Origin of the sequence: Streptomyces sp. NPDC051211, from assembly GCF_040689505.1 — a bacterium.
Classification (GTDB): domain Bacteria; phylum Actinomycetota; class Actinomycetes; order Streptomycetales; family Streptomycetaceae; genus Streptomyces.
Map to the genome: position 1 here is coordinate 57672 of NZ_JBFBAV010000012.1, position 55487 is coordinate 113158.

Consider the following 55487-nt stretch of genomic DNA (forward strand, 5'->3'; position numbering starts at 1 on the left):
GGGCCGCCTCACGGCCGCCGTGCCGGAACCGGGTCGCGGACGCGGGCCCGCCCCCGCCGGCTGATGCCGGTGGGCGGGCCCGCGCCGTCGCTCCTCGCGGCCTGGCGGCCGCGGGGCTCAGAGCATGTTCTTGTAGATGTTCCAGCCGGTGCCGAACTTCACCCGGGCGGCGAAGGTCGCGGTGCCGGCGTTGCCCGTCGAGGTGTACAGGTACATGTCGCCGTTCGCGAGGCGGGCGAGCACGTCGCCCTTGCTGTCGCCGTCGATGTCACCCGGCACGACCAGCATGTCGTACACGCCCCAGCCGGTCGCGATCTGCTCCCGGGCAGCGAACGGCGCGGTGGCCGTCCCCGTGCCCTTGTAGAGGAACAGTCGGCCGGAGGTGTCCCGGGCGAGCAGGTCGGGCCGCCCGTCGCCGGAGTAGTCGCCGGCGCCGACGAGCGAGTTGTAGCCGTTCCAGCCGGTGCCGACCTTGATGCGCGTGCCGAGCTTGGTGTACACCGCCCCGTCGCCGGGGTGCAGCCACAGGACGCCGGCGGAGTCGCGGCTGAGCAGGTCGCCCTTGCCGTCGCCGGTGAGGTCGCCGGGGCCGACCATCAGGTTGTAGTTCCACGTCGTGCTGACCTTCTGGCCGCGGATGAACAGGTCGCTGCCGATGTTCTGCACGTAGCTGGCGTGGTTGTGGCTGTTGAGCGCGGTGGCGTACGTGTTGCGGGACCCGGGCGTCTCGGTGCCGGCGTTGGTCGGCGGCGACAGGTAGTCGCCGTTGGCCAGGGCGTAGTACTTGGCCAGGGTGTTGTTGGTCTGGGTCATGAGGTTCTGACCCTTGCCGTAGAGCTGTGTGGTGCCCGCGCCGACGATGAACTCGTTGCGTTCCCACCCGCTGCCGTAGTACGTCTTCGCGGCGAACTTACCGCCGCCTATCGACTTGTAGAAGTACTGCAGGCCGTCGCGGTTGCGGGCGATCAGGTCGCTCATGCCGTCGCCGTCGACGTCGTCCGGGCCGGTGATCACGTTGTACGTGTTCCAGCCGGTGCCGACCTTGACGCGGGCCTTGAGCGGGGCGCTGGCGCTGCCGGCTCCCTTGTGGAACCACAGCTCGCCGGTCAGGGTGCGGGTGATGACGTCGCCGAGGCCGTCGCCGTCGACGTCGCTGGCGCCGACGATCTGGTCGTAGATCCCCCAGCCGGAGCCGACCTTGGCCCGCGTGTTGAAGGGCTTGCTGACGGTTCCGGTCCCCGTGTAGAGCCACAGGTCGCCGGCGTGGTCGCGGGCCAGCAGGTCGGGGCGGCGGTCTCCGGTGATGTCCCCGGTGGCGATGAGGCGGTTGTACTTCTGCCAGCCGCCGCCGGACCACAGGGGCGCCGAAGTGGACTTCAGGCCGGCCTCGTAGAGCGTGAGGACGCCGTCGAAGGAGAGGGAGAGCAGCTCGGGCTTGGTCGTGCCGCCCACATCGCCCACCGGCAGCAGATCCTTGAACGAGGCTTCGGGGTCGGTCTTGTAGATCGCGTAGTCGCTCCAGGCCTGGATCGACGACAGGTAGACGGCCGTCTCCTGGTCGTACTCCATGACGATCATGTCACTGAGGCCGTCGCCGTCGACGTCGTGCCGCGGCTTGGCAGCGGCAGCCACCCGCGCGGACGGCGTGGCCCGGCCAGGCATGACGACGGTCGGGTGCGCCCCGGCTCGGCGCGGCGCGGCATCGGAGGCCGACTCCGGTATCGAGGCGGTCGCAGGCCGCGCGACGGCGGAGCCGGGCGCGCGGTGCTGCGGGGCGGCAGTGCTCGGGGCGGCGGCGAGAGCGCCGGCAGCCAGGGCGAGTACGCCCCCGGCGGCCAGGAGGCGCAGCCGTCCGCGGTGCGGTGTAGTCAAGATCCCCCCTGAGGATCGAGCCGTGGGGGGCCCACCCGGGCACGTCGTGCTCTGTGACCGGGAACACGCGTCCGTGCGTGAACGGTCCCCCACTTCCGTCCGTGCAGCGTACGTCGGACCACTGACAGCGGAGGGGTCACGCCGCGCCGACTCCCTTGCGCGGGAGGTTGGTTGGTGAGCCGAGGCGATCGGTTCGTGTTGGTGGGGAGCCCAGCCGCAGGACACCGTCAGCGCCACCACCGCTATGAGAGCGATTGAGCGCCGCAGCTGTCGGCTCACACCAACCGCTCCCGTACCCCCGGGCAGCCGCCCTGCTCACGGCCTCATCGGCCGAACCCCGAACTACTTGCAGACGAACTCTGCTGCTGAAAGTGAACGAAGCCGCTAAGGCCTTGCAGTGACCGCGGCCGGTCTGGGCGAGGGCCTCGGCGAGCTGGTCGTGGTTCATGGGATGCCGGCCGCGGCCGCCTTCTTGCACAGCTCGGCCTTCGTCGACGGCATCAGCTCCCGGCCTTTGGCCGTCGCGCCGGAGCCCGCCCGCTTCTGTATGTGCCGTGCACCAACTGGTCCCGGCGGTACGTCGTGCGGGATGCCTCGCCCCCGGGAGGGGCCACGGCTCCGCCCCGGTCGACCCCGGGCCTGTCCGCCGGCTCCCCGGCCGTCGCGCTGATCGCGTCGACCGAGGTCTTCCGCCCGGCCGGGTAAGTCATGCTGCGGCGCCGGTTCCCCTCCCTGTCGAACGGCGAGGGGGACCGGCGCCGCTCTGCCACCGGACGTGGCGCTACTGGATGAACAGGCTCATGCCGGGGGCGGGGCGGAGGAGCTGTCCCGGCAGGACGACGCCCGTCACCTGCCCGTCACAGTGGGGCCCCGACCATACGAAGGCGGCCTCGTCCGTCAAGTTGGCCACCTCCGAGGGCACGAAGTCGCCCAACGGGTAGCAGCCGGACGGGTCGTGCACCGGGGCCCGATCGATGAACAGCACCCCGTTGGCCGCCTGCGCCGTACCCGGCGCCGCCAGCGTCAGCGTCAGCGCCGCCGCGCACGCCCCCAGTACCCGCGCCACGCGTCGTGTCTCGCGCATCCCGGTCCACCTGCCTCTTTCATCTTGCCGCAATCATTGCCGTCACGGAGAGTAGGACAACGCTACTCGCTGTGAGACGGTGTGTGTGTGGGGGTGAAACAGGGGGCGCGTGAAGCGCCAGGAGACCCTCGCTGTGCCGGCCGTGTCCGGCGCGGCGAGAGGGCCGGCCTGCTTGCTGGTGTCCTGAACGTGGACCGGATCGCCGACAAGGCGCCCCACAGCGCCGACTCGTCTGGTTGATGCAGCACTTGGGGCTTTCCGAGTTCTCCGCCACCCGCTCCTGCCGAGGGTCCTCGTCGAGGTCGGCCCGTTCGGCGAGGCGCTTCTCGTCCTGATCGTCATCCAGCTCGCCCTCGCGTGGCCCTGCATGCTCGGGCCACGCACCAGCCGCCGGACAGAAGGTCTCTGACGCTGCGACCACCCCGAATGGGCCGGGAAGGCCGTGGCCCGCCTGTTCCGCCTGGACGCACCCGTAGGCCGCGCGATCGTCTTCACCGGTGCGACGCGCAGCCCGGCCTCACCGCGACGAGCCGGGGATGGACGGGGAGGGAGCGAAGTGGAGCTTCTGGGGGCCCTTCCCGTCGTCCTTCCAGTCGAGGAACAAGATCACGTCGGTGAAGAGGCGGTGACGGTTGGACCAGCGCGAGGAGTAGGACGCGGGGGTCGCGGACCCGTCCTTCGCCTTGTTCAGACGCTGGGCCAGGTCAGTGCGCTTCGTGACGGCCAGGCCGCCCCCGACGATCATTGCCGTAACTTCGACGTTCGTGCCCGTCGCGTTGAAGATGGGGCCCCGGCCGGTGGAGGCTTCTGGCACGTCCCATGAAACCGTCGCCCAGTGCCGGATGTCCGCGCCGGACTCGGTCACACAGGCCTTGACGGTGAAATCCCAGTTGTCCGGCCAGGGACCACTGTAGGCAGGGTTGTCGATGGTCTTGGACGACACCTTGCACCGCTCCACCGCGTGCGCAGGGCTGATCCCCGCGGCGCCCGCGATGACGGAGGCTGCCACCATTACCGCCGAGAGCCGCCGGGTGGGGGTTGCCATGAGCATGAGGTGTGCCTCCAATGGTCGATTGACCAGGTCAACGAGACGGCACCGAGAAGGAAGCGCACCCCCGCCGGCCCGGCGCAAGCAGCCCTGCGACGGCGCCGATCACCGTCACCGGTTCCTCGACCGATCCCAGCATGGAATCGCCCGCCCCCTGGGTCCTCGCCGGACCAGGGCGGACCCCGTGGCTGCGTAGGTTTCAAGCGAGAGCACTCGTTGATCGGTTTCGGCATCACGAGTGGCCGGACGAGCGCGCGAATGTTGGTGAGAAGTAGGAGCACTCGAAGCGGCGCGGGCTCGCAGAGATCGCGTGCGGGGGTTGTGCGGACCGTGGCAAGATGCCGGCATGTTGATCCGAAAGGCCGATGCCGCGTAGGCGTCCGAAGAGGCTGCGCGCGAAGCGTTGGCGGTCCAGACGAGGTGTCCCGGTTTGCCGGATCCGCGGTGTGTCCGCGGCGACTCGCGTAGCGATCCGGAAGTTGGAAGAAGAGCGTCTGTGGCCGGGGGATGTGGCCGCGGCCCTGGCGGAGTGCCGGTGGTATCTGGGACAACCAGGGCGCGTTCTGCCAGATCCGGTGGTGGGCTGCGACTGCTGTGATCCGCTGTTGGCGCGAGACCGTCTGGAGGACGTGCTGCTGTGGCTTCCCCGTGGTGCTCGGACTGACCTCGGCAGGCTCGTTGCCGTGTTGGATGCCGAGTTCGACCGCAGGGCCGTCTCCCTCAGCTCTCACCTCATGCTGGCAACTCCGTTCAGTGCTTGCGGGTACTGGCACCAGCGGTTCATGGCGAACTGAGGGTCGGGGGGTTCCTCAACGCTCAGGCGTCGACGAACTCGGGGCCGACGGCCTCACCTCTGCATTGCGACATGTGTTCGACCCGTCTCGCCGAACTTTGACGACTCTCATCAGAGTTCGACCGCCTGGCTCTTGAGGCTGCGATCCGAGAATCCCCGCGCGCGACGGGGTGGATCTATAGGATCGACATCCATTGATGATCTTGAAGTGGAGGAGCTGAACGATGCCTGCCATATCCAGCCCACCGCGCCTCAACACGGCGCTCGCCCAGGCCCTGGGTCCTTACCTGCCCTACGAGACGGACTTGGTCTTCGAGCTGTCGGACCCGGCGACGCTGGTCCGCCCAACGGTAAGCATGGCCCTGGTCGAGACCTCTTTGACCGCCGACCCCCAAGCCCGCCCGGAGCAGCGGTCTGCCTATATCGGGGCGCTGGACTACGTGATCACGTACTGGAGGCCTGTCGCGGAACGGGACCGCGGATCGTTCCTCGACGGGTCTGTGCTGGTTCCGTTGTTGAATGGCCTGCTCCGCGCCCAGCCGCTCCAGGGCATCGCCAACTCGACCACCCGGGTCCTGTCCTCCGAGGACCTCTCCCAACGGGCCTCCCGCCTCCTCCAGGAGGCCGGCGTCGACTCCGTCGCTCCCTGCCTGCGGGTGCGGATCACGGCACCGATCGATCAGCTGGGGCTGGCCGAGGAACAAGACGTCTCCGGCGAGGTCTCTGAGCGGCTGCACACCATGGGCCTGACGCTGAACGCCACGGACAGGCAGCGCGCTGCGGAGTACCTCCAAGAACACCCCGACGCCACCGGAGAGCAGCTCATCGGCTTCCTGACCTCCGACTCGTAGAAGCCGGCCTGCCCGGCACCAAGCTGACCTCCCGGGATGGCCACGGCCACCGTGCTCCCCCCTGCTGCGGGATGCCCGGTGGCCGACTCGACGGGAACCCCGCGGTTGCCGACCAAGTGCAGTCAGCGCAATCCCGGGCGGTCAAACTCCGATGAGACTCGTCAAAGTTCGGTGAGACGGGACAGCCGGGGTCGCCACCAAAAAGAGGTGGGCTTGGTCGTCGATACGGCCGAGCGCGAGCCACTCCTGCGCTACGCCGCCGACTGCCCGAACACCACCCTCGCCTACGCCCCGGCGGAATAGCCGACGGCGGCACAGATACCGACAAGGAGGCATGTAGCGTGCTCGAGACCTCAGCAGCCACGGCTCTGGAGATCCCTCCTGTGCCGGTCAACAGGCCTCTGCGGCCATGTCGCCCGCCTGATGCCGGGTCAGCCGCCAGATTAGATCCTCGCCGGTCTCGGCAGGGGCGAGGCGCTCGGCGGGGCGACGCAGGTGTTCGGTGAAGCCGAGGCGGGCCGGGACGGCGCCGCTGGCGCGGTTGGCCGGGTCATGGATGACCTCGACGTACTCGACGCCGGGGAGGAGGAAGGCTTGCGCGACCAGAGCACGGGCGGCTCGGGTGGCCACTCCGCGGCCGGTGGCGCCGGGATGCAGCCAGTATCCGATCTCGCGGCCGTCGTCCGGGGTGTCGTCGCGCCGGAGGAGCCAGCAGACGCCGACGATCGTGCCGTTCAGCGCGATCACGTAGGTGAACTCCTCACCACTCGCCCAGCGCTCCGCGCGGTGGGCCAGGAAGTCGGCGGTCTTGGCCGGGCTGTGCTCGGCGACCCAGGCCATCCACGGGCGCAGGTGCTCCAACGACTCTTCAATGACCCGGAGGAGCTCCGGAAGGTCTGTCTCGCCCTTGAAGCGGCGCAGCGTCAGGTCGTCCAGTTCGATCGCCTGCTGTGGAAGGTCCATGCCAGGAGGATCGTACGCGACCGCTTCCGTCGGCAACGGGATTGCGGACTCCGCGGCCCCGCCGGCAGTCGTGCCCGTTTCAAGAGTCGACTGAGTACAGGATGGCCGGGTTCTGCGACGTACAGTTCCCTGGGTACGTAGCCGTGTACCGAAGTGGGTACTTTCACGCGAACGCCGACACCGGGGTCGCCCGCACTGCTGCGCCTACTGCTCGCCGAGGTCGGGACTCCAGACGGCGGGCCCGCCGCCGCGCCACTCGATGAGCTGTGGATCGTCCATGCGGACGGTGTCGGGGTCCAGGCCGGCCCGTCGCAGGAACTCCAGCAGGTCGGCGGGACTAGGGCGCGGCCGAGGATCTCGCCGTCGCAGCGGACGCGGCGCCCGCCCTGGGCATCCGGCGGATGGACGACTACACGCGGGGCATGGCTCATCCCCTCACCCTGCCGGTACCCGGTCCTCCAGCCCTCCAAGAGCAGTGTCGGGCCGGCAATGGATACATGCGGCCACGCCGTCGGCCAGCAGCCGCCGTATCTGCTCGGGGTCGGCGGGGGCGCAGCGGTGGCCGGTGTCCCAGCAGTCCCCGGTCTGCACGCGGGCCGGAAGCCGGCCGCCTCCGATCCCGCGCTCGACCCGCCACGCGGGTGGCTCCTTCGGCAGCCAACGGGACGCGGCGAGGGCCTCGCGCTCCTCGGCCGCGGCAAGGGCTTGTTCAGCCCGGCCGAGTTCGCCGCGCAGGGAGGTGACCAGCGTCCGCAGCCGAGGCAGGTCGGGCGGCAGGACGTACACCTAGGTGCGGTTGAGTGCGGCCGCGCCGAAGGAGACGTTGAAGCGGTCGCACCAGATGGACAGGCTGGTGTAGTCGGCAAGGTTCACATCGGCCGGGACGGGGTAGTTCTGGTCGCCCTTGTTGCCCTTGAGCTCGCCCAGGCTGACGTGTTTGCCGTCGTCGAAGACGTGCCAGCCGTCGCGGCCCTGGATGACCGGGGCGTCGGTCAGCCAGACACGCAGGTCGGGGCCGTTGCTCGTGTCCAGGTTCTCCAGGCGCAGTGTGTGGGAGCCGTCGGCGAGACGGAGGAGTTTCACCGTGCCGGTGGTGGCGTGTTCGTGGCTGATCAAGGTGCCCTGGGCCACCATCCGCGGTTCCGCCGGCGGCGTAGCCGGCGAGTCGGACTTCGGGGCGGCAGAAGCAGAGGGGACGGCCTCGTTGACCGTATCCTCCACCCACAGTTGCCACGGTTCGAACCAGTACAGGCCGACAGCCAGCCCGGCGCCCGCCACCGCCAACCCGCCGATCAGCAGCGGCCTGCGCCGCCGCCCGTGCTCACCTACCACGCTCAGTCCTCCGTTCCGCTGGGTGCGCCCCGCCGCCTGCGGGCGGTGAGCTTGGGATGTTCTCGCCAGGTCCTGGCGTCAAACTATCGCGGACTGCGACGCCTGGAACCGCACCCGGCTGCGTCTGCACCAACTTCACGATGCGGCAGCTCGCCCCGCTCTTCGGGATCTCCCCGGCCACCGTCTGCCGGATCATCCAGCGCCTTCGTCGGCTCGTCGCGTGCTGGAGCCGGCCCCGCGGCCCCTCGCCGCTGAGTACCGGCCGTCCGGGACCGCACGGTCGGCGCGTCGAGGGCGGGGCTACTTTGACGACCCTCCTTAGGGGCGGTGGAAGCGCACTTCCGGGAAGCGTGCTGTCGGGCCGTACAGCAGCGGGGTGTTCCGTCCGCGCAAGTGGGTGTCGACGAACGCCGTCACATAGGTCCTGGTGATGGCGTCGGCGCGGTCACCGTCCAGTCGTTGGAGCGGCATGCCGCGCTGCTTGGCCAGGGGCGCCAGGTCGGTGAAGGACAGGTGCCCGGTGCCGTCGATGCTCAGCCAGCGCTTCCATCCGGTCAGTTCGGTCCAGGTCTTGTCCCAGGTCGGGTCGGTGCCGCCGGGTATGTGGCTGGGCTGGCCCAGCATCAGGAACGGCCGGTCCAGGGGCGCGTTGTTCGGGAACCAGAAGTTGCCGTCCATGTTGACCGCCGCCTTGACGCGCGGGTCGCGCAGCATGGCCGGGATCGTGCTGAAACCGCCGGCAGAGTGCCCCACGACGGCGATGCGGTCAGGGTCGATGAGTGCGCCGCGCTTCCAGGCCGGCCGCGCGCCGGTGAGCTCGTCGAGTACGAAGGAGATGTCCTCGGCTCGGACGGCGCCGACCTTGGGATAGTCCCTGTCCACGCAGGCCAGACAGGAGGTGGTGCGCCCGTCGGGGAACGAGATGCCTTCCGCCTCGTAGTTGTGTCCGATGCCGGCGACGGCGTAGCCGCGGGCTGCGAACTCCTCGGCGAGGCCGGTGAGGGTGGCGCGCGGCATGCCGAAGCCCGGTGACAGGATGACGAGGGGCAGTCCGCCGCGGACCTTCGACGGCTCGGCGTCCACCGTCGAGTGGGTCGTCACCTTGGCGAACAGGTCGGCTGGCAGGTCCAGTCCGCTGGCCGCCACGTACTGCTTGGATTCCTCGGCCGTCATGTAGGGCGCGGGCGTGTCCGAGGGCTTGACGGCCGGGTACCAGAGGGAGACCATCAGCTCCCGCTTCTCGGAGGGGACCCACGGGTCGGCCCGGTTCTCGTCCTTCAGGTGCACGGTGGCCCTGCCGACCGGGTGGTGGCCGGACGGCGCGGGCAGCACGAGTGCGGTCGCGGGCGGTTGTACGGGGCGGGTGTCGGCTTGGGCGGTCGTGGTGGAGAAGGTGCCCGCCAGAGCCGTGGCAACGGCGGCACCGACCAGGAACAAGCGTCGTCGCATCGAGTTGTCTCCATCGATGTCTCTCGTGGCATCCGGCCCGGTGCGGGCCGATGCCTCGAACGCTATGCCGGGCGCGAGCGGCTGCCATCGGCCCGGGGATGTAAGTCGGCGACGGCCGTACATCCCCGGGTTGACATCCCCGGGGGGCGGAACGGCGGTTCCGCACGTTGAAGTCCGGCAGAAGCCTTCACCGAAGCGGAGGTACCCGTGTCGAGCTGTACGCGTCCCGCCGCACCGCGTTCGTCGCTGCTGTGTTCTGTCGACTTGACGCCTGACTTCGTGAGGTGTGTCCCACCTTCTGGTGCGGGTTGATCGGGCTATTCGTCAGGTCCGGCCGCCCGAGAGCTCCGGGTGTGTGCCAACGGGTCGTGGCCACGAGATACGACCAGCTCGCCGTCCGCTACGAGGCGACCGTGCCGGGCGCAGTCCTGAACGAGAGTGACTGTGACAGGGGCACTACCGTCAGGTTCCCGCCGCATGACACCGGACGGCCCCCTGCTGCTCCAGGCTCCACTGTCGAGACCCCCGGTGCCGACGCGTCTCCGAAGGACCTCCGGATTACTACACGGAGGAGCTCATGCCCGAGGGCTTCGCAGAGGTGTTCCGCTGGATGCGGAGGACCAGTGCATCGCCGACGAGCATGCGGACCGCACCGTGAGCGGTTCGGAGGCAAGGGCATCACCAGCGCCGAGCTTCTGCAGCAAGCTGATGGAACTGGACTACCCGGCGACGGCGACGCGTATCCACGCCATGCCTGCCCAGGGCGGCTCGCTGTGTGTCCGCCTGGACCTGCGGACCGGTACCCAGGTCGCACTGGAGATCGGTGGCACCTCCAGCACTCTGATCACCGAGCCGTTCGGGGCGCTGCAGCCGCGAACTTGAAGATCACAGACGTCGAGCGCAAAGCAGGTCATGGCGCCCCGTCATCCTGACCTGATATGCCGCGCGTAGTCGTCCGTGGGCTGCAAAGGCTGTCCTGTCGTGCGGCGCTTTGTTTGCCAGCAGACCACCACCCGCGGGGCCAGCGGAACTTCCACACGATCCCGTTCAGGACCGTCCGGTCGTCCAGCCGGGCCCGCCCCAGCGCAGGCCGGGGCAGCAACGGCTGCACGAGATCCCACTCGGCATCGGACAGTTCATGGCGACGTATCACTCGACCTTGATCCACGATGCAAGATCACTTTGACGGCAGACCCTAGGGGGCCGGCCAACGGTCCCATCGCCTACCAGGCCGCACTGCACCTCGCTGCGATCCTCCTGTGGACCCGGCGCTGACCGAGGGTCAGACCCTTGGACAGCGGCCGACCCCAAGGCCCGTCCGGCCGGCGCCGCGAGGCGAGAACGTCATCGTCCTGTCAGCAACGTCATCGTCCTGTCAGCCCTGGCGGACGAGTGCGCGCGCTGAGATGGCAACGGTGACATCGGATCGGGGGACCTCCCGCGCGCACACGTCCTCGTACGACCTCCTCCACAGGATCTTCAGGCAGTACGCCAGACCCAGGCCAGGGCGGCTCCAGGAGTGACGCAGGTCAGGAAGGCGGCCGGACCGGCCGATTCCCATCCCAGGGCGGTCGGCAGCAGCAGGAGCAGTCCGAGGACGAGGATCCCGAGGGCCGGGAGGTGGACGACGGGCCTGAACCGCCGTACCCGGGGCGTCATGTCCCAGTCGAGGGAGCCCTTCAGGATCGCCGTCGGCGGAACGATCAGGAGGAGTCCGAGGAGGAGGTAGAAGTTGAGGTTGGCCAGGCCCGGCCGTTGGCGACGGCCGTCGGTCAGCACGGGCGAATCCGGGCGAGGGTCGCCCGGCGCGTAGTACAGCCGGATCGTCGAGCCCGCCTTCGGAGCGTGCTGGGTGGTCATCGCGCGCTTGGTCACCTCGCGGGGCCCGTTGTCGTAGGGGATCCTCAGGACGAGGTCGGTTCGGTAGTACACCGGCTCGTCGGAGTCGTCCTGCCCGCGGACCGGATCCCCGGCGAGCCGGACCACGGTCGCCGGATGCTCCCCCCATCCGGCTGCGTCCAGCCGAGCCGTCTCCCGTCCGTACTCCGGAGAAACCATGAGCCCCATGGCGAAGCAGGCCAGGGTGGCCAGGGGCACCAGCAAGGCGACGAACCACACCAGCGCGCGGCCGCTGTACTCGCCGTCGTCGGCCGAGGTGTCGCGGAAGGGCCTGGTGCTCGCGGGGCCACGCCGCGGCCAGTACGACTTCCGCCGAGGGGCCCGGAGCGAAGAGATGATCCAGGCGGCGGCGAAGAGCAAGGACAGTGCGGCCATCGCCGTCTCCGCGTACAGCGGCGGGTACGGTCCCACGCCCCACAGCACGCACCCGATTGCCCCGGCGGCGCTGAGCACCATCCCCCAGCCGGTGAGCGTGGTCCACACGCTCCGCCCGTGCCGGTGCTTGCGTTTCCCTGCCGACCGCTTCATTCCCGCCCCCTGTTCGCGTGTTCGCGCGGGGCAGGATAGATCAACTAGACCGGAACAGGTGCTGTTCAGGAGACAGGACCCAGCTGCGCACGCCGCAGGGCCGGCCCAGCAGCAGAACGGCCTGCCCGGCCGCGCGGGGCCTGCACCACGTCCGACCACCCCGGGCCCACGCAGCCTCAACGGCAACCCCGCCGCCTGGCCCAGCACCGGCGGCTGGAGACCGCTGACTCTTGTCAGCTCCAGCGGATTAGCGACACCATGGTCGTCGGCGCCGTCGAGAAGCTGCTCCAGCTCGGCGATCTTCACCGGCTGGGCCCCCGGGGTGGCGAAGTCCGACCGGTAGAGCACCCACTGGTCGCTGTCGGTCTCGGAGAGGAACACGAAGCTCTTGCCGTCCGGGGAGGGGGTGGGGGCTCCGGCGCCCCGGTCGCTCTCCGGGAGGAGTTTCTCGGTCTTGGTGACGCGCTGGTAGTCCGCGCTGAAGGTGAGCTGCTTGAGGCTGTCGTGCCGGCAGACCAGGGTGGTGTCGTCACGCCAGAAGGCCGGGTCGCAGTGCTGCCGCTCACCGGTGTCCCCCGGGCGCGGGCCGGGCGAGCGCAGGGCAGGCGACTTGACCTCCTTCAGAAGGCCCCTCACCGCCTGGATTCACCCGAAACAAGCCGAGCCCCTCTGTGGTGCTGAACTGCGCCACGACCCCCGAGGGCGAGACGGGCGAGTCGTCCTCGCCCGCCGCCAGGACCGTGGTGGCGGTCTCCTTGTCCTTGGCCATGTGGCTCGCGAGCTGCGCGTACGGCACCATCCGCTGGGACGCTGCACCGTCCTTGGGGTCCCGGAGGTACCTTGGCAGACTCACTCCGTAATGGTCCGGGTCGGAGTCGTACCAGAGCTGACTGGTCACAAACGGACGGCGGCGAAAGCCAGTTCGCGTCATGGGGCGGGGTCACGGCACCCGCTTGATGCCTGTCGCCGGCTCCGTGCACTCGACACCCACCGGCGCGAGGCGCCCCGACTGGGGTGGCCGCGAGCCTCGGGCGTGGCACCAGGCCCGGACTTCGGCGACCAGCACGGGCGGGTCAGGCTGCGCTCTTCGGCCGGCAGTGCATCCACGGCCGCGGTGGCGTGGGCGATGCCTCCCGCACTGTCGCCGGATCGGGCGTCATCAGCCCGCGGCGGAGTTCCAGGTGTGTGGCGAAGCGGGGCGGGTTGTCGGGGAGCTCGGCCAGGGATTGCGCGGCACAGCCACCTGACCCGGCGTCACGCCCGATCGTCCGTAGGCACGACCGGGCGGCGCTCTCCGACGCGAATGGACCCCGGTGGTTGAGGTGGTCGGGGTCGGTGAAGGCGGTGTTGCACCGCACCGGTGCCCCGGCCCGCAGGCCCTCCCCCGTTACCCTGCGGTGGGCCTGCGGACCGAGGCCGCTTCGGCGCGACCGGGGACCGGTCAGAGAGTGGGGCTTCCGTGGAGCTCCCACGCTTTCTCACCGCTGACGTCGCGAGAGTCGTAGACCAGGGTGGCGTCACCCGTGACACCACCCGCGGGCAGCGACATCCAAGGCGTGTAGCAGTACCCGGAACTGTTCACCGTGCCGTTCATCCGGGAGGTGAAGTCGCAGGTGGCCGTCTTCTTGACCACGTCACTCTTCTCGAGCCGCAGCTGCAGGTCGATGTTGTGGAAGTCGTTCTGGCCGGCAGCTCCCCACGACAGGTACGCCTTGGCCCGGAACACGCCCGAGCTGTCCTTCTCCACGCACACCTGCGCGTACAGGTTCGGGTTGATGCCGGCCGTCTCGGGGGAGAAGTTCTGGCCTGTCGAGCACTTGCCCGCGATCACCGCGGCACTGGCAGGCGTGACCGTCATGGCCAGCGGGACGAGCGCCGGGGACGACACCAGCAGCGCCTTGCCGACGGCCCCACCGGAAGCGCACCGGGCCATGGCTGACAAACGGGTACCCATGAAATCACCACTCCTGAACACAACGACGAACTCACTAACAACAGGCGGACGACGGACATCGCAGCGGTCCACCCGGCCGGCACGCACACGTGGCACCGGCTACGGACGCCCTCGCCCGCGAGCGGCACCGTCCCCCGCGCGGCGCCGCACCCCAGCATTGCTCGGCCCGACGCGCCCCTGCCATCCGCTCCCGGCGCGGTGGCCGTGCCGTTTGCGGATAGCGCGCGGACGGCCGGGCGGCTATGCGGAACGGCAGTCCTTGCGGCGCAGCGTCTGCGACGGCGTCTCCCCGTACGCCTGCCGGTAGTAGGCGGTGAACCTGCCGGAGTGGGTGAACCCCCACCGCAGTGCCACCTCGGTGACGTTCCCCCGCTCCAGTCCTTCGGCCACGGCCGACAGGTCGCGGCGTACGAGACCCAGCCGGACGGTGCGCAGGTACGCGAGGGGAGTGGTGTCCAGATGGCGGCGGAAGCCCTCGCGCAGGGTCCGTACGGCGACCCCGGCCGCGCGCGCCATGTCGGAGGCGCCGATCGGCTCGTGCGCGTGTTCGGCACAGAACTCCCGGGCGCGGTGTACGGCGCGCAGGACGGCGGCGCTGCCTCCACCGCCCCCGCTGCCGACGCCTGCCACCGCCGAACCGAGTGCATGGGGCTGGACGTCCAGGAGCCCGTTCACGAGGAGCTGCTCGAAGTGCGCCAGCGCGAGGGGGGAGAGAGCCGGCAGTCCGGCGTCAGCGAACTCTGCGAATCGTTCGACCAGGCCCAGCCATACCCGGGTCGGTGCCGTCCGGGCGTCGAAGACGGGATCGAACACCAGGGGGCTGTCCGGCGGTCCGCCGAGGCGGGCGGAGACAGCTTCGTCGACGACTTCGCGAGGGATGATCAGGATCCGGTTACGGCTCTTCTCGTTCCACCGCATCGACACCTCGTGTCCCGGTCCCACGATGCTGAGCGCTGAGGGCAGCTCCTTGCCGTCCACGGTGACGGCGCCGTCGCCGGCGAGCGGGATGTGCACGTTGTAGAAGTCGAGCGGTGCGCCGGGCATGACGTCGACCTCGGCGCCGTACCCGAGTTCGTACAGCCCGACGGGCCCGTCGTGCGTGCAACGGAAGAGGCCGTCCAGCCGGTGGGCGTGCAGGACGTTCATCCGGTTCGGCGCGAACCGCGTGCTGATCAGCTCGTGCAGCACCTCGACGTCGCCGCCCCGGAAGAGCAGGCTCCCGTCCGCGGGTCCGCTCCTCCGCAGGTCCGTTTCTCCGTCGATGCCGCTCATCAGTCTCACCACCGTCAGGCGCGCTTCGGATCGGGGGTGGAAATCCACCCGCCACAAGTCGAACGCATGATCGCATATCCGCCGGGAGCGGGCGGCTCGTGGAAGGCGCCTGCACCTGCGGGGGGCATCCTGCCCCCGCCACGTCGATGGCGCGGGCAAGCCCGTGCGGATGAAACCGGTCCGGCCTTACCAGCCGTGCTCCGAAGGGCCCACGACATCGTGTCCGATCTGCCGGGCCAGGTGTTGCGCCCGTTCTTCCTCGTGGGGCCGGACGTGGACGTACACGGTGTGGCCCGGGGGTCGGCTCGTGATTGGCGTCGATTCCGAAGCAGACCTGTACCCCGGTCCGTGCGTGCTCAGGGCCGAGGTCGAGTTCGGGCACCGCCGGCCAGCTGAGCGCCATCCACGTGATCTGCCCCCACCCCGCCTGACGCAGCACCAGGGGAGCTTTGTCCAGCAGATCGCCTTCCACCGGCTCCACGACGGAGAGCGTCAACGGCAGCAGACGAGCCAGCATCGCGGCATCATCCGGAAGATCGACTCCACGGAAGTGTTCACTGCCTCCTGAGAACAAGCCCTGCGGGAACACCTCGCGGGCCCTTAGGACGTCCTCGACGCGGAGCAACTCGGCGTTGTGGTGTGGCGGTTACGCCGCATCAGCCGGCGAGGGATGCGGTGCTGGCGGCGTTGCGGTCGGGGATCAGCCGGGCCGAGCCGTACGGGCCCTTCGGCGGCCTGCCGGGGCTGGTGCTGGTTCGGGTGGACCGCGGCAAGGAGTTTCTGTGCCGGACGGTGGAACGTGCTCTGGGCGCCTTCGCCGTCCCTGTCGATGATCTTCCTGCCTACACGCCGTACCGCAAGGGAACCGTCGAGGCTCTGAACGACGCGGTCGAGGAGATGTTGCTGGCTTCCCTGCCTGGCCATACCCGCAGGGCCCGCCCGATCGGTGCTCACCGTGCGGATCAGGTGGAGGACCTCCTGTCGTTCGCGGAGTTCGTCGAGGTCCTGCTGGGCTGGGTGCGGTGGCGAACCACTGAGCACCGCCCGTCCGGCCTGGAGTCGGGGCTGACGCCGCTGGCGGCGTGGGCAGCGGATCCGACCCCCGTTGAGGACGTCCCCGAGGAGGAGCTGGCGCTCTTCGCGCTGGAGGACGACGGCCGCATCCGGAAGATCACCACCAACGGGATCTCCTGGCGCGCCGCGCCTACATCGCGGACTGGATGATGTCGACGTACTAGAGCGCCGGGCTACGTGCTTGGAGGCTGTCTCACGTGGCAAGTTTCGCGAGCTTCTTGTCGCAGGTCAGGGCAGCGGCCATGGCCAGGCCTCGGCTCTGCCAGTCGTTGCGGACCACGTACGGGATCTTGAGACCACGAGCAGCCCATGGCAGGCTCATGCCGCATGATCGATGAATTCGCGAAAGACAACCTGCACGGGAGACTGCGGCGGGACCGCAAGGCGCTGCTCTGGAAACTCGACGGCTTGTCCGAATACGACGCCCGCCGGCCTTTGACAGCGACCGGGACCAACCTCCTCGGCCTGGTCAAACACGTGGCCACCGTCGAGGCCAGGTACTTCGGCGAGGTCTTCGACCGCCCTTCCCCGGAACCGCTGCCCCGGTGGCAGGACTCCAACGGCAGCGATCTGTGGGCGACCGAGGACGAGACCCGCGATCAGATCATCGGGTTCTACCGGCGCACGTGGGAACACTCGGACTCGACGATCAACGAGCTTCCCCTCGACGCCCCCGGCCACGTGCCGTGGTGGCCGGAGCCTCATGCCGACACGAACCTGTTCGCCATCATGGTCCATGTCCTCGGCGAGTCCATCCGGCATGCCGGGCACGCCGATATCCTGCGCGAGGGCCTCGACGGCCGGACCGGGTTGCGCGCCGAACACGAGAAGCAGATCGACGAGGAAGCCCGTGCAGCCTACTGCGCGAAGATCGAGCAGGCCGCCAGGTCGGCCGCACCAATCAAGGCTTAGAGGTTGTCTCACGTGACGTGATGTTCCTGCGGCATGATGCCGGTCGTGGGCGCTGATCCATCGAAGCGTCTGACTCCTGATGAACTCTGGGAGCTGGCCGCCCCGTTGCTGCCGTCGTTCGCTGATCGTCCGCAAGGTGGTGGGACCGCTCCGTGTGACGAGCAGGCAGTGTTCACGGCAGTGGTGTACGCGCTGACCAGCGGCTGTGCCTGGCGGCATCTGCCGCCGACGTTCGGCACGTCGCCCGCCACCGCGCATCGCCGCTTCACGGTATGGACCGAGGCCGGCCTGTGGCGGCGGCTGCACCGGGCGGTGCTGGACGAACTCGGGGCCCGCGGTGAGGTGGACTGGACCTCGGCGATCGTCGACGCGGCCTCCGTTCGCGCCAAATGGGGGGATCGCTGACCGGGCCGAACCCGGTCGATCGCGGCAAGAAGGGCAGCAAGCTGCACGTGCTGTCCGATGCCCAGGGCATCCCGCTCGCCGTCGCCGTGTCCGGCGCGAACATGCACGACAGCCTCGCCCTCAAGCCGCTCATCCGCGGCATACCCGCCGTCCGGTCCCGCCGGGGACCACGGCGGCGCCGACCCGTCAAACTCCGCGCGGACGAGGCGTACTTCTCCGCCGAACATCGGCCTGGCTGTGCGAGCGCGGGCTCGTCGCGCGCATCGCGCGGCCCGGCATCGAGTCCGGCGAACGCCTCGGTCGGCACCGCTGGAAGATCGAACGGTCGATCGCCTGGCTCTTCGGCTACCGCCGCCTCGCCGTCCGATACGAACTAAAGGGCTCGCACTTCCTTGCCTTCCTCGGCCTGGCCACCACCCTGACCTGCTACAAGAAGCTCGCGAAACTTGCCACGTGAGACACCCTCTAAGCCGGTTCGGCGGGGATGAACGCGGCCACGTAGTCCTCGAATCCTTCAACGCCGCTGACTATGTCCATCTGCGGACCCTATGCCGTCGTCACAGAGCAATGGTCAAGACTTGTGGATGAGTTGACGTGTTGTTCAGCGTGAGCTCTGCCGCTGGAGGTTGGTTCTGGCGGTGTTGCGGATCCGCTTGGTGCGACCGCGCTCGGCGAGGATCCCGACGGCCTCGGTGTTCGACGATGCGGCCGCTTTGAGTTGAAGCCAGTCGGATGACTCGAGCAGGGTGCCGGGGCGGCAGGGCCGCCTCAGCGTGATGGCCCGGAAGAGGGACCAATCCTGCAGGCGCCGGGTCAGGAACGCATAGCGGGCCGTGACCCGAGCCATCGAGGCGGCCCAGGGTTCGTAGGCGGGTCCCGAGTGGAGTTCGGTGGCGCGGCGGTCCAGGTGCCGCAGAACGGCGGACTGGGCCATCGCCTGGTCCGGGTCGTTGAGGACTTCGCTGACCAGGCCGGCCTCGTCCGCGTCCGTGACGTGCTCCAGCGCGCTCAGGTAGGCCCGGAAGCGGAGGTGCTCGGCTGGTTCGTCCTGCGGCGTGTCGTGGTGGTTCATGCGGCCTGCTCCTGCCGCTCGACCAGGACGCCGTTCTCGAACCGGGCACCGGCTCGGACCAGGGCGACCAAGTGGGCGCCGATGATCGCGCGCCAGCGGTCCTGGGCGGACTCGACCAGCTTGAACACCATCAGGACGCACGAGTGCGCCTGCCCGAGCCGCACCTTGGGGTGAACCCCGTCGGCCCACACGTAGACGAAGTCCCGGTCGGACGGATCACGGGCCTGGAAGGCGGCGTGATCGTCGCCCCACTGCTTCGTCAACCTGGTGACTGTGGCTGGCGACGGGCCGGCGGCCGAGCCGAGGAACTGCTCCAGCGCGGGCACGAAGTCCCCCGACGACAGGCCGCGCAGATGGAGCAGCGGCAGCACCTCGCTGACCTTCGGCGACTTGCCGCACCACGGCGCAAGGATCTTCGAGGAGAACCGCTTGCGCTCGCCGGTGGACTCCTCGATGCGGCGTCCGTTCACCCGCGGCGCACTGACCTCTACCGGCCCGGCTGCCGTGGTCACGGCCCGCGGACGGTGGTGGCCGTTGGGGACCACCAGCCGGCGGCCGCCCGCATCGGTCTCGGACGCCAACTCGGCTATGTACTGGTTGACTTCCGCTTCCAGAGCGGCGGCGACCATCCGGCGGGCGCCCTCGCGGACGATCTCGTCGATCAGGGAGCCGGACTGTGTGGAGCCGTCGTCGGTGACTACGCTGAGCACGGGCGTGCCTTCCCGACCCGCGCTGCAACGCGGGCCTACTCGATGACCATCAAAGGATCATTCGGGAAGGTACGCCCTCCGCGTCCCTCCCGGAACCGAAGTCCTGAGCATTGCTCCTGACATCCCTTTCCGTGAGCCTCCACGGAAAGTGGACCAGAGCCTCAGAAGCAGGAACGTTGTGGGCACGGCGTCGGCGAAGGCGACGGCCGCGGCCGCGCTCACATCCTCGATCCGGTAGAGGGACGGTGTCATCCCGGCGAGCGTCCTCAGCTCGACCGTGACGCTCCGCGCCTCGGCATGGACTCGGGCGATCGCCCTGGTGGGGATCGTCAGCTTCTTGCCGGGGCGTTCCAGGACCAGCCCATCCTGCCCCGAACTCAGGACGGTGGCGCCTCGCCCCCGCAGGACGGGTATGGAGAATGTGTTCGACATGGGCGAGAGTAGGGGACCGGTTATGCCTCTTGGTCGCTCAGCCCTTCCGGCAGGGCCAGTCCCCTTCACCGCGCCCACGCCGAGCGCCGCGCCTACCTGGCACGGCTGCCCTGGAGCGTGGAGCCCATGGCTGGCTGGACGCGGGGCGAGCGCTACTCCCATCGCGGTGACGTGCCCGACAGTCCTGGCTGGAGCGACGAGCAGAAGCAGAAGGTCGACGAGACGCGGGCGGAGATCCTGGAGCTGTCGATCGCCGTTGTGGACCACTCGCACTGGGCGACGGTTCCCGTGAGGAAGTAGTGACCGCCCGCATGGAGCCGAAGAGGCAGGCGGCCCCCGTCAGACGATGCACGAGCAGAGGCGGCGTAGCGCCGCGTGCTCCTTCCCAAGACACGCTGGGCGGACAATTGCGAAAGCGGTGGAACGCAGACGGCCGCGATGCGCGAGCTCAGCCGTCGTGCGTGCCCAAGCTGACGTCCCGGACGACGCGCCGACCCCGATCGCGCAGATGGACCCGATCGGACACGGTCTGAGTGCGGCCTCTGGCGGTGGCCACCACTCTGGAGCCATGGCCGAGTCCAGAGTGACAATCCACCTTCCCGATGAGCGGGGCCGCCGCCTGGTGACCTACCGGCGCGAGGAACTCGGCCGCGCGACCAACGAGCGGGACGTCCGGGAGTTCCTCTACCGGGCAGGCATGGCCGACGTCGAGGACGTCGACCTCACCGACGAGGCCCTCTTCGACTGGCAGGGCACCGGACCCGAGTCCTGGGCCTGAGCCGTGAAGGCCCTGTGGAACGGCGCTCCCAGGATCACCCTGTATTGCCTGTCGGGGGCGCCCGCCTCCCAGGCGGAGAACAGCTCTCGGGCTACCTCGCCCGGCACCGGCACTGTGCGAATCTCGGGCGGCCGACCGATCCATGAAGGTCAGGCAGGAGGAGCGCCAGGAGCAGCAGCGACAGGCCGAGCAGCAGAAGGCCGAGCGCGAGTACCTGGAGCGGGAGACTGCCGCGACCGCCGAGAAGGTCCGAGGCCGGCTCTCCTGCTGCCGGCTCGGTCGAGCCCCCTGATGGGGGCTCGACCGGGTGGGCGAGCAGCGGGCGATCAGGCGTGGTGCCAGACCGGGGCGGTCTGACGGGCGGCGCCCTGGACGAAGTTCGAGAGGGTGCCGTTCGCGTTCAGGACGACGATGGTGTTGTCGCTCTGGAGGATCACGGACTTGCCCTTGGCGAAGTAGGTCCAGTTGCTCCAAGCGCCGCGCGAGGTCATCTGGACGCCGTACAGGCCGTCCTTCTTCACCAGGCGGACCTTCGTGCCGCCCGCGACCTTGTAGACGCCGAGCTTCGGGGAGACGGTGGTGGCGCCGGTCCAGCTGTGGATCTCGCCGTCGATGGTGAGGCGAACGTAGCGCTGACCGACCTTGCGGACGTCCTGGTACGCGGAGGGCGCCGGGCTCAGGAAGCCGACGCGCTTGCCGTTCTCGACGATGTGCGAGCTGAAGGTCTGTGGACCGGCCTTGTAGGTCTTGACGGTCAGGCTGCCGTACTTCGTCGTGGAGTGGAGGCGGCCCGCGGTGTTGCAGTGCTTCGGCAGCTTCGGGAACGGGGTGGGGGCCCACTGCGCGTCGCCGCCCTGGGTGCGCTGCTTGAAGACAGGAGCGGCGGACAGCACACCATCGATCCGCAGGCCTCCGGCCAGGTCCAGCGGCCTGCTCTGGTCGACGGTGTTCAGGACCTTGCCGTTCCTGTCACGCAGCTGGGCCGTGGCGCCGGTGTGGGCGCTGTTGGTCAGCTTGACCGTCAGGCCGGCGGACAGGGACGGGATGACCTTGCTCTCGACGCAGTTCTCGGCGACCACCAGGCTGCGCGGTGGAGAAGCTTGCTCGGCAGGGGAAGAGGCCGCGAAGGCCGCGGCGGGGGTGGCGATCGCCGCGCCGAAGAGGGCGAGGGCGGTGGTAGTGACGCGCAGGGCAGTACGCATGACGACTCCTTGAAGCGTGGGAGGTGTGTAAGGAGAGCCGTATGCCGTGGTCTCTTGCGGTGGAGGCCGTCGAGTTCGGGCTGTTGGCTACATAAGGAAAGTTAGTGATCTTGTTGGGTGGAATGGTCCGGTCCGCGTCACAGGCGTGTGACGGCGGTAAAACTTTGGCCGACCCGGGGCACCCCTTCGGGGGTGCGGTTCGCCGCGATGTGGGGGAGCCGCGAGGACGTCCTGTACGGGGTGCTCGTCCGCCCGGGACCTGGTGGCGGTGGTCAGCACCGACGGGCCAGTTGATCGGGGCGTTTTCCGGCACCCCGATCTGATGGGTTCGCTGCCGGACGTGCGTGTCCCGGACACTTCGGTGGACGACTGGCAGGCGGTGCTTGATCTGGTCCGGTCGCAGGGGTGGTCGTACGAGAGAGAGACCGGGACTGGCGCCTCATTGGAGTCCTGGCCGATTCGGGTGCGGTGCTGCGTGAGGTGGGCCAGGGCGGGTTCGCTGGTCAGAACACCTTCCGGCATGCCATTGGGGTCTGGCAGGGCCGCTAGATGAATGAGACCGATGTCTGTGCTGGTCGCGACCATGGCGAAGGGCGCCCGTTGGTCAGTGTGAAGACAAACCTGGACGCCCTTCTGGCGGCACTGTACGTGTTCATCGACGACCGTGTGGCGCCTTGTCGCCGGATCGGGCGACCTCCGAAACTGACGGACGCCGAACTGCTGTGCCTGGCGGTTGCCCAGGTCCTGCTCGGCTTTTCCTCGGCCCGCCACTGGATCCGCTTCGCGCATGCCCGGCTGGGGCACCTGTTCCGCTATCTGCCCCACCGCCGAACGGTCCGACCTGGCCGGACACTGCGGCTACGGCTACTGCCGCTCCCACTCACGGTTCTCCTGGGGATACCGGCTCTACCCGGTCACCACCGCCGAGGGCATGCCTGGGACCTGTTGTCCGGCCAATCCCAGGATCGGTGAGCGCGAGGCCACGTCGGGTGCGGGTTGACGGGTCGGGCAGGGTCAGGCGCCAAGGGTGGGTCGGGGGTGTGGCGTGCCGCGGCTGGTTGCCGGGCACGCCGTTGCTGCTGGTGGCTGGCAGTTCACTGTCCCCGATGGTGTGGCTGCCGGTCTGGGTTAGCGGCGGTGGTTGTCGTCGTGCTCGTGGTGGCCGCGGCGGCCCCAGGATTCGGTGTCGATGACGCGGCCGCGGTCGTCGCGGAGGGTGGCGGTGTCGCGCTCGTCCCAGATCTGGTGGCGGCGGTCCTGGTAGACGTCGCGGTGGGTGTCGCGGCCGTGGCCGGTGTGGACCCTGACGCTGGAGTGGCCGTCCAGGCGGAGGTGGTCGAACCGGTAGCGGTTGCCGTCGCGGTCGCTGAGGGTGAAGCCGCGCAGGTTGACGGAGCGGCGGCCGGTGTTCTTCACCTCGACCCATTCCCGGTTCAGGGCGCGGTTGTCGCGGCCGCGGCCGCGGCTGTCGTTCTGGACGTCGCCGATGACGATCGAGGAGTGCCGGCCCCGGTGGTCGCGCCGGTCGTCGTCGTGGGCGACGGCCGGCAGAGCGGCCGCGCCGATCAGGGCGCCGGCGGCCAGGACCGTGGCGAGGGCACGGCGAGTGGCGAGAGAAGCAGACATGCAGATGACTCCTTCAACAGTCAGCCCAGCCCGGCCTCGTGCAAGCCGGGCGGACTCCGTACGGTTCCCGGCGTCATTGCCGAGGAGCCACACTCTGGCCCGCACCCACCATCAACCGCCACAACCTTGGACGCGTGTTGCCGAATGCGGACATATCCGTAACTCTCCCTTGCAAGATGCAAGCGTCAAGGTCCGGTTGACGCGGACGGGCGGCGGGAGGCGGGGAGGCCCGTCCGATGTCGAAGCAAGGGGGTTTCAGCCGCATAGGCAGTTCATTCGCGCCATGTCGTTTGCTGTGCGCCGAATGGGTTCAGCGCTCTGTAACGGGAGCCTCTGCCGTTTCTTCGCACGGATTGCGCACCACCGCTCTGATGTGTGGGGGGGGGCGGGCGACGGCTGGCACTTCGGCTCCTGCACCTGGTGCTGTCGCGGTGGTCAGGGGTGTGCTGGCCGAGCGCATGGGCGGGGCCCACGACCCGTGGGGTGCGCCTCCTGCGGGACGGGTACCCGCCCCCGCCCCCGCTCCAGGCGCCAAACCCGGCGCTGGCGTGCCGTCGGTGGGGAAGCCGCCGATCCGTGGGCGTCGCCCGCGAGCACGGATGCGAAGCGCTCCTGGGGACCATTGACCGAAGGGTTGAACCTCCCTCGCGACTTTGACCTCGGCGACAGGGCGAAGGCGTTGGAACAGCTCGGGACGAACCGCCTCGCCACGCCACGATCGATACCGGTCCGAGGCTCCGCGGTCGCTGGTCGCATCCTTGTCCATCCGAACGCGGGAGCCTCGGCACACAGCTCAGCCGACGCCGACTGAGCTGTGGTGTCCATTCACTCGAATGACGGTTTGCGGTCCCGGGTCCGCTTGAGCTCGAAGAAGCCGTCCGTCCCGGCGACGATGACCAGGGCGTCCCAGAGTTGGCCGGCAGCTTCACCGCGGGGGGCCGGCGTGATCACGGGGCCGAACAGGGCAGTGCCGGCGATGCGGAGAACGGGCGTTCCGACATCGAGGCCGACCTCGTTGAATGCCTCGTCGTGCGAGTCCTTGATGAGCTGGTCGAACTCAGTGCTTGTGGCGGCCGAGGCCAGCGACTCGGGTAGGCCCGCCTCCGTGAGGGCCTCGTTGACGACGGCGGGATCGTCGCGGCGACTTTGGTTGTGAAGGCGGGTGCCGAGGGCAGTGTAAAGCGGGCCGAGGACGCCGGGGCCCCCATGCTCAGTGGCCGCTGCGCAGACCCGCACCGGACCCCATGCTTTCGTCATCAGCTGCCGGTAGTCATCGCTGAGGCCCTTGCCCTCACGCTGGACGAGGTTCAGGTAGGCCAGCGACATGATCCGCCAGTCGGCGCGCACCGGCCGGACCTGCTCGACCTCCAGGAGCCACCGCGACGTGATCCACGCCCAGGGACACAGCGGATCGAACCAGAAGGGGACCGCGACGACGTCCGATGGTTCCTTGATCACCAAAATGAGCACCGTCCTATCTCAGACCGGCCTTGTATTCGTTCTCTCCTGCCGAAGGCTAGATGTCGAATGGTCCGGCTTGGACCGGCATGTTGCATTTGGCCGTGCGTCCCGCGATTTTCACCAGAGCCGCAAGATCGCTGAGCTGAGAAGTGTTGTCCGCAGCACTGACCAGCTGGGTGACACCTGCGCCGTGACGTCGACGTCTGCGTAGGCCCTGTGGCAGCCGGGGGCCTGTGCTAACTGCTCCGGGGTCAGGCCGGTTTGGGCCGTACCGGCCGGTGTCACCGGGGCGAACGCGGGAGGCCGGCTGAGGGATGCACTTCTGCCGACCGCCGTCCACGGGCCTTGCTCGTAGCGAAGCGCGAGAGCAGCGACCTCAAGGGGCTGGCCGGGCATCCCATGGGGGTCGTCGTCTCGAAGTCGATGACTACGAACGTCATCGCCTGGAAGGCGGGGCCCTTCGTCAAGCTGCCCATGTATTTCCCGTTCCCGTGGGGTCCGTGGCGTCGCCGGCCCTCGCCCGGCTCATCGAGGATGAGCATGCCCGAGGGCCTGCTCCCGCGGTACGCCTCACTGGCCGATGAGGCGGATAACGGCCTGCGCGGCGTCCTGCAGGTCCGGCGCGTTACCGAGGCGCTCGCCGGTCCAGGTCTCGCTCAGGGACCGGCATAGGCCCGACATCACCGGCAGGAACTCGGACGGCAGTGGTGTGGGCTGCGGCCACCGGCTCCTGGGCACGCCCTCGGAGATCAGCCGGTTGACGGCAGCTCGAGCCCGTTGTCGGCGTACCAGTGGGCCTCGGGCCCGACTCCGGTGAGGCCCTCGTAGGAGGTCAGCGGGCCGCGGATGCAGGAATCGCCTACCGGGTGTCACACGGCACGAGTCGGAAACTGCCGGAGCCTGCGCGAGCCGTGGCAGGGCCCGGTGGCCCTGTCGAGGATCTGGGCGGCGCCGCGGCACGGCGGCCTGAGAACGGCCGGCTCCTCGTGAGCCGGGGCTGCAACGGCGCGCGGAGCCAGAGCTGGGGCTTCTGAACGCCGGCCGCGGCCCGCTCCTCTGGTGAACCACACGACAAGGCGCCCGACCAAGGAGTTCTCCCCAGCCGGACGCCGTCGGTTCAGTCATCAACCCGAACGTCGAGGCGCTCGCCGGGCCCGCTTGCCGAGGCGCGGCCCCTGGTGAAGGATCAGATTACGGGGCGTAGCGCCTATGTATCGCGATGTCATGATTCGCGGCGTGTCGTCCTCTGCCTGCCCGACCTCATGAGGAGTGGCCATGGAAGATAGTCCGCTCAGCCGTCGACGGCTGTTGTGGGGTGCTGCCGGCGCGGCGGGCACGGCTCTGGCCGCTGTCGGGCTGCCTCAGCTGATGGGGCCCGACGAGAAGGTGAAGGCTGGTCAGCCGAGCCCCATGCGCAAGGCTTCCGTCGGCGCCGGGCCGCCTGCCACCCTGCGTCCGGACGGCTCGGTGGACTACGCGCCCGCCGTCTGGGTCGAAGCGTCCGAGTCCAACTACACGCCCTCCGACCGCCCCGATGCGTATCCCATCGAATATGTCGTCATTCACCTGACCACGGACATCTTTCCGCTCATGCTCGCCATGTTCAACGACCCCGCCGAGAGGGTGTCCGCGCACTACGTGATCAGTGCATCCGGCACGCGGATCGCCCAGTGCGTGCGGGAGCGCGACGTCGCCTGGCACTCCGGCAGCATTTGGTACAACTACCGGAGCATCGGCATCGAGCACGAAGGCTGGACCGACCAGCCTGCTTACACCGACGAGATGTACCAGGCGTCCGCCGTGCTCACGGCCACGATCTGCGCGAAGTACGACGTCCCGGTCGACCGGGACCACATCCTGGGCCACGTCGAGATCCCGCTGTCCACTCACGAGGACCCCGGGCCCGTGTGGAACTGGGACAAGTACATGAAGCTCGTCGAGACCGCCCACCAACGCATCAGGACCTGACACCGCGTCGACCCCGTCACGCGGGCTTGCCGTCGCCGTACAGCCACGAGTCCCAGATCGAGTCGAGGTCCCGGCCGGCCTTGTCCTCCGCGTACGCGGTGAAGTCGTCCGTGGAGGCGTGGCCGTGGCGGTGGCGCAGGGTCCAGCCCCGCACCAGGGTACGGAAGGCCTTGTCGCCTACGGTCTGGCGGATCCTGTGGATCACCATCGCACCGCGCACGTACACCGGCTGGCCGGTGATGTCCGAGGCGCTCGGCGGCTCGGCGGGCGGGAAGTCCCACTCGTCGTCGTCCGCGGCCTTGGCGTGGTTGCGGTCGAAGTGGTCCTGGGCGCTGGCCCCGCCGTGGTCCTCGGTCCACAGCCACTCCGCATAGGTTGCGAAGCCCTCGTTGAGCCACATGTCCCGCCAGGTCCGGGGGGTGACGGAGTTGCCGAACCACTGGTGGGCCAGTTCGTGCACCACGTTGGTGGTGTGGAAGATGTCGGCCGGAATGGTCGGCCTGGTCTGAGTCTCCAGGGCGTAGGGCACATCGGCCGCCTGATCGACGATCACCCCGGCGGCGGAGAAGGGGTAGGGACCGAACCACCCTTCGGCCCATTCCATGATCTCGGGGAACCGGCCGATGACCGCTCCGTCCTCGTCCACGCCCGCGGTCGTGTCCATCGCCGACACGACCGGGACGCCCGATCGGGTTCGGGAGGTCCTGATGTCGTATCTGCCGATGGCCACGGTCGCCACATGGCTGGCCATGGGCTCGGCCTGGTGCCAGTGGAAAGTGGCGCGGTCGCCACTTGTGCGCCGGGCGCGCAGCTGCCCGTTGGAGATCGCCTGCACCGCCTTGGGCACCGTCACGGTGATGTCGTACGAGGCCTTGTCCGAGGGGTGATGGTTGCCCGGGAACCAGGACATCGAGCCCGTCGGCTCACCGAACGCGACTGCTCCGTTGTCCGTCCTCAGCCAGCCTTCGCGCCACCCGTGGTCATGGGTGATCGACTCCGGCGTGCCCGCGTAGTCCACGACGCTGCGGAAGGCGGCGCCCTTCCTGAGGTGATCGCGCGGCTGCAGGGTCAGCTCCTGCCCGTCCTGCCGAACCCGCGCCTTGCGGCCGTCGACGGTGGCGCTCAGCACCTCCATGCCGAGGAGGTCGAGATTGAAGGCGCTGAGGTCCTCGGTGGCCTTCGCAGTGATCTCCGCAGTGCCCTTGAGCCGGCCGCTGCCGGGATCGTAGGCCAGAGTCAGGGCGTAGTGGGTGACGTCGTAGCCGCCGTTGCCGAGCCCCGGGAAGTACGGGTCCCCGGCGCCTGCGGCAGCGGGGTGCCCGCCCCGGAACACCGTGCCGGCAGCACCCGTCCGAGCCGTGTCCACGCCGGTGCGGGTACCCGCACCACCGCCACCACGGCCGTCGGACTCCGAGCACGCGGGGAGCGCGGCGAGCACGCCCGCGATCGCGAAGGCGGCCAGACGTCCGGATGTCTTCACGCAGCCGATCATGACCCAGCACCCAGGTGTCCCTGACCCCGCCACGCCGTGCACATGACCCCTCCGGCGGGCACGGCCCGGATGCCGCCGGCCGGGTTGCGCCGACGGAGCGCCATCGAGGGGTATCCCCGAGATACGGACCAAAGGGGCAATGAGTTGATCTTGAGGCCCTTGGCGGGGCGGGCTCAGGCCGTGCTGTCGGCCTCATCGGCTTCGGCGAGGATGCGGTAGACGGTGGCGACCGAGGAACCTGGAGCCGCTCACGGCTTCCGGATGAGTGCCGCCCAACCATGTGCGAGGGGTTCCGTGTGAGACCTCGACGACGAGGGCCGAGGCTGCTGCGGATCATCCGGTCACCCGGTCTTCCTGCGGTCGAACGCCATGGTCGAAAGCGGCGCCACCAAGCCGGCCCAGAACAGGACCTCCGGCACACTCCGATCGGTCCACGGAATCTGGGATATCAGCAGAGCGCAGAGCATGGTCCACGCAGCCTGTCCCAGCACGATCCGGGCCCAGCGGCCACGGCGTACGAGGGAGCGGATGTTGAGCTGCACTCCGGTACGCAGCCGGCGGTAGCGCAACAGCGCGCCGAAGCCCCAGATCGCGGCCATGACCATGAGCACCCAGACCCGGTTGCCGAGCGGTACGGGCAGCTCCCGCAAGGTCGGATCCTTGGCCGTGGCGAACAGGTCGATCATCACTCCCGCAGCTGCCAGGCAGACGAGCGCGAGCCAGCGTGTTCCCCGCAGCAGGCGGTACGTGGCATGGTCGAGGCCGCTGCGCAGCATCGGGGACTGGGGTACGCCCGCCAGGCCCGCGGAGTACATCTCCGCGGCCTGGGCGGCCGTGACGTCCGGGGTGTCGGCCATCGCGTCGATGTGCATGGCCTGTGCTGTCTCGTTGGACGGGTCGAGGCGCAGCCATTCGACCAGTGCCTGCTTCGCGACGTCCTGACGCTGCGTGCGTACGGCCGCGAAGCACAGGGCCTGGTGGGCGTCGGGCTCCTGCGGGGCGAGGCGCACGGCCTCGTGGGCCGCCTCGTACGCTCGCTCGTGATCGGCAGGCGGGGCCGTCGCATAGGCGACGAGCACGCCGGACAGCGCGAAATGCGAGGTCCACTTGTCGGGCGCTCTGCGGATTGCCTCCTCTGCCGCCGCCCGAGCCTCGGCCGGCCTGCCCAGGCGGAGCAGCACCCGGGACAGCAGAATGAGCGCGCCGACGTGCCCGGGCGTGATCCGGAGCATCTCGGTGGCTGCCCGCTCCGCGAGCTCGTACTCGCCGAGTTTCTCGTGGGCGACGGCGAGCACCTGCCAGGCCCATTCGTCGTCCGGCTCCTCGGCGAGGTGGGGGGCCAGCACGGCCTTGGACTCCTCGAACCGGTCTGCCGCCTGCAGCGCACCGGCGCGCGCCACCACCGGATTCACGCTCACAGCTTCCGCCTCTTCTTCAGGTACGTCACCAGGTCGTCGTACATACCGCCCTCGTTGGCGAACATCGCCACGTTCCGCGCCGCCGCGAACCACGGTTCGGTCGACGGGACCACCGACTTCGCAGCGTCGAGCAGGTCCTTCGTTCCGATCATGCGGATCAGGCCGGTGCGTACCGAGTCGAGCAGCGCGCTCTCGGCCGCCGACTCGCACACATGGGCCAGGTCCGCACCCGAGAGGCCGTCCGTCGCCTTGACGAGACGTCCCAGATCGACTGCCTCGATGGGACGTTCGCGCAGGTGGTAGCGGAGAATCGCCTCGCGGGCGGTGGCGTCGGGCGGCAGGACGAGCAGAGTGCGGTCGAGCCGTCCCGGCCGCCGGAGCGCGATGTCCACGTCCCAGGGGACATTGGTGGCGGCGAGGACGAACACGCCTTCATTGGCGGCGGAGTGAATGCCGTCGAGCTCGGTGAGGAGCTGGTTGACGGTGTTGCGCATGCCGCTGTGCTGCGTACGGCTGCGCTTGGCGCCGAGCGCGTCCAGTTCGTCGAGGAAGACGACACAGGGCGCCTGACGGCGGGCGGTCTCGAAGACCTCGTGCATGTTGCGTTCGGAGTTGCCCATCCACATGTCGAGGACGTCGTTGACGGACACGGACAGGAAGCTCGCGCCCAGCTCGCCGGCGACGGCACGGGCGATGAAGGTCTTGCCGCAGCCGGGCGGACCGTAGAGGAGGAGCCCGCCGCGCAGGCTCTTGCCGTACAGCTTGCGCAGTTCGGGGTTGCGCATCGGCGCGAGGAACGCGGCTTCGAGGCGGTCCTTGACCTCCTGCATGCCGCCGACGTCCGCGAGCCGCACGACATCGGGAGCGGACACCTCCCAGGCAGCGGCGTCCCCGGGGTCGCCGCTGCCGCAGGCGCTGAGCGGGGGCTCGACGAAGCGGGGCTCGACGATGCCGTCGACCTCCTGCTCGGCCGCCCGCCAGTCGAACCCGGCGCGGCGGGACGACTCATCGGGTGCGCCTACCGGATCCGCCGGCGCCGCCGATTCGGCGGACGCGGCCGGCTCGACGGACGACACAGGATCAGCGACCGTGGACGTGTTCTGGGCCACGGGCGTGGGGGCTGCCGGCCTTCCCATCGCCCGCACCATCAACTCCCGCGCCGCTCCGTCCCCCGGAGCATGCTGCAAGGCTGCCGCGACCTCCGTCACTGCAGCGTCGTGCAGACCCGCGGAAAGCAGCAACTCCGCGAGGTGCAGCCGCAGAGGGACATCCCCGGGGGCAGCGGCCACGGCTGTGCGCAGGCTCTGTATCAGCGGGGATTCAGGGGTGGGAGACTCTTCCGGCATGATCCATGTTTACGCGGGACCGCCGACGAGAGTCCAGGCGGGGCGGTGTGCGGTGGATCACCAAGGTGGCTGCGCAGGTGAGAGCCAGGTTCTGGCACACATTCCGTGAGGACGACCAACGGCGCTCGAGTTCGTCACCATCCGCAGGCCCTGCCGTTCAATCAGCCCAGCCCTCGGTGTTCGAGCACGACTCGTATGAGTAGCGAGTGTCGCGGTCCCACTCCTCCCCGGTGATGCGTTTGTATGCGCGGTCCGGTACGCAGGCTCGCAGCGGCGCCAGGCCTCGGCCAGGACGGCGAGGGCATGGTGCACCTGCGGTCTACTGGACTCGCGCCCTTGGGACCGGCTGGCCTGTACCGAGTGTGGCCTGCCGATACACGCGAAGACCTCGGACCGTGGCGCACGCTTTTGTGCCCGTGGCTGCGTAGGTCGCCACCAGGAACGTCTGTTGGCGGCTTTCAGGAGCCTTGTCATGAGGTGGCACGCAAGAATGCACAAGGGGCCAAGCATCGCGGTCAGTCACAACGTCGCTGAGACTGAGTCCTTGAGTTGGCCCGAGTGCGCGTCGTGGTCGGCCCGCGATCAACGCCCTTGTCCAGAGAGGGGTTGTTCGGCGAACGAGGTGCGGTAGGTGCGTGGGCTGGTCGCTAGGCGGGATGTGAAGTGCTGTCGCATGGTGACTTCGCTGCCGAAACCGGACCGGCGGGCGACCTCGGGCATGGGAAGGTCGGTGCGTTCCAGGAGCTTCTGGGCCGTCGCGATGCGGTGGTCCACAATCCAGCGCAGCGGGGTGGTTCCGGTGGCCGCCACGAAGTGCCGGGCGAAGGAACGCGGCGACATCCTGGCGCGGGCGGCGAGCGCGGCCACGGTGAGTGGCTCGTCGAGATGCGCCAGGGCGAAGGCACGCACCTCGGCCAGCGCGTCCGCGTCGCGGTCGGCGTGCGGGGTCGGATGTTCTATGAATTGGGCCTGGGTGCCGGTCCGGAAGGGTGCTGTGACCATGGAGCGGGCGACTGTCGCAGCTGCCTCCGCGCCGTGCGCGGCGCGCACCAGATGCAGGCACAGGTCGATGCCGGCGGCGGTGCCGGCGGCTGTCCATAGGTTGCCGTCCTCGACGAACAGGGCGTCCCGCTCGACCCGCACCTGTGGGTGTCGGGCCTCCAGCAGATCGGTCAGCGCCCAGTGGGTTAGCGCCCGGCGGCCGTCCAGCAGTCCCGCCTGGGCGAGTGTGAACGCGCCGCCGCACAGCGCGGCGATGGTGGTGCCCCGGGCGTGGGCGCGGCGCAGCGCTGCGAGGACGGGCTCGGGCGCTGGGGTGACGTGGTTGTCCAAGCCCGGTACAAGGATCAGCTCGGCGCGGGGTAGCCAGGCGAGGGTGCGGTCGGGTGTGAGCGCGAGCCCGCCGCGCATCGGTACCGGTTCGGAGCCCTCGGCTACCCGGCGCAGCTCGAACGCGGGGACCCCGTGGTCGGTGCGGTCCGTGCCCCATACCTCAGTGATCACCGACACATCGAAGGCCCGGATGCCGGGGAAGGCGAGCAGGGCGATGCGGTGGGCCGGTGCGGGTCGGGTCATCCCGGCAGTAAATCATCGATCGCTGTCTTTGTGCCTCCTGTGAGAGAGCCCACCGGGGCGGCAGGATCGTGGACATGAAGATCACGCAGAACGCGGCGCTGGTAGTGGTGGACGTGCAGAAGGGCTTCGACGAGTCGGAGTTCTGGGGCCCGCGCAACAACCCGGCCGCCGACGAGAACATCGCCTCGCTGATCGCGGCCTGGCAGAGCACGGACAGGCCGGTCGTCTTCGTACGGCATGACTCGAACAAGCCCGGCTCGCCGCTGCGGACCGGGTATGAGGGAAACGATTTCAAGGACTACGTCGAGGAGCGGCGCGGCAAGGGCGGCGGGCCGGAGCTGTTCGTCACCAAGTCCGTGAACTCGGCGTTCTACGGCACCCCCGACCTTGACGGCTGGTTCAAGGCGTCGGGCGTCACCCAGGTCGTACTGGCCGGTATCCAGACCAACATGTGCGTGGAGACCACCGCCCGCATGGGCGGCAACCTCGGTTACGACGTGCTGGTCGCCCTCGACGCTACCCATACCTTCGACCTGACCGGCCCGAATGGCTGGCATCTGACGGCCGACGAACTGGCCCGAGCGAGTGCCGTCTCGCTGCACGGCGGGGGCTTCGCTCGGGTGGTGACGACCGGCGAGCTGGTGGCCGCCGTCCGCCCCTGACACCCCAGGGGGGCGGGCCACCTCCAACGCTCAGCCGGACCAACTCGACCACTCCCGACCAGGTCAAGGACTCGGCCACACCCGCTCGTTTCGCTCGTTCTCCGTAACCGGATTGCCCCCGACCGCCGCTCCTCGATCATCCGGACGAGACCAGGACGCCTGGGCAACCGAAAGGTTGCCCAGGAAACTTCTTCCCTTCCGGAGATGGCCAGGGTTAGCCTCCGAGTACTTGCCGGGGGATCTCTCTGCGCTGAATGTTCCGATGGGGCGTTCGTGCGTGTCCTGCTGTTCGCCCGCGTTCCCCGGCGGCACCACGACTGTCCCTGGGGGGACCTTGTACTCCATGCGCGCCTGGCCAGCCTGGCGGTCTCTCCCGCCGTGGCGCCGTCTGCCGGGCGCCGCCACACGCCGGCGCCCTCCGCCCGCGTCAAGTCGGTAGGCAGTCCGCTCGGCTACAGCGGCGTCTCCTGACGGAGCCTCCGCAATCCATGGCTCGCATAACGCGCTTCTCCCGCCCCAACCGTCCCAGGAGGGACCTTGTCTCGCATGCACCACCGGCGCATGAACCGGCTGGCTGGCTGCACGGCCCTCGCGCTCACCGCAGGGCTCGTGTCGGCCGCCCCGGCGGCCGCCGCGGATTCCCCGGCGGCCACCGGCTACGCCACCGCCCGCGCGAAGGCCCGCTTCGACCTCGACGGCGACGGCCGCAGTGATCGGCTGTACCGCTCGGCCGTGACCGGCAAGCTGACCGTCATCCTGTCCAAGACGGGCACCACCAAGGGGTTCACGGTGGGCGCCGACGACCTTGCCGGCAGCGTCGCCAAAGAGATCCTCCCTGCGGACAACCTCTGGGGCACCGCGAGCCCCGAGCTGCTGACGCTGCACTCCGACGGCACGCTCCGCCTGCACACCACCGTGAGCACCACGGCCACCGACAAGGGCCTCATCTGGCGGGGCACCGGCTGGCAGATCTACAACAAGGTCCTCGCACCCGGCGACCTGACCAAGGACGGCCGCCAGGACCTGCTGGCCCGCACCCCGGCCGGCACCCTCTACCTGTACTCCGGTACCGGCACCGCGTACAACGGCGGCCCGTTCAAGTCGCGCGTCAAGGTCGGCGGCGGCTGGCAGATCTACGACCAGATCGTCGGCACCAACGACCTCGATGGCGACGCCATCGCCGACCTGGTGGCCAGGACGCTCGCCGGCGACCTCTACTTCTACAAGGGGACGGGCTCCGCCACGGCCCCGTTCAAGACCCGCATCAAGATCGGCGGTGGCTGGAACATCTACAACCAGATCGTCGGCACCGACGACGTCAACCATGACGGCAAGGCCGACCTGGTGGCCCGCACCTACGCCGGCTCGTTCTACAAGTACCTCTCCGTCGGCGGCGGCAAGTTCGCCACCCGCACGTACGACAGCGGCGGCGGCCAGAACATCGCCCACTACACCAACCAGGGCGGTGTGCCCGACTACGGCAAACACGGGCTGTTCGCCGTCGACAGGGCGGGGACCGCCTTCACGTACCGCACGCTGGCCAACGGCAAGCTGACCGCAGCCAAGCAGTACGGCCCCGCCGGGGTCCATTACAGCCACTGGGGGATGACCTACGGATCCGCGCTGGGCGAGACCGACCAGCCCTGCGTGCTGACTGCCTACAACCCGGGCTTGTCCTGCGACGGCATCGGCGAGGTCTCCACGAGCCCGGACTTCTACAGCTACTCCGAGACGATCGCGCCGGGCGATGTCACCGGCGACGGCAAGGGCGACGTCATCGGTGTGGACCCCTGGGGCAATCTGTTCCTGCACGCGGGCTTGAAGGAGGGGTGGCCGCAGGTGGGATCAGCTGTGAAGATCGGCACCGGCTGGCGGTTGGACAAGCTGGCCGGCGCCGGCGACATCACCGGCGACGGCCGCCCCGACCTGATCTCCCGCGACGGCGACCGCCTGTACATCCACCCGGGCACGGGCTCGGCAACCGCTCCCTTCGCCACGCGCGTCCTGATCGGCGCGGGCTGGGGCGCATACGAACACCTGGCCACGCCGGGCGACATGAACGGCGACGGCCGCGCCGACCTGCTCGCGGTCACCCCCACCGGTGACGTCTACCGGTACGCGGCCACCGGCCTGAGCGGCACGTCCACCTTCGCCGCCCGAGCCAAGATGGCCACCGGCTGGGCGTACGACCACATCAGCTAGCAGCCAGCACCGGCGCGCTCCTGTACTACCCGAGCGGCGTGTGCGCGCGTGAGCACGTCCGCCAGATTCACGCCGATCGCAGCGACACTCTCCCATGACAGTCGTCCCTGTCTCTCCCCCCCATGGCTGCCGGCGAGGGAGGCCCAGGGACGAACTCCATGACGATCCACGGTGCGCCGCCGTGCTCCGCCATGTCACCGCGCGGGGGAGGAGGTCACCGAGGAGCAGCTGCGGACCCTCTTTGGTGAGGGAGTCCGGAACCATAGGCGGAGCGGATCGAGGACCACGCGGCCGTCATCCGGTTCTCACCAGCGGCATCTACCGCGTCCGGCTGCCCAGCGGTCTGTCACCACGGGCGAGAAGCCGGCCGCCGAGCGCACCACGATGCTGGCAGCGGGACAACGGCGGTGTCAGCGTCGAGTGACACGGGCCTGTCACACAGGCCGCCGGGAGGTGTCACACACAGGCTCTGTCACACGGCTGACCTGGGCTGCACCTGCCGGATCCCCCCGGACCCCCTTGGCGAGCATCCCCGCTCGACGGCTGTCCGGCCGCCGACCCCTTGACCAGGTGTGACCGCATGGCTGGGTACGTTGCAATTCCCCTTGACCTGCTTCGCGACGGGCGACCGTTGGACGGCGGTCAAGGGGTACCTCTGCACGCTCTCCCTCCACGGCCCCGGTGTGGGCGGTGAAAGAGAGCGAAGGATACGACGATGGTGACGATCCACTGCCATCCGGGAGGCAGCCCGCGGCACCCGGCCCCGCCGCGCCTCGAGCTGGGCGCGGGCAAGCCCCGCGCCGGCTGGGCAACCCGAAGTGGGCTCCTCTCCTGTGACATCTAGCTTGCCCGGCACAGCTATTCGGGACCGCCGCGGGAAAGGCGTGGGTGGTGAGTACGTTGCGCCGATAGGCTCGCCCGGCACAAAGGGGGTTGCTGATGAGCCACAAGGTCGTGGCTCTGCCGGACATCCCGAAGTACTCAACGCGGGCGCGGACCTGTTTTGTGCGACTGATGATGAGAACCTTTGGCGCTCGCCCGGGTTTCGCTGTTCAGCTCTTGCGGGCCAACGGTTGCCCGGCGAAGCTCACCCCTTCCAGGCCATGGGCCATGAGGTTGCGAATGTTGCCGTGATCAGTGTCGTTCGGCGTCGCCAGCACACTGCGATAATGCTCACCGAACGCCAACAGCGCCTCTTGGTCGCTCAGCCCTTCCAGCAGGGCCAGTCCCAGCGTCTTGCAGGAACCCTCGTTCTCACCTGCGGCATTTTCCAGTTCCCCGTTGCGGAACGCCTGCGGCTGATACTCGTAATGCGCGGCGACGAAGGCCAAAGTGTCGGCGAACTCGTGCTCACCTGACGCAAGGCTTGCCCGCAGCGAGTTCAGATCAGTCATGTTGGTTCCCCTGGGTTGAACAGACGGTCCGATTGCCGTCCGTGACCGGACGACGGTACCCCCTTATAGCCAGCCAGTAGGAACCGCGCCACATGTCGGAACGAGCGGCATCTCCGCAGGTCACCATGCGCGACTGTGCGACCCGCCGAGAGCCGGTTTCGGTCCGGGCGATCGGCCGCGAGGGCGGTGCTGATCAGCAGGACGTTGCCGTTCCCGCCCTGTGCCGCAGGCGGGTCGGTTGCGTGCCGTGGCAAGGCGGGGTCGGCCGGTGGCGTTGTCAGTGTGGGGCAGGCTGATGACCTTCATGGCCGAAAACAGTGCCCTGTCCTCCGCGACTGCCGGAAAGGGTGTCGGGCCGCAAGCGGGGACTGGCCGTGAACGTCACCGAGCTTCTGGCAAGCCTCCAGGCCCAGCACGACGAGGCCACCACCCGGGCCGGAGAACTACGCGACCGGATCGAACACCTCACCGCGGCCCTGGCCGCGACCGAAGCACGGCTTACGGACCTGGCTACCACCCGAAAGACCATGGTGGAGGTCGCACCGGCAGGTACCGAACCCGGTGCCCTCGGGTCGAACAGCGCCTACCAGGTCATCGTGAGCGCCTTCAACCAGCACCCTGACCGGGCATTCCGAGCCCCTGAACTGCACGAATTCCTAGGCATGCCCACCGACGACGCGTCCGTCAACATCACCCGCAGCCGCCTCGGACGCCTCACCCGTCAAGGCTTCCTCACCCAGCCGAGTCGAGGCCGCTACCAGAAGCGAACTCAGCGGGCTGGGATCGGCACGGCCGCCGGTCGCCATTCTCGCCTGAGCAATCCGAACACCCACGAGTCGGATACCTCGCCGTTCACGACGCAGTCTTCCCGCAACGTCCCTTCACGCACGAATCCGATCTTCTCCAGTACCCGGGCGGATGCCACGTTGCGCGTATCGGTCTCGGCCTGGACTCGGTTCAGGTCCAGTGTGTCGAATGCCCACTGCAGCAAGGCGTGCGCGGCTTCCGTCGCGTAGCCGTGGCCCCACATCGCATCGTCGAGGCAGTAGCCCAACGATGCGCTGCGGTAGTCCGGGTTCCATCCGGTCAGAACGCACCAGCCGACGAACGCCCCGTCGGAAGCACGGTCGATGGCAACCCGCGCCCCGGTGCCCTCGTCCGCCATCTTCCGGCACATCGCGATGAAGCGCTCGGCGCGGGCCCGTTCGGTCCACGGTGGGGAGTCCCAGTAGCGCATCACGTAGGTGCTGCTGTGCAGCGCGAAGAGGGGGTCCGCGTCGATGTCGGTGAAGGGGCGCAGTCGCAGGCGAGCGGTGTGCAGTGTGGGGGTGGCCAAAGTCATGCGCATCATCTTGCGCCCTCACGGGGCGGGCAGAGCACCGAATTTTTCCGATCCAAGGGGGCGACTGCGAGGGAGCGGCGGACGGCCGCCTCGTGAAGGCCGGCCTCCTCGTCTACCTCGGCGGGGACGTGGAGTCCCCGACGCCCACCCGGACCAAGTGGCCGCCCTCGGCCGCCGCCGGGACCTGCCCGCCCTGCTCGACCGGAACGCCCCGCTGGGCCCTGACCAGGCCGCGGTCCGCCTCGGGCTACGCCGTACGGACTTCGGCCAGGTCGTCCGCCTCGGCTCGTCGCCTCGGTCGGCTCGGTGGAGATCGACTACGAGCGGCAGGGCGGCGTTACCACGGTCCAGCTGTACTCCGCCCAGGACATCGCCCTTTGCCGGTCGTCCGGCCCGGGGTGGACTGGCGGGCGGTGCGCACCGTCTTCGCCACCCGCGCCTCCCACGATGGGGTGTCAGACCCGGTCGGTACCGTCTGTCCGTGTGAGACCACCTCAGGAACTCGACACCGTCGACTGGACGTCGTGCTGTCACGCCTACGGTGCTGCCACCGACGTACCGGAGTCGATACGGGCTTTGTACGCAGGTGACGTGGACCGAGCCGAGCGGGCCGTGCGCCTCCTCTTCAACAAGGTGCTCAACCGGGACTCGGTGTATCCGGCGACCGTGGCGGCCGTGCCGTTCCTCGCGCACGCCGCCGTGCACGCCGTCCACGAGCGGGCGAGTGTGCTGGCCTTCCTGGCGGGCGCGGGAGGCCGTGGCCCGGAGCCGCAAGCCGGCATCGAGGAAGAGGGGTATGCGCAGGTCTCGGCCGAGGTATCGGGCCTGCTACACCTCCTCGCAGACGACGACCCGAAGGTCCGCCTCGGCGCGGTACGCGTCGCACGCTGCGCGACCGGGCAGAGCTTCCCCGCGGCACTGCGCGAGCTGACCGCCCGCTACGAGGCCGACCCGGTCGCCGAGGTCCGCATGGACGCGCTGGCTGTTCTCACCCGGCTCGACCCCGACCCGCAGTCGGCGGGCCGGCGCCTGCACGACGCCCTCACGGACCCTCTCCCCGCCGTCCGCGCTGCGGCCTCCCTCGCACTGCTGGAAAGGACGCACGCGCCCTACCCGCCGGACCTCGTCGCGGTCCTGGCCGAGGCCATCGCGACGGCCGACAGCGACCTCACCGTCGACCAGGCGGCGCCCCGCCACTTGGCGGAGCGTCACCAGCGCCTGCTCCGCCAACGGTCCCCTTTCACGCCACGGCTCTTCCCCGGGATCGGAGACACCGACTCCCGCCTCACCGACATCGCCGAGCAGGACGCGTACGCCGCCGCCGCAGTGGCGGGCGGCTTCGTCGCGCGAGGCGATGTCGACGGCCGGGGCTCACGCCGCGCCCATGAGCTCTCCGTCACCTGGCGCGACCGTGAGAACGACACCCTCGCCCTGCTCACCGCGGCCCTGCCGCACGAGCACACGCCCTTCGACCGGTCCCACCTGCTGTACTCCATCGCTTGCTGGACACCCTTCGCCACCCGGCCGCAGCCAGGTCTCGCAGACCATCTCCTCCGGCAGCGACTCTGCGACAACTCCGAGATGGCCAACCGCGCCCAGCTCTCCCTCGGCCGCCTCGGCGACGAACGCCTCCTCACCGCCGTGCCCAACCCGTACGCCGAAGCGGTGGCCGCACTCGCGGCCCGCACCCGCCACCGCGACCACCAGCGCCTCGCCCTCCAGCGGCCGGCGTACCTGGGCTTCGACGACTTCCTCGCCACCCTGGCACTGGACGACGTCCACGCTCTCCTCCCTGACCTCAAGGCCGTACTGCACCGGATGAACCCCGCCGAGCCGGACCGCCCCGAACTGGAGCTCGCCCGCCTGTTCGGCGACTGGGGCGTCCAGGACCCTGAGGTGCTCGGCCTGCTCGACGAAGCCGCCCGCAGCGGCCACGACGAGCTCGCCGCGACCGCAGCCGTATCCGCCGCCCGCCTCGGCGCCGACCCCGAACCGGCCCTGCGCGTGCTGAAGCAGGCCATGGCCGCGGACGATGCCACGTACCACTGCATCGAGGAGGCGGGGCGTCTCGGCCCCGCCGCGGCACCGCTGCTGCCGCTCATCGAGCCGTACCACGGCCACTGGGACGAGTGGGCGCGGCTGCGCGCGGCCGAAGCCGACTGGCGCATCACCCGGGACCCCGCCCGAGCCGTTGCCGCGCTCACCGGACTCATCGAGCTTCCCGCCCACGTGACCAGCGGGTACGCGTACACGACGAGCGTCCGCGCCGTGGAGGTGCTCGCGCGTATCGGCACGACGCCCGACGCCCTGCGCCGGCGCGTCGAGCACTGGGCCACCTCGCCCCGCCGCGTCATCAGACCCGACGACTTCTTCGAACCTGTCCATGAGCAGCGCTGCCTCGACGAAGACCTACGCGAGGCCGCCCTCCACCTGCTACTGCGGTGACGTGACCCTCCCTGCGCACCAACTGAGGTGACCGGCTCGGGGTCGATCACCAGCAGTTGCAGCAGTTCACGACCTGCTCGACTTGGGCCTCCGCAGCTGCGGTGTCAGTGGGCCGGGCTATCCTTCCCGACACCGCACACCGACCGTGAGGATCACCAGAAGTGACCGGCCTGTCCGCCTTCCCGCTGCCCTTCCAGACCTCCCGTTCCCAGGCGTTCGCGGCGCCCCGGACACTGGGGGAACTGCAGATGATGCAGTGCAGCTCGCACCTGCGCGCCAAGCCCGCTTGGTTCGACAAGATGAACGACGCCGACATCGTCGCCAGGTGGACGCAGGAAGCGGTGGCGCAGGGCCTGACCGAAGCGCAGGTGCGCTACGTGCTCGCCGAGCTGGAGCACTACGCCGTGCTCCGGGACGCGCGGACCGGCATCGAGGTGTCCGCGGTCGACGGGGTCTGGCAGTCGGACACCCTCGTCGACGAGCAGCTCGGGTCCCGGTTGCGGGAGGCGGTCCGGGTCCTGGAAGAGGTCCCCGAAGCGGAGCGGGACTGGCATCCCGGATCCGAGGGCCAGGTGTTGGATCTCGTGCACCCCTCGCTGTTCTGCCTGGTGCGGGAGGTGAGCGGAGGGCCGGAGCGGGCCTGGCAGAACCCGACGAACCACTACGCGAAGTACGAGTTCTCGGAGAGGTTCCAGTGGCTGCCCACGGACCTCGACGTCAGTGACGACGGCGCCGTCGCCTTCCGCTCGTACGTCAACAACGTCCACCCCGAGGTGCATCGCGCACTGGCCTCCGTCCTCCCGGACGTGTTCGCGCGCCTGCGCCCGCTGTTCGAGAACGTGCTCACCGATCTGCGGCACCCGCGGCCCCTGCGGATCGAGGCCGATCCCTACGGCTGGTACGACTCGGAACCGGAGTATCCGCGCCAGTCGTCCTACAGTGACAACGCGACCTACATGGATGCCCGCGCTGCCTGGGAAGAGGCCCATGAGGCCTGGTGGGAGAACCGCAGCCCGATCGTCCCGGACGCTCCGGCCTTCAGCCCGCCCGCACTGCCCGACGCATCCGCCCGTGCTGACCTGCGCGGCCGCCGACTCCAGGTCATCGTCAAGCTCGCCACCGTCCACCTCACCCCGGACAAGCCCGCGTACCCCGGCGGTTCGTGGCACGTCGAGGGCATGCTGAACGAACGGATCGTCTCGACCGGCATCTACTACTGGGACAGCGAGAACATCACCGAAAGCCGGCTGGGATTCCGGGCCGCACTCGACGACCCGCATTACGAACAGAACGACGACGCCGGGCTGCGCGAGGTCTACGGCCTTGAGGACGAAGACGCGCTGAACCAGGTGCTGGGCTCGGTACCGACGCCTGCGGGCCGCTGCCTGGCGTTCCCCAACGTCCTGCAGCACCGCGTGGACGCGTTCCGCCTCGCGGACCCCACCCGCCCGGGACACCGCAAAATCCTCGCGTTCTTCCTGGTCGATCCGGCAGAGCAGATCGTCTCGACCTCCGACGTGCCGCCGCAGCAGCCCTGGTCCGACACCTCGACCATGACGCTCGAGCAGGCCAAGACATACCGCGAAGAACTCATGAAGGAAAGGAAGTTCTTCGTCGACGAACACAACGAGCAGCTCTACGAACGGGAGTTCTCCCTCTGTGAGCACTGAACCGCCGGTGCGGGGACCCGGTCAGGGGCTGTCGTCGGTCAGTGAACCGAGTAGTCGTCATGCTCGTGACGGCGCGGCCCAAGTCGCACCGTCCTCCGAAAGCTGGGTGACATCGGCCCTGGGATGTCCGTAGAAGTCTCGACGGCCTACGTCCCCCTCCAGACGTAGTCGTCACGGAAGCGCGGTCAGAACCGGGGAACCCGCAGGCGTGCTCATGCGGTGACGCGGCGGCCGCATGGTTCGAGCTGGACTTCCTGGGCGGGGTGGAGCGGCGACGGTGATCAGGAAGCGGTGTCGGCGAGGATCGCACGCCGGGCGTCGATCGCGGCAGCGAGCAGGCGCTCGTCCAGCATCGTCTCGCCGTCCCGTGTGGAGTCGTTGACCGGTATACGGGTACGCCGGTCGATCAGCGCCGTCACCGACGGCAGCGCGGGCATCGCGTGCCGGCCCATTCGTGCCAGGCCTTCCGAGTAGTACTCGCCCATCACGTAGTCACCGAGGTGCGGTGTCATGAGAGCGAGAATGCGGGGCAGAGCTGTGGGGCCGGCGTGCCGCAGCCATAGTGGAGCGCATACCGCCTGCATGCGTCCAGGCCGTTCGAAGGTGAGGTTGTACAGCTGGGCCGCCTGCCGGAAGGTCAGCGGACCCGCGTCCAGCAGGGCCCCGAAGATCTCGGGGGCATGGTGAAGTCGCCCGATGTCCACGGGCTTGGCTTGAAGGACCGCGGCGGCGGTGGTGCTGTCGTACGACGGCGTCGGACTGCCGGAAGGCCGACGGGCTTTGGGGTACTGAGTGAAGGGGACTGCGGCGACCAGTGCGCCGTGTATGTGCATCGCAGCCTCCGAGATGGAGGCGGTGGTGAGGGCTTTGGCCATGGCGGGGCTGATTCCTCGTTCGCAGTGACGGACGAGCAGGGGCAGGAGTTCGACCGGGGCCGCCCGCCAGTCATGACAGGCCTCCCGGGCCAATCCGGCGCCGATGTCCCGGGTGGCGGGATCGCCGAGGAGTCGCACCGCCAGGGCGTAGACGTGACGCTCGCGTCCCAGCCCGTACAGGACCCGACCCCAGCGCCACCCGACGCCGTCCAGGTGGCTCGCGGCCTCCCGGGCATCGGCGAGCAGCGCCCTGTCGAGCGGCGGCCACTGCTGCGGAGGGGCGACGCTCAGGGTCTCCAGTCGGGCAAGGAAGCGGACGGAGGCCAAGGGGTCGTCTTGTAGGTGCGCGACGGCGCCCCGGAGCCAATCGGCGAGGGCAGTGCGCACCACGGGCTCGGTGAGTTCACCGAGAGCCCTGAGCGCGACATCGCGGCTTCCGGCGTGCACGACGAGATACGCGGCCCGGCGCCGTACCTCTTCATCAGGGTCGGTGAGTCGAGCGAGCGCGGCCTCGGCGGCTTCAGGCCAAGGACGCCTTCCCCCGGCGGATGACAGGAGGTCCATGACCTCACGACGTACGAACGCGTCGTCGGCCCGGGAAAGCTGAAGCAGCCGGACGGGTACGGGGCCGGTGCGGTCGGCGCGTATCGAGTCTATGACCGCGATGCGGGCAGGGTGGGCGGCAGTCGTGGCGTGTCCCGCGGACACGGCCTCGTCCAGCCACTTCATCGGACGGGGCGGTGGCCGCCCTTCCGTGCAGAGAATTCGGTCATGCGGCTGATCATGGCACGCGCAGCAACCGCTGGGCCACGGCATTTGTCCTCTGAGGCAGGGACACTCGCATGCTGTGCGTGCTGAGCGTCCACCAGCAGCCTCTGATCTGAGTGCTGTAGTTGGCCGGCTTGGCCAACTACAGCACTCAGTCACACGTCTGGTGGCACAGCGCGGTGACGGCGGGGCCGCTGACGCCGTGCGCCGCGCGGCACAGCTCTGCCATGTCCGCGGCGCCCGCCCCGGCCGCAGGCCGGACCGGGGGGTGCGGCGTGGGCGTGCGGGTGCTCGGCCGCACCCTTTTGCCTTCGCCTTGGACTTCGCGGTGCGGGTACTCGGGCAGGTCCTGGACCGGCCGTCCGGCGAGGCGCAGGCCTCCGGGGCGGCGGAGGCGGGATCGGGCAAGCGGGTGGGCGGCAGCGCGGTCCCGGTATCGAGCCGCGCGGGCTGGGGCGCGGCCGGCTGTGCCGCCGGATCCCCTCTGCGCCGCCCCCGGCCAGGAGAGCGCGGCCGGGGCGGTAAGGGCGCGTTCTTCGGACGAATCTCTCGCGATACGACGCGAAGTGGCGGACCATCAGCCAGTAGGGCATGTCATGACAGGGGAGGGCCGGTATGTCGCAGGGGTGGAAGATCACGGTCATCGTGCTGGCGGCAGCTGGAGTCCTCTCCACACCGTTGATATGGCTGCTGGACAGCCCCGACGCGGGGCAACTGGCCGGGGCCTCCGTCCAGGCGGCCGTCGGCATCGCGGCCCTGGTCTGGGCGCTGTTCCAGACTCCGGGAAGCCGCACGGACGACGTGGCCGTCCGGACCGGAAGAGCGCGGGCCGGCGGCGGGGGTCATGCAGTCACCGGGGTGAGGCGTCCGGCGGGTCGGGGCGGCGGATCCCGCGCGCGGCTGCCAGGTCCTCCTCCCACGCGACGTCGTAGTGCGACCAGATCATGCCCAGCTTTTTGAGCTGCTTGACGCGCTCGGCGTCCATGTCGCCGCGGGCGTAGAAGCGGCGGTCGTGGCGATCCACTGCCCCAGCGGAAAGGCCGCGAGCGAGGCTCCTGGCCTGCGCGGCCTTGTAGGAGCTCGGGGCCTGCTGCTCTGCGAGCTGCTCCACCACCCGGGTGTCGTGCGCCCTGAGCGCCTCCAGCAGCTTCGCCAGCCCGCCGAACGCCCGGGACGTGAGCAGGTTGTCCGCCGTCTCGCCCGGCCCAAGCAGCACCGGCGGGCCCGTACCCGTACCGTGGAGGTGTGAAGGTGCTACGAGTGCGCGGGGTGCGCGGACGCTGGCACGTGGACGTATGCCTCCCGCGCAGGCGGCGGTGAAGGGCGAGAGGGCGCGGGGAGCCCGCCTTGCTGCGTCGAGGGCCTGGTGATCAAGGGCGAGTCGTGGTGAGACGTCGACCTCGGCGAGCGCGGCCATCGCTTCCGAGTGCCGCCTCGTCCGTGGCCCGAGGGATGAGGAGGCGGCCGTGCGTGCCCGTGACCTGGCCGAGCCGTACCCGTTCGTCACGACGGACGACGACGCCTTGACTGCGGCGCGGATGCTCGCGCAGAAGTCGTTGCCGGCCCTGCTCGTGCTCGACGCGGACGGCCAGCCGTACGCGATCGTGCCCGGCTCCCAGGTGCTGCGACAGGCGCTGCCCGAGTATCTGGTCGACGACCCCTTGCTGGCTCCCGCACTCCGCGGCCGGGCGGATGCGGAGATCGCCGAACGGCTGGAAGGGCTCACCGTCGCCGAGTGGCTCCCACGCCGCCTGTATCCGCCGCCCTACGTCGGTCCGGACGCCCTGCCCATGGAGGTCGCCGCGCTCATGGCCCGCACGCACAGTCCGCTGATCGCGGTGATCGAGCGCGAAGCCGACAAGGTACAGCTGCTGGGCACCGTGACCGCGGCCCGCCTGATGAACTGCTTCCTTCCCGGGTCCGCCTCTGCCACCTGACCCGTCCTCGCGGACCAAGATGCTGCCTCATCCGGATGGAACTCTCCCCCTTGCCGGGGATCACCCCACACGTGGTTCACGGGGCAAGCCTCCGCCCTCCATGGCTGAGTTTCTGTCCTGCGGCCCGGTGCGGATGGGCGTCACAGGCCCGAGCGCACCACGCTGACGGGGCAGTTGGCGTGGTGCAGGACGGCCTGACTGACCGAGCCCAGCAGCAGTCCGGCGAATCCGCCACGTCCGCGCGCGCCCACCACGATCAGCTGGGCGCCGTCGCTCGCCTCGATCAGCGTCGGCCGGACCCCACCCCGAAGGACCCGGGGGCGTACGGTCACCTCCGGGTACCGCTGGCGGTGCTCGGACAGCGTCTGGGCCAGCAGCCGCTCCCGCGCCGCCTGTAGCTGGTCCACGTCTGCGATCAGGTCCGCCAGCTCCACGGGATGGCCCGGGCCGCTCTCGCCGTGATCGCTCCACGTGCTCCAGACGTGCAGGGCCACCAGTTCACTGCCCCGAAGCGATGCCTCGGCGAACGCGAACGCGATCGCGCCCCGACCCTGGGGGGAGCCGTCCACCGCCACCAGCACAGGCCCCTCGGGCTCACTCCGGCCGCGTACGACCATCACCGGGCAGTGGCCGTGTGCGGCAAGGTGGACGGCCGTCGACCCCAGGAGAAGCCCGCTGATGCCCCCCGAGCCGCGGTGGCCCACCACTACAAGCTGCGCGGTCCGTGATTCCGCTTCCAGGGCCGCCACCGCCTCACCGGGTATCACCGCACTGGTGGCCCGCACTCCCGGGGCCGCGGACCGGGCCCGGGCGACGGCCTCGTGGAGCAGCTGCTCGACCAACTCCCGCACGCCGCCGGCGGGCGGCCCGAGAGGTGAGGTGTCGGGCGGGACGTGCAGGGCGGGCCAGAGGAAGGCGTGGACCACATGCAGCTCGGCGCCTCTGAGCAGCGCCGCCCGGGCAGCGGCGTCCACGGCGGCCATGGCGGAGGGCGAGCCGTCCACCCCGACCACGATCGGACCGGACATCGCCCCGCCTCCTCACCCACAAGCCCCTCTGCCGGGGGCTGGGCACGCCGTGCCTCTTCCCAGCTTCTCCCGCGCGCCACCCCCGCGCCACCAGCAGCAGCCGCGCAAGGCACCGCCCTCCAGGTCACAGCAGCAACAAGCCGTTCGGACGCCGGGGAGAGGTCTTCGGCGACGACACCGTCGCCGCCGCGATGATCGACCGCCTGGTCCACCACGCCGAAGTGATCTCCCTCAGGGGCGACAGCTACCGCATGCGCGGCCGCGACCTCGGCGCACTGCTGGGATACGGAGCCCAGCAGGAGGCTGGCGAAGCCGCCCCGGCCCCTGATGCCCACGACCAGCAGCTCGGCGCCCTCAGACGCCGCTGTCAGCACTCGGGCCGGGTTGCCCCGAACCACGTGCTCTTCCAAAGGCACTTCACCCGTCTGGACGAGCACGGTCCGAATCTCGTCGGACACAGCCTGTCTGGCTTGCTTCTCATCGAATGATCAAAGCAAGGCAACCTTCATGAACACCAGCACCAGCGCGCCGGGCGCGCCTCTGCGCCTTACTCTTCACTCTTCCCGAGATGCTCGTGACCGCCTGCGCCACAGCCCTCACCGCCGTCCGCAGCGCCCCTCTCACGGTCACACCGGCCCAGACGCTGGTCCGGCTCTCCACCACTCTGGCGGCGGCGCTCGCCGCGGCCCGCCTTGCCGCCCTCGACCTCACCCCCGCCCGCCCCGCCATCCCGCATACGCCCGCCCCGTACAGCCTCGACGGCGCCGAGGCCACCCTGATCGCCTCCTGCGCCACCGCCGCCGCGTTCATCGCCCCGCCGGCGACCACCACGACCGACGTCATCCTCCTGACCGGCGGCGCTCCCCTGGCCGCCGCCGTCGCCCTCCGACTTGCCGGCTGCCGCCCCCCGTAGCTCAAGTGTTGCTCTGGGATGGCGGGAAGAGGGTTGGTCGCTGTGCTGTCAGGTGACACTGCCGACAGATGAAGTGGGCCGAAACGGGGGCGGATCCGGTATGCGGTGGGTGTTCCGGTGGATCGTAAGGGGCTCGGGCGAGACGCGGACTCTGGATGTGTATGACGTCGCGTTCCTGGCGGGCGGGGCCCGGCGGGTGGTGGACAGCGCGGTCGTCGCGCTGAACCGGCGCGGGTTGCTCGTGGTGCACGCCTCGCAGGTGCGTACTGTGGATGGGGAGCAACCCCTGCATGCGGTCGAGCGCGCTGTCGTTGCCTTCTGCGGGCGCACCAAGAGCATCGACACCGTACGCGCTGGCCTGCAACGCTCCCCGGAGGTTGAAGAGATCGGCCGTGGGCTGGCCGTATGGGGCCTGGTGGCGGGCGCGGACCGTCAGGTGACCCGTACGGGCCGGCGACACCTCCAGCAGGCCGAGCGCGACCCGAACATACCTGAGTACGTCCTGGTCGGGGCCGCCGGCCTCCTGGACGGGACGGTGCGACGCCCGGTCGGCCGCGCGCAGGCGGTCCCACCCCGTCGCGGCCCCAGTACGAGGCGCAGCGGCCAGGGCCCGACGTCGGGACGCAGGTCCCCGCGCCTGGACGTCGACTCCGGTCCACACTTCGACGGAGGCGGAGGCGGAGGCGGAGGCGGCGGAGGCGGAGGCGGCGGGGGTGGCGGCGGCGGGGGCGAGTGAGTGCTCATGGGCCAGTTCACTACGGGTCGGATCGCTCAAACCTCCCTACGTTGTTCTGCGGGACCGGGCGAGCCCTTCGTATGGTTGGCCCACCCAGCGGTGTCGGGTGTAGGGCCGGTGATGGAGTGGCACCCCGCGCGGCGGGATCCGTTGCGCGGAATTGGCCCGGGGACGTGCCGAGGTGCCCGCCTTGCAGTGATGTCCACGGCGTTCGCGCAGCGCCGAGAGAGGCGATCAGAAGAAGCACGGGCGGGCCCGTTCCGAGGGTGCCGGTTCCGTGTCAGCGCCCCTGACCCGCCAACAGGCCCACGGGCGCAGGGCGGTAGACAGGGCAGGGGCCTGGAACCGCTGTGTCGCCGTGTCACATGCTCAAGACGAGAGCGGAGTTCGGGGCTGCATTCGACTATCCCTTATTCTGGTTGTCGATGCCTGTCACGCCAGCGAAGGCGAATTTGCCGCCATATGGCTGGGCGTTGGTGAGGCTGATGTGACTGTCCCTCGTAGGGGCGTCGCTTGCGTTGCCAGCGGCCGCATCGCCGGGAATCTCGATTGTGGTGATCCCCTCGTCGGATGAGGCCTCCCCAGCGGGAGACTCCGCAGCGGAAGCATCCACTGCAGAAGTATCCACTGCGGGAGCCTCCGCATCGACTGAACTGGCCCCGCCGGGGTTGGGGTCGGCGTGAGCGGGGCCGGAAAGGGTCAGGGTGGCTCCGGTGAGGACCAGGGCGGCAAGTACGCGCTTCACGTTCATGTGCTGCCAAACGATGGACTTGGGCCGAGGATGTGCGCCGCTCGTTTGGTTCCTGGCCAGGCATAACCCCGTCCCGCTCCCGCCGGAGGCCCGGCTGCGCTGTCCGTCATCGGGACGGCGACACCAGTCCCACCTCGTAGGCGATGATGACGAGTTTGACCCGGTCGCGGACGCCGAGCTTGGAGAGAAGGCTTGCGACGTGAGTCTTGGCGGTACCCGGGCTGATGTGAAGGTGGGCCGCGAGCTCGCCGTTACGTGAAGGTGCTGTTGGACTGGGTGGCCTGGTGGAACACCGAGCACCGTCCGGCCGGCCTCACCGGCGGCCGCACGCCCGCGCAGGTCTGGGAGGCGGACCCGGCACCTGTCGAGGACGTCCCGGAGGAGCGGTTGGCGTTCTTCGCGCTGGAGGACGACGGCCGCGTCCGGAAGATCACCACGAACGGGATCTCCTGGCGGCGCCGCGCCTACATCGCGGACTGGGTGACCGGCCATGTCGGTACTAGGGTGCGGCTGCGGTACCTGCCGCATTTCGACGGGCGGATCGAGGTGTTCTCCACCGACGGCTGGGACCGTCACCTGGGCAGCGCCTATCTTGCCGAGGCCGCGACGCCGGCTCAGCGCCGGGCCCTGTCCCGGGTCCGTGACAGCAGAGCCAGAGCGCTGAAGGCTGTCGGACGCTTCCTGGCCTCACGTGCGCGAGGACGCTCAAGCCGTTCCGCAGGCCGCCCCTCCCGCCCAGAGAGCCGCCAGCCTGTTCAACCGGCGGACGGCGCCGAGGCCGACACCCCGCCAGAACGTGATCACCCTAGAACGTGGCGCTTCACCTGCGTTCTTGTACCCGTCTGCACAACGGACGTGTTCGGCTCTCGTTCACACGGTGCGGGTGACCGTGACGAGGACGGTGACCGGCGCGGGTGTCCCGCACTGGGCCAGGCAGGCGGTGACAGCGGTTTGGACGTGCTCGCGCACCTGCCGGGCGACATCCAGAACGCGGTGGTCTTCGTGCACCACGCAGCGAACTTCTACGTGCCAGCCGCCTTCCGGTGTGTGCTCGGTACGAATACCGGCCTCGGCTGGAAGGGGGGCGGCCCCCACGGCCTGCTTCGCGCGGGAGGCCGCGGCGGCCAGGCGGTCGGCGAGGCCCGGCTGGAGTGCGGCCACGCCGGGAACGGAGAGGGCTGCCCGGGCGGCGGTGTGGTGGATGTCTTGGTTGCTGGCGGAGGTCATCGCTGCCCGCTCCGCTCGGACAGCCCGCCGAGGGGCGCGTCGAAGGGGTCCAGCACGGTGTCGATCTCCAGGTCGACGTCGGTGACGGCCAGGCCCAGCGCGTGGTCTGCGGCGTGGAGGACGGCTTGGCGTACTTGGGCGGCCCGGTCGGGCAGCGGCTGGTCGAGCGTCGCAGCCAGGGTCATGGCGACGTGGACGGCAGTGCCGCTGCCGGCGGGGGTGAGGCGGCAGCTGGCGGCGCGGGCGCCGGGCACGGTGTCGGCAGCCTTGCGCAGGACTTTCGCGGCAGCGTTCTCGGCGATCCGCAGGTCCAGGGCGGGGTCGTCCAGCGGCAGCATCGCGCCGAGCCGCACCTCGGCCCGTACCGCGTTGATCACCCGGTCGGCGAGGCTGTGCCCGCTGGGCCGTTCCTTGGCACGCAGCGCGCGAGTCGCCTCATCCAGGGCCGCCAGTCCTTCGACGGCCTGCCTGCAGTAGGGGCAGCTGGCGATGTGCGGGTCTGGCGTGGCGGCCGTGTCGCGTGCCTGCTCCCAGGCGTGGCTGAGGGGGCGTCCGCAGGGCAGCAGCTCGTCGCCGGCGAGCAGTTCTGCTTCAGGCAACAGCGGGGTGCCCGCCTGGTCGGCGCTGTCGGCCGGTGGCGTGCTGCCGGGGCCGGGGTGCGGGTCGTCTAGCGCCATGGGCGCATCGCCTCCTGCAGAGCGTGTCGTGCGCGAAAGAGTCTGCCGCGCACCGTCTGTTCGCTGGTGCCGATCACGTGTGCGATCTCCTCGTAGTGCAGGCCGTGCAGTTCTCTCAGGACCCAGCAGGCCCGCTGCTCGGGGTTGAGCTCGCGAAGTGCCTGGGACAGGGCGGCCGTGGCCGCGTCCGTCTCGGCGGCGCGCGGTGGTGAGCTGCCCGCATCGCGGGCGGCGGGCTCGGGGACGGTGTCCAGGGGGAGGGCGCGGGGGCGGCGGCGCAGCGTGTTGAGGCAGCGGTTGGTGGTGATGCGGTACATCCAGGTGCCGAAAGAGGCGCTGTGGCGGAACTCCGGCAGTTGCCGCCAGGCGCTCAGAAAGGAGTCCTGGACGGCGTCCTCGGCGTCGGCCCGGTTGCCGAGCAGGTGGTGGGCGAGCGCGAGCAGTGGGCTGCTGTGACGGCGGACCAGGACGGCGAACGCGTCGTCGTCCCCCTCGGCAGCCCGTACGGCCAGCAGCCTGTCCGCCAGATCGATGGGATTGCCCCGGCCGGCCTGGGCACCGGCGCTGGGCGGCAGTGCAGGCCCCTGCGGGCGGTCCGCAGACGGCGGGGGCGGGGGTCCGATCCGGTCGCGCATCCACAGCTCGCTTCCTGCCGGGGACCGTCGTCCCGGCGTCCGCACGCACCCCTCGATTCTACGTGATGCCCGTCACACCGATGGTGTGAGGATTGCGGCTGCCGAGTGTCCAATCCTTCGACGGGCACCAAACCGGTACCCGTATGGACATCCTCGGGAGGTCCTCATGTCGGACACCATTAGCGGTCCCGCTGCAGGTGAGAGCCGGCCCGGCACCGCCGACAAGACGCTCAAGGGCCGCAGCGGCGCCGACGCGACGCCCGAGACGCGCGGGCGGACCACCATCGCCGACAGCGTGGTGGAGAAGATCGCAGGCATGGCCACCCGCGAGGTACCGGGCATCCACAGCCTCGGCGCCGGGATGGCCCGCACCTTCGGCGCCGTCCGCGACCGGGTCCCCGGCGGACACCCCAGCGTGACCCGCGGAGTAAAGGTCGAGGTGGGCGAACGCCAGACAGCCGTGGACCTCGACGTGGTCGTCGAGTACGGCGTGGCCATCGTCGACGTCGCCGCCGACGTCCGCGTCAACGTCATCACGGCCGTGGAACGCATGACCGGCCTGGAGGTCGTCGAGGTGAACATCGCCGTCGACGACGTCCACTTGCCCGACGAGGAGGACGAGCAGGAGGAGACCGAGGGCCGCGTGCAGTGACCCCGCCGCCCCCTCCCGCGGTTCGCAGCGGGGTCGCATGGGCCGATCGAGAGATTCGGGTGAGTGAGATGAGCAGAGCGACGGTGGGCCTGCTGGCAGGCATGGCCCTGGGCTTCGCCGCCTACTTCGGCGGCTTCTGGGCTTTCCTTCTCGTGGCGGTCCTGGGTGCGGTGGGCATGGTCGTCGGCAGCATCCTGGACGGCGACCTGGAGGTATCCGACTTCGTCCGGTCCCGGGAGCGGAGGTGACCACGCAACCCGCTGCCGCTTCGCCCGGCGGACTGGAGCACGCAGCCCAGCATCCCGTGCCGGCGGCCAAGCGCGGCGCCACCGTGATCCCCGACAAGGTGGTCGCCCGCATCACGGCCCGCGCCGCCCGTGAGGCACTGACCGGCCAGACGGGCGCGCCCCCCGCACGCCTGGGGCTCGCCACGCCCCGCTCGACGGTCGCGGTCAGCGGCGGATCGGCCCGGCTGGGTCTGTTCCTGGACCTGCCCTACCCGATCGACATCGCTGAAGCCTCCCGCCAGGTGCAGCGCTACGTCGGCGAGCGGGTGGCCCAGCTGACCGGCATCCGCGTCACCGAAGTCACCGTGAGCATCCGGCACCTGGTCCCCGCCGGCGGCCTGGAACGCAGACGAGTGCAATGAACCGGATCGCCTGGCACACCCCCGCCGGGAAGGAGAGCCGGCATGACACGGGACCGAGAACCCCCCGCTGAGACGGAGAGGCCCGCCACCCCCCAAGCGGCCACCTCCCTGACGGTGGCGACGCTCGCCAAAGAGCCGCCAGACGCCCCGCAGCCGCAGCACACCAGCACGCCAGGACACCGGACGCGCCCCGCGCGCCGCCTGTGGTCCGCACGCCGGATACCCGCCGCGCTGACCGCCCTCGTCATCGCGGCCGCCACCGGGATCCTGCTGTTCGACATCTCCATGGTTCGCGCCGGCCAAGAAGCTGCCGCCTGGCGCTCCCGCCTCGCGCACGAACTGGCCACTCGTCCCCTGGACGACATTTGGATGCTCACCGGCGCCGCCCTCACCGCCGCCCTCGGCCTCTGGCTGATCATCCTGGCCCTCACCCCCGGCCTGCGCCACCAACTGCCCCTCAACACCCCCGGCGGCCAGAACCCGGTGCGAGCCGTACTGGACCGCGACGCCGCCGCCCTCCTGCTGCGGGATGCCGCCATGCGCGTCCCCGGCGTCAGCCGCGCCAGGATCCGGGTACGCCGGCACCACATCAAGGCCCGCGCAGACATACGCTTCCGCGACCCGGACGAGGTCAAGACCGAACTCACCGATGTTCTGCACGAGCAACGCGACCAACTCGCCCTCACCCACCCGCCACGGATCACGCTGCGCGTACGGAAGCGCCGCGACTGACCCGCCTGGAACCGCTCGAGGTGGCGAGAAGAAGGCAGGAGACGAAGTGATGTTGAGGCAATCCGCGGCAAACCGGATCCTGCTGGCTCTGGCCGGTCTCGTCCTGCTGGGAGGCGGTCTCCTGATCCTCGCCGGCGGCCTCGATCTCTACCGGCGCCGGCACCTGACGCCACCCGACGGCTGGCCCCTGACCACCCCGCACACCGTCCTGCTCAGCGCCGCCGATCGCACCCGCTGGACCGACGAAGGCTGGTGGTGGCCCGTGGTCATCGCCGCCCTGGCCGTCATCGTCCTGCTCGCTCTGTGGTGGCTCCTCGCCCAACTGCGCCGAACACGCCCCGGCCACATGCCCATCGGAACACCCCCGACAGACGGCGTGGAACTGCGCGACCACGCCCTCAGCGACGCCATCGCCGCCGACGCCCGCCAACTGCCCGGCGTCCAGCATGCGAGGGTGCAGTTGGCCGGCCGGTCCAACCATCCCGAGGCCCGCATCACCCTCACACTCGCCCCCGACAGCGAGCCCGGCCCCGTCCTGCAGGCCCTCTGCGACGGCCCCCTGGAACGCGCCCGCCAGGCCACTGGCTGGACCCAACTCCCCACCCAGGCACGACTGCAGATCACTCGACACAAACCCCACCGCGCCGAATAGCAGACCAATCTCAACTTCTCCACACCGACGACATGGACGATTCCACCGCTCCCCGCCCGGGACTCCCCATCTGCTCCATCGAAGACTGCACCCGAATGCAGCCGATGAAACGAAAGGGCGGACCGGGGAGGGGACGGAGGGCCCGCCGCCGGGCGCGGAAGCGGGACCGTCACACGTATACCGGCGGGGCGCGAGGACAATAACCCCGGACAAGGGGGTGGGCTCGCGACGGCCGCGGGCCCACCCCTTGTCCTGCCTCGTTTCCGAATGCCGCAATCCCGGCCTCACCGCTCTGGCCGTCACCAGCGACCGGCGGCCGGCACGGGGAGCGGGCCGGGCGCAGGCCGCCAGTCAGCCGAAGCTTCGCCTGCGGTCCCCGGTCTGCTGCGGTGGGATGCTGTGCAGCCGACGAGAAGGGCACCTGCTCGTGCGCGCGTCCTCATCACAGAACCGGGCTGCGGCCTCGTCGGATTCCGCGGGTGCCACCGCCGGTGCGAGCGCGATCGCAGCGATGACCGCCGTCACCACGACGAGGATGATTCCGATACTCACGGACATGAGTCCCGCCTTTCGCCTTGACCCTTACAGCTTGTGGCTACTCAGCGTTTCCGATATCGGCCTCCGTAAACACGTTGAGTGATGTTGGGGGGCGGTCAGCGGGCCAGGATCGCGGTGATCGCCTTGCTCCAGCCGGGCTGCGGCTCCACCCTCACGCTATCGGCCAGCCGTTGGAGCATGGGCCAGCCGAAACCGCCGGTGTGGCCGGTGAGGTCGGGGGTGCGGTCCTGCGGGTGGGCGGGGCTGGGATCCGCCACGATCACCTGGATGCTGCGGCGGTCCGCCCGCAGGCTCATCGCGCTGACCCCGCCCCCATGGCGAAGGCCGTTGGTGACGAGTTCGGACACCAGTAGCAGCAGGATCTGCACGATGGCCGCGGGCGGAGGAGAGCGAAGGTCGAGAAGGAACTCAGCCGCGGCCTCCCGCGCCTGTGCGGCCCACTCGGGCCGCCAGGTGCACTCCAGCA

The 55487-nt window shown here is 69.7% G+C and carries 53 protein-coding genes and 7 pseudogenes (1 of these 60 only partly in view); 26 read left to right on the forward strand and 34 right to left on the reverse strand.

The features are described 5' to 3' along the window. Positions 1–117 precede the first annotated feature (117 nt). The 3 genes from AB0447_RS14650 to AB0447_RS14660 form a co-directional block, all read right to left on the reverse strand. Complete coding sequence (locus tag AB0447_RS14650; protein WP_366476992.1) at positions 118–1872, reverse strand: VCBS repeat-containing protein; 1755 nt, start codon at positions 1870–1872, stop codon at positions 118–120. A gap of 781 nt (positions 1873–2653) precedes the next feature. Then, complete coding sequence (locus tag AB0447_RS14655) at positions 2654–2956, reverse strand: hypothetical protein (RefSeq protein WP_366476993.1); 303 nt, start codon at positions 2954–2956, stop codon at positions 2654–2656. Positions 2957–3473: 517 nt separating this feature from the next. Next, positions 3474–4007, reverse strand: coding sequence for a hypothetical protein (locus AB0447_RS14660; RefSeq protein ID WP_366476994.1), 534 nt, complete (start codon positions 4005–4007; stop codon positions 3474–3476). Between the two features lie 1014 nt (positions 4008–5021). Here AB0447_RS14660 and AB0447_RS14665 point away from each other — a divergent pair. Then, positions 5022–5648: a hypothetical protein gene (locus tag AB0447_RS14665; protein ID WP_366476995.1), complete on the forward strand. Its 627-nt coding sequence runs from the start codon at positions 5022–5024 to the stop codon at positions 5646–5648. 390 nt (positions 5649–6038) lie between these two features. Here the strand turns inward: AB0447_RS14665 and AB0447_RS14670 are convergent, their stop codons facing one another. The 3 genes from AB0447_RS14670 to AB0447_RS14680 form a co-directional block, all read right to left on the reverse strand. Next, positions 6039–6611 carry a GNAT family N-acetyltransferase gene (locus AB0447_RS14670; RefSeq protein ID WP_366476996.1) on the reverse strand — a complete coding sequence of 191 codons (573 nt, stop codon included), beginning with the start codon at positions 6609–6611 and terminating at the stop codon, positions 6039–6041. A 435-nt stretch (positions 6612–7046) separates the two neighbouring features. Beyond that, entirely contained in the window at positions 7047–7397 is a 351-nt protein-coding gene (locus AB0447_RS14675) for a DUF6233 domain-containing protein (RefSeq protein ID WP_366476997.1), read from the reverse strand. Further along, positions 7398–7907 (reverse strand): DM13 domain-containing protein, encoded by a 510-nt coding sequence (locus AB0447_RS14680; RefSeq protein WP_366477130.1) that lies wholly within the window; start codon positions 7905–7907, stop codon positions 7398–7400. A 164-nt stretch (positions 7908–8071) separates the two neighbouring features. Between AB0447_RS14680 and AB0447_RS14685 the strand changes: the two are divergent. After that, positions 8072–8193 (forward strand): annotated as a pseudogene (locus tag AB0447_RS14685) (transposase family protein); the annotation flags it as partial. Between the two features lie 68 nt (positions 8194–8261). Here AB0447_RS14685 and AB0447_RS14690 read toward each other — a convergent pair. Then, complete coding sequence (locus tag AB0447_RS14690) at positions 8262–9392, reverse strand: alpha/beta hydrolase (RefSeq protein WP_366476998.1); 1131 nt, start codon at positions 9390–9392, stop codon at positions 8262–8264. 708 nt (positions 9393–10100) lie between these two features. Here AB0447_RS14690 and AB0447_RS14695 point away from each other — a divergent pair. Further along, positions 10101–10274, forward strand: a complete 174-nt coding sequence (locus AB0447_RS14695) for a hypothetical protein (RefSeq protein ID WP_366476999.1) — start codon at positions 10101–10103, stop codon at positions 10272–10274. Positions 10275–10302: 28 nt separating this feature from the next. Here the strand turns inward: AB0447_RS14695 and AB0447_RS14700 are convergent, their stop codons facing one another. The 4 genes from AB0447_RS14700 to AB0447_RS14715 all read right to left on the reverse strand — a co-directional run bounded on the left by AB0447_RS14700 (position 10303) and on the right by AB0447_RS14715 (position 15045). Further along, positions 10303–10560: a transposase gene (locus AB0447_RS14700; RefSeq protein WP_366477000.1), complete on the reverse strand. Its 258-nt coding sequence runs from the start codon at positions 10558–10560 to the stop codon at positions 10303–10305. A 311-nt stretch (positions 10561–10871) separates the two neighbouring features. After that, positions 10872–12455 carry a DUF3592 domain-containing protein gene (locus AB0447_RS14705; protein ID WP_366477001.1) on the reverse strand — a complete coding sequence of 528 codons (1584 nt, stop codon included), beginning with the start codon at positions 12453–12455 and terminating at the stop codon, positions 10872–10874. Positions 12456–13260: 805 nt separating this feature from the next. Continuing rightward, positions 13261–13773 carry a hypothetical protein gene (locus AB0447_RS14710; RefSeq protein WP_366477002.1) on the reverse strand — a complete coding sequence of 171 codons (513 nt, stop codon included), beginning with the start codon at positions 13771–13773 and terminating at the stop codon, positions 13261–13263. Between the two features lie 240 nt (positions 13774–14013). Then, positions 14014–15045, reverse strand: a complete 1032-nt coding sequence (locus AB0447_RS14715) for an AraC family transcriptional regulator (protein WP_366477003.1) — start codon at positions 15043–15045, stop codon at positions 14014–14016. A gap of 675 nt (positions 15046–15720) precedes the next feature. Here AB0447_RS14715 and AB0447_RS14720 point away from each other — a divergent pair. Continuing rightward, positions 15721–16269, forward strand: coding sequence for a hypothetical protein (locus AB0447_RS14720; protein WP_366477004.1), 549 nt, complete (start codon positions 15721–15723; stop codon positions 16267–16269). A 43-nt stretch (positions 16270–16312) separates the two neighbouring features. Here the strand turns inward: AB0447_RS14720 and AB0447_RS14725 are convergent, their stop codons facing one another. Beyond that, complete coding sequence (locus tag AB0447_RS14725) at positions 16313–16441, reverse strand: hypothetical protein (RefSeq protein WP_366477005.1); 129 nt, start codon at positions 16439–16441, stop codon at positions 16313–16315. 5 nt (positions 16442–16446) lie between these two features. Here AB0447_RS14725 and AB0447_RS14730 point away from each other — a divergent pair, with 5 nt between their 5' ends. Further along, the gene (locus AB0447_RS14730) at positions 16447–17031 is read left to right on the forward strand and encodes a DinB family protein (protein WP_366477007.1); all 585 of its coding nucleotides are present in this window, start codon (positions 16447–16449) and stop codon (positions 17029–17031) included. A 36-nt stretch (positions 17032–17067) separates the two neighbouring features. Further along, a pseudogene (locus AB0447_RS14735) lies at positions 17068–17893 on the forward strand (IS5 family transposase). Positions 17894–18037: 144 nt separating this feature from the next. Here AB0447_RS14735 and AB0447_RS14740 read toward each other — a convergent pair. From AB0447_RS14740 to AB0447_RS14750, 3 genes and pseudogenes are all read right to left on the reverse strand, one after another. After that, positions 18038–18508: a hypothetical protein gene (locus tag AB0447_RS14740; protein ID WP_366477008.1), complete on the reverse strand. Its 471-nt coding sequence runs from the start codon at positions 18506–18508 to the stop codon at positions 18038–18040. 125 nt (positions 18509–18633) lie between these two features. After that, positions 18634–19218: pseudogene (locus tag AB0447_RS14745) on the reverse strand (transposase); the annotation flags it as partial. 57 nt (positions 19219–19275) lie between these two features. After that, positions 19276–19650, reverse strand: a complete 375-nt coding sequence (locus AB0447_RS14750) for a hypothetical protein (protein ID WP_366477009.1) — start codon at positions 19648–19650, stop codon at positions 19276–19278. A 126-nt stretch (positions 19651–19776) separates the two neighbouring features. Between AB0447_RS14750 and AB0447_RS14755 the strand changes: the two genes are divergently transcribed. From AB0447_RS14755 to AB0447_RS14765, 3 genes are all read left to right on the forward strand, one after another. Continuing rightward, complete coding sequence (locus tag AB0447_RS14755; RefSeq protein ID WP_366477010.1) at positions 19777–19950, forward strand: hypothetical protein; 174 nt, start codon at positions 19777–19779, stop codon at positions 19948–19950. A 268-nt stretch (positions 19951–20218) separates the two neighbouring features. Continuing rightward, on the forward strand, positions 20219–20428 hold the full coding sequence (locus tag AB0447_RS14760; protein ID WP_366477011.1) for a hypothetical protein: 210 nt from the start codon (positions 20219–20221) through the stop codon (positions 20426–20428). A 142-nt stretch (positions 20429–20570) separates the two neighbouring features. Further along, the gene (locus tag AB0447_RS14765) at positions 20571–20720 is read left to right on the forward strand and encodes a hypothetical protein (RefSeq protein ID WP_366477012.1); all 150 of its coding nucleotides are present in this window, start codon (positions 20571–20573) and stop codon (positions 20718–20720) included. 34 nt (positions 20721–20754) lie between these two features. Here AB0447_RS14765 and AB0447_RS14770 read toward each other — a convergent pair whose 3' ends face one another. From AB0447_RS14770 to AB0447_RS14780, 3 genes are all read right to left on the reverse strand, one after another. Then, positions 20755–21630: a hypothetical protein gene (locus AB0447_RS14770; RefSeq protein ID WP_366477013.1), complete on the reverse strand. Its 876-nt coding sequence runs from the start codon at positions 21628–21630 to the stop codon at positions 20755–20757. A 1128-nt stretch (positions 21631–22758) separates the two neighbouring features. Next, positions 22759–23256: a lamin tail domain-containing protein gene (locus tag AB0447_RS14775; protein ID WP_366477014.1), complete on the reverse strand. Its 498-nt coding sequence runs from the start codon at positions 23254–23256 to the stop codon at positions 22759–22761. Positions 23257–24081: 825 nt separating this feature from the next. Continuing rightward, entirely contained in the window at positions 24082–24726 is a 645-nt protein-coding gene (locus AB0447_RS14780) for a disulfide bond formation protein DsbA (RefSeq protein ID WP_366477015.1), read from the reverse strand. A gap of 336 nt (positions 24727–25062) precedes the next feature. On the opposite strand from AB0447_RS14780, the gene AB0447_RS14785 reads away from it, so the two are divergent. Beyond that, positions 25063–25389 (forward strand): hypothetical protein, encoded by a 327-nt coding sequence (locus tag AB0447_RS14785; protein WP_366477016.1) that lies wholly within the window; start codon positions 25063–25065, stop codon positions 25387–25389. A gap of 603 nt (positions 25390–25992) precedes the next feature. Further along, the gene (locus AB0447_RS14790) at positions 25993–26685 is read left to right on the forward strand and encodes a peptidoglycan recognition family protein (RefSeq protein WP_366477017.1); all 693 of its coding nucleotides are present in this window, start codon (positions 25993–25995) and stop codon (positions 26683–26685) included. A 16-nt stretch (positions 26686–26701) separates the two neighbouring features. Here the strand turns inward: AB0447_RS14790 and AB0447_RS14795 are convergent, their stop codons facing one another. From AB0447_RS14795 to AB0447_RS14810, 4 genes are all read right to left on the reverse strand, one after another. Then, complete coding sequence (locus AB0447_RS14795; RefSeq protein WP_366477131.1) at positions 26702–28051, reverse strand: M1 family metallopeptidase; 1350 nt, start codon at positions 28049–28051, stop codon at positions 26702–26704. Positions 28052–28518: 467 nt separating this feature from the next. Further along, positions 28519–29595, reverse strand: coding sequence for a tetratricopeptide repeat protein (locus AB0447_RS14800; RefSeq protein ID WP_366477018.1), 1077 nt, complete (start codon positions 29593–29595; stop codon positions 28519–28521). Then, positions 29592–30941: an ATP-binding protein gene (locus AB0447_RS14805; protein ID WP_366477019.1), complete on the reverse strand. Its 1350-nt coding sequence runs from the start codon at positions 30939–30941 to the stop codon at positions 29592–29594. Before AB0447_RS14805 ends, AB0447_RS14800 begins: the two co-directional genes overlap by 4 nt. 582 nt (positions 30942–31523) lie before the next feature. Continuing rightward, complete coding sequence (locus tag AB0447_RS14810) at positions 31524–32516, reverse strand: helix-turn-helix domain-containing protein (RefSeq protein WP_366477020.1); 993 nt, start codon at positions 32514–32516, stop codon at positions 31524–31526. 74 nt (positions 32517–32590) lie between these two features. Here AB0447_RS14810 and AB0447_RS14815 point away from each other — a divergent pair, with 74 nt between their 5' ends. After that, a complete protein-coding gene (locus tag AB0447_RS14815) occupies positions 32591–33178 on the forward strand; it encodes a cysteine hydrolase family protein (RefSeq protein WP_366477021.1) in 588 nt (195 codons plus the stop codon). Between the two features lie 561 nt (positions 33179–33739). Next, positions 33740–35380, forward strand: a complete 1641-nt coding sequence (locus AB0447_RS14820; RefSeq protein ID WP_366477022.1) for a VCBS repeat-containing protein — start codon at positions 33740–33742, stop codon at positions 35378–35380. 1052 nt (positions 35381–36432) lie between these two features. Here the strand turns inward: AB0447_RS14820 and AB0447_RS14825 are convergent. Next, on the reverse strand, positions 36433–36774 hold the full coding sequence (locus AB0447_RS14825) for a HopJ type III effector protein (protein ID WP_366477023.1): 342 nt from the start codon (positions 36772–36774) through the stop codon (positions 36433–36435). A 769-nt stretch (positions 36775–37543) separates the two neighbouring features. After that, positions 37544–38116 carry a GNAT family protein gene (locus AB0447_RS14830; protein ID WP_366477024.1) on the reverse strand — a complete coding sequence of 191 codons (573 nt, stop codon included), beginning with the start codon at positions 38114–38116 and terminating at the stop codon, positions 37544–37546. 591 nt (positions 38117–38707) lie between these two features. Here AB0447_RS14830 and AB0447_RS14835 point away from each other — a divergent pair. Together AB0447_RS14835 and AB0447_RS14840 are read left to right on the forward strand one after the other, a co-directional pair. Further along, entirely contained in the window at positions 38708–40561 is a 1854-nt protein-coding gene (locus tag AB0447_RS14835) for a hypothetical protein (RefSeq protein ID WP_366477025.1), read from the forward strand. Between the two features lie 161 nt (positions 40562–40722). After that, a complete protein-coding gene (locus AB0447_RS14840) occupies positions 40723–42231 on the forward strand; it encodes a DUF4246 domain-containing protein (RefSeq protein ID WP_366477026.1) in 1509 nt (502 codons plus the stop codon). Between the two features lie 281 nt (positions 42232–42512). Here AB0447_RS14840 and AB0447_RS14845 read toward each other — a convergent pair whose 3' ends face one another. Further along, entirely contained in the window at positions 42513–43835 is a 1323-nt protein-coding gene (locus tag AB0447_RS14845; protein WP_366477027.1) for a hypothetical protein, read from the reverse strand. A 654-nt stretch (positions 43836–44489) separates the two neighbouring features. Here AB0447_RS14845 and AB0447_RS14850 point away from each other — a divergent pair. Beyond that, on the forward strand, positions 44490–44834 hold the full coding sequence (locus tag AB0447_RS14850) for a hypothetical protein (RefSeq protein ID WP_366477028.1): 345 nt from the start codon (positions 44490–44492) through the stop codon (positions 44832–44834). Here AB0447_RS14850 and AB0447_RS14855 read toward each other — a convergent pair. Beyond that, positions 44725–45090, reverse strand: a complete 366-nt coding sequence (locus tag AB0447_RS14855; protein WP_366477136.1) for a hypothetical protein — start codon at positions 45088–45090, stop codon at positions 44725–44727. The two genes, AB0447_RS14850 and AB0447_RS14855, sit on opposite strands and share 110 nt — an antisense overlap. Before the next feature lie 250 nt (positions 45091–45340). Between AB0447_RS14855 and AB0447_RS14860 the strand changes: the two genes are divergently transcribed. After that, on the forward strand, positions 45341–45811 hold the full coding sequence (locus AB0447_RS14860; protein ID WP_366477029.1) for a CBS domain-containing protein: 471 nt from the start codon (positions 45341–45343) through the stop codon (positions 45809–45811). 140 nt (positions 45812–45951) lie between these two features. Here AB0447_RS14860 and AB0447_RS14865 read toward each other — a convergent pair whose 3' ends face one another. Continuing rightward, positions 45952–46839, reverse strand: a complete 888-nt coding sequence (locus tag AB0447_RS14865; RefSeq protein ID WP_366477030.1) for a universal stress protein — start codon at positions 46837–46839, stop codon at positions 45952–45954. Positions 46840–46877: 38 nt separating this feature from the next. Here AB0447_RS14865 and AB0447_RS14870 point away from each other — a divergent pair. Then, positions 46878–47042 (forward strand): annotated as a pseudogene (locus AB0447_RS14870) (hypothetical protein); the annotation flags it as partial. A gap of 117 nt (positions 47043–47159) precedes the next feature. Here the strand turns inward: AB0447_RS14870 and AB0447_RS14875 are convergent. Then, positions 47160–47297 (reverse strand): annotated as a pseudogene (locus AB0447_RS14875) (universal stress protein); the annotation flags it as partial. Between the two features lie 110 nt (positions 47298–47407). Between AB0447_RS14875 and AB0447_RS14880 the strand changes: the two are divergent. Together AB0447_RS14880 and AB0447_RS14885 are read left to right on the forward strand one after the other, a co-directional pair. Beyond that, on the forward strand, positions 47408–47752 hold the full coding sequence (locus AB0447_RS14880) for a hypothetical protein (protein WP_366477031.1): 345 nt from the start codon (positions 47408–47410) through the stop codon (positions 47750–47752). Between the two features lie 100 nt (positions 47753–47852). Further along, on the forward strand, positions 47853–48488 hold the full coding sequence (locus tag AB0447_RS14885) for a TIGR04222 domain-containing membrane protein (protein WP_366477032.1): 636 nt from the start codon (positions 47853–47855) through the stop codon (positions 48486–48488). Between the two features lie 403 nt (positions 48489–48891). On the opposite strand, the gene AB0447_RS14890 is transcribed toward AB0447_RS14885, so the two are convergent. After that, complete coding sequence (locus tag AB0447_RS14890) at positions 48892–49239, reverse strand: hypothetical protein (protein WP_366477033.1); 348 nt, start codon at positions 49237–49239, stop codon at positions 48892–48894. Positions 49240–49345: 106 nt separating this feature from the next. Beyond that, positions 49346–49492, reverse strand: a pseudogene (locus AB0447_RS14895) (LuxR C-terminal-related transcriptional regulator); the annotation flags it as partial. A gap of 23 nt (positions 49493–49515) precedes the next feature. Here AB0447_RS14895 and AB0447_RS14900 point away from each other — a divergent pair. Further along, positions 49516–49791: pseudogene (locus AB0447_RS14900) on the forward strand (Mu transposase C-terminal domain-containing protein); the annotation flags it as partial. Between the two features lie 318 nt (positions 49792–50109). On the opposite strand, the gene AB0447_RS14905 reads toward AB0447_RS14900, so the two are convergent. Genes AB0447_RS14905 through AB0447_RS14915 form a run of 3 tightly spaced genes read right to left on the reverse strand, consistent with a single transcriptional unit; the run spans position 50110 to position 51778 of the window. Beyond that, on the reverse strand, positions 50110–50466 hold the full coding sequence (locus AB0447_RS14905; RefSeq protein WP_366477034.1) for a hypothetical protein: 357 nt from the start codon (positions 50464–50466) through the stop codon (positions 50110–50112). Continuing rightward, the gene (locus tag AB0447_RS14910; RefSeq protein WP_366477035.1) at positions 50463–51143 is read right to left on the reverse strand and encodes a hypothetical protein; all 681 of its coding nucleotides are present in this window, start codon (positions 51141–51143) and stop codon (positions 50463–50465) included. The genes AB0447_RS14905 and AB0447_RS14910 overlap by 4 nt, the downstream gene beginning before the upstream one ends. Then, positions 51134–51778 carry a sigma-70 family RNA polymerase sigma factor gene (locus AB0447_RS14915; protein ID WP_366477036.1) on the reverse strand — a complete coding sequence of 215 codons (645 nt, stop codon included), beginning with the start codon at positions 51776–51778 and terminating at the stop codon, positions 51134–51136. The genes AB0447_RS14910 and AB0447_RS14915 overlap by 10 nt, the downstream gene beginning before the upstream one ends. 166 nt (positions 51779–51944) lie before the next feature. Between AB0447_RS14915 and AB0447_RS14920 the strand changes: the two genes are divergently transcribed. From AB0447_RS14920 to amaP, 5 genes are all read left to right on the forward strand, one after another. Beyond that, positions 51945–52430: an Asp23/Gls24 family envelope stress response protein gene (locus AB0447_RS14920; RefSeq protein WP_366477037.1), complete on the forward strand. Its 486-nt coding sequence runs from the start codon at positions 51945–51947 to the stop codon at positions 52428–52430. 68 nt (positions 52431–52498) lie between these two features. Further along, on the forward strand, positions 52499–52678 hold the full coding sequence (locus AB0447_RS14925; protein ID WP_366477038.1) for a DUF2273 domain-containing protein: 180 nt from the start codon (positions 52499–52501) through the stop codon (positions 52676–52678). After that, on the forward strand, positions 52675–53079 hold the full coding sequence (locus tag AB0447_RS14930) for an Asp23/Gls24 family envelope stress response protein (RefSeq protein WP_366477039.1): 405 nt from the start codon (positions 52675–52677) through the stop codon (positions 53077–53079). Before AB0447_RS14925 ends, AB0447_RS14930 begins: the two co-directional genes overlap by 4 nt. Before the next feature lie 42 nt (positions 53080–53121). Then, positions 53122–53811 (forward strand): DUF6286 domain-containing protein, encoded by a 690-nt coding sequence (locus AB0447_RS14935; protein WP_366477040.1) that lies wholly within the window; start codon positions 53122–53124, stop codon positions 53809–53811. Between the two features lie 49 nt (positions 53812–53860). Next, complete coding sequence (amaP, locus tag AB0447_RS14940) at positions 53861–54463, forward strand: alkaline shock response membrane anchor protein AmaP (RefSeq protein ID WP_366477041.1); 603 nt, start codon at positions 53861–53863, stop codon at positions 54461–54463. A gap of 653 nt (positions 54464–55116) precedes the next feature. On the opposite strand, the gene AB0447_RS14945 is transcribed toward amaP, so the two are convergent. Beyond that, on the reverse strand, positions 55117–55487 hold the 3' portion of the coding sequence (locus AB0447_RS14945; protein WP_366477042.1) for an ATP-binding protein. The gene runs 40 nt beyond the window's last position; only the last 371 of its 411 coding nucleotides appear in the window; its start codon lies beyond the right edge, outside the window — the gene reads right to left on this strand; its stop codon occupies positions 55117–55119.

Excerpts from the sequence above, each read along its gene's own strand:
- AB0447_RS14655 (WP_366476993.1), bottom strand. The coding sequence starts at position 2,956 with ATGCGCGAGACACGACGCGTGGCGCGGGTACTGGGGGCGTGCGCGGCG.
- AB0447_RS14660 (WP_366476994.1), bottom strand. The coding sequence starts at position 4,007 with ATGCTCATGGCAACCCCCACCCGGCGGCTCTCGGCGGTAATGGTGGCA.
- AB0447_RS14665 (WP_366476995.1), top strand. The coding sequence starts at position 5,022 with ATGCCTGCCATATCCAGCCCACCGCGCCTCAACACGGCGCTCGCCCAG.
- AB0447_RS14670 (WP_366476996.1), bottom strand. The coding sequence starts at position 6,611 with ATGGACCTTCCACAGCAGGCGATCGAACTGGACGACCTGACGCTGCGC.
- AB0447_RS14690 (WP_366476998.1), bottom strand. The coding sequence starts at position 9,392 with ATGCGACGACGCTTGTTCCTGGTCGGTGCCGCCGTTGCCACGGCTCTG.
- AB0447_RS14695 (WP_366476999.1), top strand. The coding sequence starts at position 10,101 with ATGGAACTGGACTACCCGGCGACGGCGACGCGTATCCACGCCATGCCT.
- AB0447_RS14710 (WP_366477002.1), bottom strand. The coding sequence starts at position 13,773 with ATGGGTACCCGTTTGTCAGCCATGGCCCGGTGCGCTTCCGGTGGGGCC.
- AB0447_RS14715 (WP_366477003.1), bottom strand. The coding sequence starts at position 15,045 with ATGAGCGGCATCGACGGAGAAACGGACCTGCGGAGGAGCGGACCCGCG.
- AB0447_RS14725 (WP_366477005.1), bottom strand. The coding sequence starts at position 16,441 with ATGAGCCTGCCATGGGCTGCTCGTGGTCTCAAGATCCCGTACGTGGTC.
- AB0447_RS14730 (WP_366477007.1), top strand. The coding sequence starts at position 16,447 with ATGATCGATGAATTCGCGAAAGACAACCTGCACGGGAGACTGCGGCGG.
- AB0447_RS14740 (WP_366477008.1), bottom strand. The coding sequence starts at position 18,508 with ATGAACCACCACGACACGCCGCAGGACGAACCAGCCGAGCACCTCCGC.
- AB0447_RS14750 (WP_366477009.1), bottom strand. The coding sequence starts at position 19,650 with ATGTCGAACACATTCTCCATACCCGTCCTGCGGGGGCGAGGCGCCACC.
- AB0447_RS14755 (WP_366477010.1), top strand. The coding sequence starts at position 19,777 with ATGGCTGGCTGGACGCGGGGCGAGCGCTACTCCCATCGCGGTGACGTG.
- AB0447_RS14760 (WP_366477011.1), top strand. The coding sequence starts at position 20,219 with ATGGCCGAGTCCAGAGTGACAATCCACCTTCCCGATGAGCGGGGCCGC.
- AB0447_RS14765 (WP_366477012.1), top strand. The coding sequence starts at position 20,571 with ATGAAGGTCAGGCAGGAGGAGCGCCAGGAGCAGCAGCGACAGGCCGAG.
- AB0447_RS14770 (WP_366477013.1), bottom strand. The coding sequence starts at position 21,630 with ATGCGTACTGCCCTGCGCGTCACTACCACCGCCCTCGCCCTCTTCGGC.
- AB0447_RS14775 (WP_366477014.1), bottom strand. The coding sequence starts at position 23,256 with ATGTCTGCTTCTCTCGCCACTCGCCGTGCCCTCGCCACGGTCCTGGCC.
- AB0447_RS14790 (WP_366477017.1), top strand. The coding sequence starts at position 25,993 with ATGGAAGATAGTCCGCTCAGCCGTCGACGGCTGTTGTGGGGTGCTGCC.
- AB0447_RS14805 (WP_366477019.1), bottom strand. The coding sequence starts at position 30,941 with ATGCCGGAAGAGTCTCCCACCCCTGAATCCCCGCTGATACAGAGCCTG.
- AB0447_RS14810 (WP_366477020.1), bottom strand. The coding sequence starts at position 32,516 with ATGACCCGACCCGCACCGGCCCACCGCATCGCCCTGCTCGCCTTCCCC.
- AB0447_RS14815 (WP_366477021.1), top strand. The coding sequence starts at position 32,591 with ATGAAGATCACGCAGAACGCGGCGCTGGTAGTGGTGGACGTGCAGAAG.
- AB0447_RS14820 (WP_366477022.1), top strand. The coding sequence starts at position 33,740 with ATGAACCGGCTGGCTGGCTGCACGGCCCTCGCGCTCACCGCAGGGCTC.
- AB0447_RS14825 (WP_366477023.1), bottom strand. The coding sequence starts at position 36,774 with ATGACTGATCTGAACTCGCTGCGGGCAAGCCTTGCGTCAGGTGAGCAC.
- AB0447_RS14830 (WP_366477024.1), bottom strand. The coding sequence starts at position 38,116 with ATGACTTTGGCCACCCCCACACTGCACACCGCTCGCCTGCGACTGCGC.
- AB0447_RS14845 (WP_366477027.1), bottom strand. The coding sequence starts at position 43,835 with ATGAAGTGGCTGGACGAGGCCGTGTCCGCGGGACACGCCACGACTGCC.
- AB0447_RS14850 (WP_366477028.1), top strand. The coding sequence starts at position 44,490 with ATGTCGCAGGGGTGGAAGATCACGGTCATCGTGCTGGCGGCAGCTGGA.
- AB0447_RS14865 (WP_366477030.1), bottom strand. The coding sequence starts at position 46,839 with ATGTCCGGTCCGATCGTGGTCGGGGTGGACGGCTCGCCCTCCGCCATG.
- AB0447_RS14880 (WP_366477031.1), top strand. The coding sequence starts at position 47,408 with ATGCTCGTGACCGCCTGCGCCACAGCCCTCACCGCCGTCCGCAGCGCC.
- AB0447_RS14885 (WP_366477032.1), top strand. The coding sequence starts at position 47,853 with ATGCGGTGGGTGTTCCGGTGGATCGTAAGGGGCTCGGGCGAGACGCGG.
- AB0447_RS14890 (WP_366477033.1), bottom strand. The coding sequence starts at position 49,239 with ATGAACGTGAAGCGCGTACTTGCCGCCCTGGTCCTCACCGGAGCCACC.
- AB0447_RS14905 (WP_366477034.1), bottom strand. The coding sequence starts at position 50,466 with ATGACCTCCGCCAGCAACCAAGACATCCACCACACCGCCGCCCGGGCA.
- AB0447_RS14910 (WP_366477035.1), bottom strand. The coding sequence starts at position 51,143 with ATGGCGCTAGACGACCCGCACCCCGGCCCCGGCAGCACGCCACCGGCC.
- AB0447_RS14915 (WP_366477036.1), bottom strand. The coding sequence starts at position 51,778 with ATGCGCGACCGGATCGGACCCCCGCCCCCGCCGTCTGCGGACCGCCCG.
- AB0447_RS14920 (WP_366477037.1), top strand. The coding sequence starts at position 51,945 with ATGTCGGACACCATTAGCGGTCCCGCTGCAGGTGAGAGCCGGCCCGGC.
- AB0447_RS14925 (WP_366477038.1), top strand. The coding sequence starts at position 52,499 with ATGAGCAGAGCGACGGTGGGCCTGCTGGCAGGCATGGCCCTGGGCTTC.
- AB0447_RS14935 (WP_366477040.1), top strand. The coding sequence starts at position 53,122 with ATGACACGGGACCGAGAACCCCCCGCTGAGACGGAGAGGCCCGCCACC.
- amaP (WP_366477041.1), top strand. The coding sequence starts at position 53,861 with ATGTTGAGGCAATCCGCGGCAAACCGGATCCTGCTGGCTCTGGCCGGT.